General features: G+C 74.3%; 56 protein-coding genes and 3 tRNA genes (2 of these 59 only partly in view). 43 read left to right on the top strand and 16 right to left on the bottom strand.

The features are described 5' to 3' along the window. Together ilvN and ilvC are read left to right on the top strand one after the other, a co-directional pair. On the top strand, positions 1-367 hold the 3' portion of the coding sequence (gene ilvN, locus RM425_RS15305) for an acetolactate synthase small subunit (RefSeq protein WP_091765226.1). Its footprint begins 161 nt before the window's first position; the window shows 367 of its 528 coding nt (coding positions 162-528); the start codon falls outside the window, past its left edge; its stop codon occupies positions 365-367. Between the two features lie 42 nt (positions 368-409). Next, positions 410-1,435, top strand: coding sequence for a ketol-acid reductoisomerase (ilvC, locus tag RM425_RS15300; protein WP_311346077.1), 1,026 nt, complete (start codon positions 410-412; stop codon positions 1,433-1,435). 62 nt (positions 1,436-1,497) lie between these two features. On the opposite strand, the gene RM425_RS15295 is transcribed toward ilvC, so the two are convergent. Beyond that, positions 1,498-2,058 (bottom strand): DUF805 domain-containing protein, encoded by a 561-nt coding sequence (locus tag RM425_RS15295; RefSeq protein ID WP_311346076.1) that lies wholly within the window; start codon positions 2,056-2,058, stop codon positions 1,498-1,500. 151 nt (positions 2,059-2,209) lie between these two features. Here RM425_RS15295 and serA point away from each other — a divergent pair, with 151 nt between their 5' ends. The 3 genes from serA to RM425_RS15280 are packed head-to-tail and all read left to right on the top strand — an operon-like array spanning position 2,210 to position 5,379. Continuing rightward, complete coding sequence (gene serA / locus RM425_RS15290) at positions 2,210-3,823, top strand: phosphoglycerate dehydrogenase (protein WP_311346075.1); 1,614 nt, start codon at positions 2,210-2,212, stop codon at positions 3,821-3,823. A 16-nt stretch (positions 3,824-3,839) separates the two neighbouring features. Next, positions 3,840-4,862 (top strand): 3-isopropylmalate dehydrogenase, encoded by a 1,023-nt coding sequence (locus tag RM425_RS15285; RefSeq protein WP_311346074.1) that lies wholly within the window; start codon positions 3,840-3,842, stop codon positions 4,860-4,862. Between the two features lie 37 nt (positions 4,863-4,899). Next, on the top strand, positions 4,900-5,379 hold the full coding sequence (locus tag RM425_RS15280) for a hypothetical protein (protein ID WP_311346073.1): 480 nt from the start codon (positions 4,900-4,902) through the stop codon (positions 5,377-5,379). Positions 5,380-5,385: 6 nt separating this feature from the next. Here the strand turns inward: RM425_RS15280 and RM425_RS15275 are convergent, their stop codons facing one another. Beyond that, on the bottom strand, positions 5,386-5,727 hold the full coding sequence (locus RM425_RS15275; protein WP_311346072.1) for a hypothetical protein: 342 nt from the start codon (positions 5,725-5,727) through the stop codon (positions 5,386-5,388). Positions 5,728-5,905: 178 nt separating this feature from the next. On the opposite strand from RM425_RS15275, the gene cimA reads away from it, so the two are divergent. Next, positions 5,906-7,498, top strand: coding sequence for a citramalate synthase (gene cimA / locus RM425_RS15270; protein WP_311346071.1), 1,593 nt, complete (start codon positions 5,906-5,908; stop codon positions 7,496-7,498). 4 nt (positions 7,499-7,502) lie between these two features. On the opposite strand, the gene RM425_RS15265 is transcribed toward cimA, so the two are convergent. Together RM425_RS15265 and RM425_RS15260 are read right to left on the bottom strand one after the other, a co-directional pair. After that, positions 7,503-7,829: a putative quinol monooxygenase gene (locus RM425_RS15265; protein WP_311346070.1), complete on the bottom strand. Its 327-nt coding sequence runs from the start codon at positions 7,827-7,829 to the stop codon at positions 7,503-7,505. A 138-nt stretch (positions 7,830-7,967) separates the two neighbouring features. Next, the gene (locus RM425_RS15260; RefSeq protein ID WP_311346069.1) at positions 7,968-8,348 is read right to left on the bottom strand and encodes a VOC family protein; all 381 of its coding nucleotides are present in this window, start codon (positions 8,346-8,348) and stop codon (positions 7,968-7,970) included. Between the two features lie 156 nt (positions 8,349-8,504). On the opposite strand from RM425_RS15260, the gene RM425_RS15255 reads away from it, so the two are divergent. The 6 genes from RM425_RS15255 (at position 8,505) to RM425_RS15230 (ending at position 12,243) form a co-directional block, all read left to right on the top strand. Next, positions 8,505-9,323 carry a fumarylacetoacetate hydrolase family protein gene (locus RM425_RS15255; protein ID WP_311346068.1) on the top strand — a complete coding sequence of 273 codons (819 nt, stop codon included), beginning with the start codon at positions 8,505-8,507 and terminating at the stop codon, positions 9,321-9,323. Continuing rightward, complete coding sequence (gene gltX, locus RM425_RS15250) at positions 9,320-10,831, top strand: glutamate--tRNA ligase (protein WP_311346067.1); 1,512 nt, start codon at positions 9,320-9,322, stop codon at positions 10,829-10,831. The genes RM425_RS15255 and gltX overlap by 4 nt, the downstream gene beginning before the upstream one ends. Beyond that, on the top strand, positions 10,828-11,814 hold the full coding sequence (locus RM425_RS15245) for a CPBP family intramembrane glutamic endopeptidase (RefSeq protein WP_311346066.1): 987 nt from the start codon (positions 10,828-10,830) through the stop codon (positions 11,812-11,814). The genes gltX and RM425_RS15245 overlap by 4 nt, the downstream gene beginning before the upstream one ends. A 65-nt stretch (positions 11,815-11,879) precedes the next feature. Then, positions 11,880-11,951: transfer RNA gene (locus RM425_RS15240), tRNA-Gln, on the top strand. Between the two features lie 47 nt (positions 11,952-11,998). Continuing rightward, a tRNA-Glu gene (locus tag RM425_RS15235) sits at positions 11,999-12,071 on the top strand. A 99-nt stretch (positions 12,072-12,170) separates the two neighbouring features. After that, positions 12,171-12,243 (top strand) — tRNA-Glu (locus tag RM425_RS15230). 56 nt (positions 12,244-12,299) lie between these two features. On the opposite strand, the gene RM425_RS15225 is transcribed toward RM425_RS15230, so the two are convergent. After that, the gene (locus RM425_RS15225) at positions 12,300-14,753 is read right to left on the bottom strand and encodes a glycoside hydrolase family 3 protein (RefSeq protein ID WP_311346065.1); all 2,454 of its coding nucleotides are present in this window, start codon (positions 14,751-14,753) and stop codon (positions 12,300-12,302) included. Between the two features lie 104 nt (positions 14,754-14,857). Between RM425_RS15225 and RM425_RS15220 the strand changes: the two genes are divergently transcribed. After that, on the top strand, positions 14,858-15,466 hold the full coding sequence (locus RM425_RS15220) for a TetR/AcrR family transcriptional regulator (RefSeq protein ID WP_311346064.1): 609 nt from the start codon (positions 14,858-14,860) through the stop codon (positions 15,464-15,466). Between the two features lie 24 nt (positions 15,467-15,490). On the opposite strand, the gene RM425_RS15215 is transcribed toward RM425_RS15220, so the two are convergent. After that, entirely contained in the window at positions 15,491-16,192 is a 702-nt protein-coding gene (locus tag RM425_RS15215; RefSeq protein ID WP_311346063.1) for an IclR family transcriptional regulator, read from the bottom strand. Positions 16,193-16,267: 75 nt separating this feature from the next. On the opposite strand from RM425_RS15215, the gene leuC reads away from it, so the two are divergent. Beyond that, complete coding sequence (gene leuC / locus RM425_RS15210; RefSeq protein WP_311346062.1) at positions 16,268-17,674, top strand: 3-isopropylmalate dehydratase large subunit; 1,407 nt, start codon at positions 16,268-16,270, stop codon at positions 17,672-17,674. 3 nt (positions 17,675-17,677) lie between these two features. Further along, positions 17,678-18,292 carry a 3-isopropylmalate dehydratase small subunit gene (gene leuD / locus RM425_RS15205; protein WP_311346061.1) on the top strand — a complete coding sequence of 205 codons (615 nt, stop codon included), beginning with the start codon at positions 17,678-17,680 and terminating at the stop codon, positions 18,290-18,292. 1 nt (position 18,293) lies between these two features. On the opposite strand, the gene RM425_RS15200 is transcribed toward leuD, so the two are convergent. Genes RM425_RS15200 through cofC form a run of 3 tightly spaced genes read right to left on the bottom strand, consistent with a single transcriptional unit; the run spans position 18,294 to position 21,976 of the window. Continuing rightward, entirely contained in the window at positions 18,294-19,244 is a 951-nt protein-coding gene (locus RM425_RS15200; protein WP_311346060.1) for an NUDIX hydrolase, read from the bottom strand. Beyond that, positions 19,228-21,306 (bottom strand): RNA degradosome polyphosphate kinase, encoded by a 2,079-nt coding sequence (locus tag RM425_RS15195; RefSeq protein ID WP_311346059.1) that lies wholly within the window; start codon positions 21,304-21,306, stop codon positions 19,228-19,230. Before RM425_RS15195 ends, RM425_RS15200 begins: the two co-directional genes overlap by 17 nt. Positions 21,307-21,310: 4 nt before the next feature. Continuing rightward, positions 21,311-21,976 carry a 2-phospho-L-lactate guanylyltransferase gene (cofC, locus tag RM425_RS15190; RefSeq protein WP_311346058.1) on the bottom strand — a complete coding sequence of 222 codons (666 nt, stop codon included), beginning with the start codon at positions 21,974-21,976 and terminating at the stop codon, positions 21,311-21,313. Between the two features lie 108 nt (positions 21,977-22,084). On the opposite strand from cofC, the gene RM425_RS15185 reads away from it, so the two are divergent. The 3 genes from RM425_RS15185 to RM425_RS15175 are packed head-to-tail and all read left to right on the top strand — an operon-like array spanning position 22,085 to position 25,046. After that, positions 22,085-22,921 (top strand): lysophospholipid acyltransferase family protein, encoded by an 837-nt coding sequence (locus tag RM425_RS15185; RefSeq protein WP_311346057.1) that lies wholly within the window; start codon positions 22,085-22,087, stop codon positions 22,919-22,921. Continuing rightward, a complete protein-coding gene (locus tag RM425_RS15180) occupies positions 22,918-23,913 on the top strand; it encodes an NAD(P)H-dependent glycerol-3-phosphate dehydrogenase (RefSeq protein ID WP_311346056.1) in 996 nt (331 codons plus the stop codon). The genes RM425_RS15185 and RM425_RS15180 overlap by 4 nt, the downstream gene beginning before the upstream one ends. Continuing rightward, the gene (locus RM425_RS15175) at positions 23,910-25,046 is read left to right on the top strand and encodes a cystathionine gamma-lyase (protein WP_311346055.1); all 1,137 of its coding nucleotides are present in this window, start codon (positions 23,910-23,912) and stop codon (positions 25,044-25,046) included. Before RM425_RS15180 ends, RM425_RS15175 begins: the two co-directional genes overlap by 4 nt. Here the strand turns inward: RM425_RS15175 and RM425_RS15170 are convergent. Next, positions 25,017-25,787, bottom strand: a complete 771-nt coding sequence (locus RM425_RS15170; protein ID WP_311346054.1) for a CDP-alcohol phosphatidyltransferase family protein — start codon at positions 25,785-25,787, stop codon at positions 25,017-25,019. The two genes, RM425_RS15175 and RM425_RS15170, sit on opposite strands and share 30 nt — an antisense overlap. Before the next feature lie 77 nt (positions 25,788-25,864). Between RM425_RS15170 and RM425_RS15165 the strand changes: the two genes are divergently transcribed. Then, positions 25,865-26,986 carry a D-alanine--D-alanine ligase family protein gene (locus tag RM425_RS15165; protein WP_311346053.1) on the top strand — a complete coding sequence of 374 codons (1,122 nt, stop codon included), beginning with the start codon at positions 25,865-25,867 and terminating at the stop codon, positions 26,984-26,986. Further along, on the top strand, positions 26,983-27,654 hold the full coding sequence (locus RM425_RS15160) for a hypothetical protein (RefSeq protein ID WP_311346052.1): 672 nt from the start codon (positions 26,983-26,985) through the stop codon (positions 27,652-27,654). The genes RM425_RS15165 and RM425_RS15160 overlap by 4 nt, the downstream gene beginning before the upstream one ends. 17 nt (positions 27,655-27,671) lie before the next feature. On the opposite strand, the gene RM425_RS15155 is transcribed toward RM425_RS15160, so the two are convergent. Both RM425_RS15155 and RM425_RS15150 read right to left on the bottom strand, forming a co-directional pair. Next, complete coding sequence (locus tag RM425_RS15155) at positions 27,672-28,232, bottom strand: DUF3515 domain-containing protein (protein WP_311346051.1); 561 nt, start codon at positions 28,230-28,232, stop codon at positions 27,672-27,674. A 72-nt stretch (positions 28,233-28,304) separates the two neighbouring features. Next, positions 28,305-28,538 carry an Lrp/AsnC ligand binding domain-containing protein gene (locus RM425_RS15150; RefSeq protein ID WP_311346050.1) on the bottom strand — a complete coding sequence of 78 codons (234 nt, stop codon included), beginning with the start codon at positions 28,536-28,538 and terminating at the stop codon, positions 28,305-28,307. A 92-nt stretch (positions 28,539-28,630) separates the two neighbouring features. On the opposite strand from RM425_RS15150, the gene RM425_RS15145 reads away from it, so the two are divergent. From RM425_RS15145 to RM425_RS15135, 3 genes are read left to right on the top strand one after another with little or no spacing between them, the layout of a single operon-like run. Then, positions 28,631-29,671 (top strand): thiamine-phosphate kinase, encoded by a 1,041-nt coding sequence (locus tag RM425_RS15145; protein ID WP_311346049.1) that lies wholly within the window; start codon positions 28,631-28,633, stop codon positions 29,669-29,671. Further along, the gene (locus tag RM425_RS15140) at positions 29,655-30,194 is read left to right on the top strand and encodes a GNAT family N-acetyltransferase (RefSeq protein WP_311346048.1); all 540 of its coding nucleotides are present in this window, start codon (positions 29,655-29,657) and stop codon (positions 30,192-30,194) included. The genes RM425_RS15145 and RM425_RS15140 overlap by 17 nt, the downstream gene beginning before the upstream one ends. Next, positions 30,182-30,817, top strand: coding sequence for a cytidylate kinase-like family protein (locus tag RM425_RS15135; RefSeq protein WP_311346047.1), 636 nt, complete (start codon positions 30,182-30,184; stop codon positions 30,815-30,817). The genes RM425_RS15140 and RM425_RS15135 overlap by 13 nt, the downstream gene beginning before the upstream one ends. Positions 30,818-30,948: 131 nt before the next feature. Here RM425_RS15135 and rpmB read toward each other — a convergent pair whose 3' ends face one another. After that, the gene (gene rpmB, locus RM425_RS15130; protein ID WP_425427062.1) at positions 30,949-31,131 is read right to left on the bottom strand and encodes a 50S ribosomal protein L28; all 183 of its coding nucleotides are present in this window, start codon (positions 31,129-31,131) and stop codon (positions 30,949-30,951) included. A gap of 188 nt (positions 31,132-31,319) precedes the next feature. Between rpmB and RM425_RS15125 the strand changes: the two genes are divergently transcribed. From RM425_RS15125 to RM425_RS15065, 13 genes are all read left to right on the top strand, one after another. Then, positions 31,320-32,942 carry a DAK2 domain-containing protein gene (locus tag RM425_RS15125; protein WP_311346046.1) on the top strand — a complete coding sequence of 541 codons (1,623 nt, stop codon included), beginning with the start codon at positions 31,320-31,322 and terminating at the stop codon, positions 32,940-32,942. A 15-nt stretch (positions 32,943-32,957) separates the two neighbouring features. Next, entirely contained in the window at positions 32,958-35,150 is a 2,193-nt protein-coding gene (gene recG / locus RM425_RS15120) for an ATP-dependent DNA helicase RecG (RefSeq protein ID WP_311346045.1), read from the top strand. A gap of 79 nt (positions 35,151-35,229) precedes the next feature. Further along, complete coding sequence (gene rsmD / locus RM425_RS15115) at positions 35,230-35,784, top strand: 16S rRNA (guanine(966)-N(2))-methyltransferase RsmD (RefSeq protein WP_311346044.1); 555 nt, start codon at positions 35,230-35,232, stop codon at positions 35,782-35,784. Then, on the top strand, positions 35,781-36,269 hold the full coding sequence (gene coaD / locus RM425_RS15110; RefSeq protein WP_311346043.1) for a pantetheine-phosphate adenylyltransferase: 489 nt from the start codon (positions 35,781-35,783) through the stop codon (positions 36,267-36,269). Before rsmD ends, coaD begins: the two co-directional genes overlap by 4 nt. Positions 36,270-36,342: 73 nt before the next feature. Further along, positions 36,343-37,014: a hypothetical protein gene (locus RM425_RS15105; RefSeq protein WP_311346042.1), complete on the top strand. Its 672-nt coding sequence runs from the start codon at positions 36,343-36,345 to the stop codon at positions 37,012-37,014. Between the two features lie 5 nt (positions 37,015-37,019). Beyond that, complete coding sequence (locus tag RM425_RS15100; RefSeq protein ID WP_311346041.1) at positions 37,020-37,781, top strand: nucleoside phosphorylase; 762 nt, start codon at positions 37,020-37,022, stop codon at positions 37,779-37,781. Between the two features lie 146 nt (positions 37,782-37,927). Then, positions 37,928-38,551 (top strand): YceD family protein, encoded by a 624-nt coding sequence (locus RM425_RS15095; protein ID WP_311346040.1) that lies wholly within the window; start codon positions 37,928-37,930, stop codon positions 38,549-38,551. Further along, a complete protein-coding gene (gene rpmF / locus RM425_RS15090; RefSeq protein ID WP_311346039.1) occupies positions 38,551-38,730 on the top strand; it encodes a 50S ribosomal protein L32 in 180 nt (59 codons plus the stop codon). The genes RM425_RS15095 and rpmF overlap by 1 nt, the downstream gene beginning before the upstream one ends. A gap of 35 nt (positions 38,731-38,765) precedes the next feature. Next, the gene (gene rnc / locus RM425_RS15085; protein WP_311346038.1) at positions 38,766-39,518 is read left to right on the top strand and encodes a ribonuclease III; all 753 of its coding nucleotides are present in this window, start codon (positions 38,766-38,768) and stop codon (positions 39,516-39,518) included. Positions 39,519-39,522: 4 nt separating this feature from the next. After that, positions 39,523-40,416 (top strand): bifunctional DNA-formamidopyrimidine glycosylase/DNA-(apurinic or apyrimidinic site) lyase, encoded by an 894-nt coding sequence (mutM, locus tag RM425_RS15080; RefSeq protein WP_311346037.1) that lies wholly within the window; start codon positions 39,523-39,525, stop codon positions 40,414-40,416. A gap of 166 nt (positions 40,417-40,582) precedes the next feature. Next, positions 40,583-40,771, top strand: a complete 189-nt coding sequence (locus RM425_RS15075; protein WP_311346036.1) for a hypothetical protein — start codon at positions 40,583-40,585, stop codon at positions 40,769-40,771. A 71-nt stretch (positions 40,772-40,842) separates the two neighbouring features. Further along, the gene (gene smc, locus RM425_RS15070) at positions 40,843-44,409 is read left to right on the top strand and encodes a chromosome segregation protein SMC (RefSeq protein ID WP_311346035.1); all 3,567 of its coding nucleotides are present in this window, start codon (positions 40,843-40,845) and stop codon (positions 44,407-44,409) included. Positions 44,410-44,438: 29 nt separating this feature from the next. Next, complete coding sequence (locus RM425_RS15065; protein ID WP_311346034.1) at positions 44,439-45,089, top strand: DUF402 domain-containing protein; 651 nt, start codon at positions 44,439-44,441, stop codon at positions 45,087-45,089. A gap of 26 nt (positions 45,090-45,115) precedes the next feature. Here the strand turns inward: RM425_RS15065 and RM425_RS15060 are convergent, their stop codons facing one another. From RM425_RS15060 to RM425_RS15050, 3 genes are read right to left on the bottom strand one after another with little or no spacing between them, the layout of a single operon-like run. Then, the gene (locus RM425_RS15060; protein WP_311346033.1) at positions 45,116-45,616 is read right to left on the bottom strand and encodes an RES family NAD+ phosphorylase; all 501 of its coding nucleotides are present in this window, start codon (positions 45,614-45,616) and stop codon (positions 45,116-45,118) included. A gap of 5 nt (positions 45,617-45,621) precedes the next feature. Further along, entirely contained in the window at positions 45,622-46,437 is an 816-nt protein-coding gene (locus RM425_RS15055; protein WP_311346032.1) for an endonuclease/exonuclease/phosphatase family protein, read from the bottom strand. A gap of 12 nt (positions 46,438-46,449) precedes the next feature. Continuing rightward, a complete protein-coding gene (locus RM425_RS15050; protein ID WP_311346031.1) occupies positions 46,450-48,123 on the bottom strand; it encodes an alkaline phosphatase D family protein in 1,674 nt (557 codons plus the stop codon). Positions 48,124-48,210: 87 nt separating this feature from the next. Between RM425_RS15050 and ftsY the strand changes: the two genes are divergently transcribed. From ftsY to RM425_RS15015, 7 genes are all read left to right on the top strand, one after another. Then, positions 48,211-49,392, top strand: a complete 1,182-nt coding sequence (gene ftsY / locus RM425_RS15045) for a signal recognition particle-docking protein FtsY (RefSeq protein ID WP_311346030.1) — start codon at positions 48,211-48,213, stop codon at positions 49,390-49,392. 444 nt (positions 49,393-49,836) lie between these two features. After that, complete coding sequence (locus RM425_RS15040; protein ID WP_311346029.1) at positions 49,837-51,186, top strand: ammonium transporter; 1,350 nt, start codon at positions 49,837-49,839, stop codon at positions 51,184-51,186. Next, on the top strand, positions 51,183-51,521 hold the full coding sequence (locus tag RM425_RS15035; RefSeq protein ID WP_091980408.1) for a P-II family nitrogen regulator: 339 nt from the start codon (positions 51,183-51,185) through the stop codon (positions 51,519-51,521). Before RM425_RS15040 ends, RM425_RS15035 begins: the two co-directional genes overlap by 4 nt. A 122-nt stretch (positions 51,522-51,643) precedes the next feature. Further along, a complete protein-coding gene (locus tag RM425_RS15030; protein ID WP_311346028.1) occupies positions 51,644-54,013 on the top strand; it encodes a [protein-PII] uridylyltransferase in 2,370 nt (789 codons plus the stop codon). Positions 54,014-54,120: 107 nt separating this feature from the next. Then, positions 54,121-54,312, top strand: a complete 192-nt coding sequence (locus RM425_RS15025) for a hypothetical protein (RefSeq protein ID WP_311346027.1) — start codon at positions 54,121-54,123, stop codon at positions 54,310-54,312. Between the two features lie 65 nt (positions 54,313-54,377). Continuing rightward, on the top strand, positions 54,378-55,946 hold the full coding sequence (ffh, locus tag RM425_RS15020) for a signal recognition particle protein (protein WP_311346026.1): 1,569 nt from the start codon (positions 54,378-54,380) through the stop codon (positions 55,944-55,946). Further along, positions 55,943-55,994, top strand: the start of a protein-coding gene (locus RM425_RS15015) for an amidohydrolase family protein (RefSeq protein WP_311346025.1). Its footprint extends 1,040 nt past the window's final position; 52 of the gene's 1,092 nt are visible here — the first part of the coding sequence; it begins with the start codon at positions 55,943-55,945; its stop codon lies beyond the right edge, outside the window. The genes ffh and RM425_RS15015 overlap by 4 nt, the downstream gene beginning before the upstream one ends.

The following is a 55,994-nucleotide window of genomic DNA, read 5'->3' as shown; positions in this document are numbered from 1 at the left end:
GGCGTCTCCGCTGGAGCAGATCACCAAGCAGCTGAACAAGCTGATCGAGGTGATCAAGATCGTGGAGCTGGAGACCGGGGCCGCGGTGCAGCGCGAGCTGCTCCTGGTCAAGGTGCGCGCGCCCCTGGCCGAGCGCACCCAGGTGCTCCAGACCGCGGAGCTCTTCCGGGCCCGGGTCATCGACGTCAACCCCGAGACGGTGACGCTCGAGGCCACCGGCACCCCGGACAAGCTGCAGGCGCTGCTGGCCGTCCTGGCTCCGCTGGGCATCAAGGAGATGGCCCAGTCGGGCACCGTGGCCCTGGGCCGCGGGCCGAGGTCCATGTCCGGCACCGGTACCTTGCGCCCGGTCGAGCGCACCGCCTAGCCCGAGATTTCGCACCACCAACCGAAGGGAACCGCACACAGCATGGCTGCCGAGATCTTCTACGACGACGACGCCGACCTCTCGATCATCCAGGGGCGCACCGTCGCCGTCCTGGGTTACGGCAGCCAGGGGCACGCGCACGCGCTGTCCCTGCGCGACTCGGGCGTCGACGTCCGCGTCGGCCTGCCCGAGGGCAGCAAGAGCCGGGCCAAGGCCGAGGCCGAGGGCCTGCGCGTGGTGACGCCCGCCGAGGCGTCCGCCGAGGCCGACCTGATCATGATCCTGGCGCCGGACCACGTGCAGCGGACCCTCTACACCGAGTCGGTGGAGCCCAACCTGCAGGACGGCGACGCGCTGTTCTTCGGCCACGGCTTCAACATCCGGTTCGGCTACATCCAGCCCCCGGCCGGCGTCGACGTCGCCATGGTCGCCCCCAAGGGCCCGGGCCACCTGGTGCGCCGCGAGTTCGAGAACGGCAAGGGCGTGCCCTGCCTCATCGCCGTCGAGCAGGACGCCAGCGGCAGCGCCCAGGCCCTCGCGCTCTCCTACGCCAAGGCCATCGGCGGCTCGCGCGCCGGCGTCATCAAGACGACCTTCGCCGAGGAGACCGAGACCGACCTCTTCGGTGAGCAGGCCGTGCTCTGCGGTGGCGCGAGCGCGCTGATCGCCGCCGGGTTCGAGACCCTCACCGAGGCCGGCTACCAGCCCGAGGTCGCCTACTTCGAGTGCCTGCACGAGTTGAAGCTGATCGTCGACCTCATGTACGAGGGCGGCATCGCCAAGCAGCGCTGGTCGGTGTCCGACACCGCCGAGTACGGCGACTACACCTCCGGCCCGAAGGTCATCGACGCCCGCGTCAAGGACTCCATGAAGGACGTCCTCACCGCCATCCAGGACGGCTCGTGGGCCGCGGCCTTCATCGCCGACCAGGACGCCGGCGCCCCGGACTTCAAGGCCAAGCGCGCCGCCGCCGAGGCGCACCCCATCGAGGAGACCGGGCGCAAGCTGCGCGGCCTCATGAGCTGGGTGTCGGCCTCCGACGACTACACCGGCACCGCCGCGCGCTGACCCGCGCACACGGAACGGGCCCCGTCACCTCGCGGTGACGGGGCCCGTTCGCTGTGCTGGGGTCAGTAGCCGCCGGCCGCCTGGTACTTCGGCGATGGGCCGTGCTGGTTGGGGCCGGGGTGCCCGTCCAGGGCCCAGAGCACGATCAGCACGATGATGCCGATGCCAGTCAGCCAGATCAGCTGCCACCAGCCGGACTTGCCCGTGTCGTGCAGCCGCCGCGCGCCGACCGCCAGGCTCGGGATCAGCAGGGCGAGGGAGAGCAGCAGGCTGAAGATGCCCGTGCCGGCGTACACCTCGCTCCCGATTGCAACGTCGATGACCGACGTGACGATCGAGGCGAGGAACGAGGCCAGGACGAACCACCAGAACTCCGAGCGGCGGGCCCGGCCGGTGAAGACGGCGTACTGCGTCAGGACGCTGCGCACCGCCGTGCCGATGTCCATCATCGGGGTGGCGGCGGCCGGGGCGTCGTAGCCGGGGGCCGACGGGTAGGGCTGGCCGTAGCCGGGCTGCTGACCGTAGGCCGGCTGCTGGCCGTAGCCGGGCTGCGCGGGAGGGGTGCCCCAGCCGGGCTGGTCCTCGGGAGGCAGGTTCGACCCGCTGCCGGGTGGGTTGGTCACGAGGCATCATCCTTGTGGTCAGGGGGCCCCACCGAGTCGGCGGAGCACTGGCGCGCGGAGTCTAGGGCGCCGGAGCGAGCGGCACGGGCGTCGTCGCCGAACCGCAACCCGCTCGTGTGGCCAAAGGGCCTGCTCCCTAGGCTGTTTTCCCGTGACAGCCACCGTGCCGGGGACCGCGCCCGTCGTCCTGATCGCCGAGGAGCTGGCCCCGAGCGTGCTCGAGGTGCTCGGGACCGACGTCGAGATCCGGCACGTCGACGGGGCCGACCGGTCCGCGCTGCTGCCCGCACTCGCCGACGCGGCCGCGGTGATGATCCGCAGCGCCACCCGGATCGACGCCGAGGCCCTGGCAGCCGCGTCGAACCTCAAGGTCGTGGCCCGGGCCGGCATCGGCCTGGACAACGTCGACGTCGCCGCCGCCACGGAGCGCGGCGTGATGGTCGTCAACGCGCCGACGTCGAACATCGTCAGCGCCGCCGAGCACGCCGTCGCCCTGCTGCTCGCCGCCGCCCGCCAGATCCCCGCCGCCGACGCGACCCTGCGCGAGGGCCAGTGGAAGCGGTCGACGTTCATGGGCGTCGAGGTCACCGAGAAGACCGTCGGCGTCGTCGGCCTCGGCCGGATCGGCGTGCTGTTCGCCCAGCGGCTGGCGGCCTTCGGCGTCGAGCTCATCGCCTACGACCCCTACATCCAGCCCGGTCGCGCCGCCCAGCTCGGTGTCCGCCTGGTCTCGCTGGAGGAGCTGCTGCGCGAGTCGGACTTCATCTCCATCCACCTCCCCAAGACTCCCGAGACCCTGGGCCTGATCGGGGCCGAGCAGCTGGCCATGACCAAGCGCGGCGTGATCATCGTGAACGCCGCGCGCGGCGGGCTGGTCGACGAGGCGGCGCTGGCCGACGCCCTGCGGTCGGGTCAGGTCGGTGCCGCCGGCCTCGACGTCTACGCGACGGAGCCCTGCACCGACAGCCCGCTGTTCGGGCTGCCGAACACCGTCGTCACCCCGCACCTGGGCGCCTCCACCACCGAGGCCCAGGACAAGGCCGGCACCGCAGTGGCGCGCTCGGTGCGGCTGGCGCTGCAGGGCGAGTTCGTGCCCGACGCGGTGAACGTCCAGGCCGGCGGCGTCGTCTCGGAGGACGTGCGCCCGGGCCTCCCGCTGGCGGAGAAGCTCGGCCGGGTCTTCACCGCCGTGGCCGGCGGCCTGGCCCAGTCGGTCACCGTCGACGTGCGCGGCAAGCTCGCTGAGTTCGACGTCGCGGTCCTGCAGCTCGCCGTGCTCAAGGGTGTCTTCTCCGACGTGATCGAGGAGCAGGTCACCTACGTCAACGCGCCGCTGTTCGCCGAGCAGCGCGGCCTCGAGGTGGCGCTGAGCAGCGACCCGGAGAGCCCGACCTACCGCAACCTGGTCACCGTGTGCGGCGCCATGGCCGACGGCCGCCAGGTCACGGTCTCCGGCACGCTCTACGGCAAGAACCAGGTCCCGCGCCTCACCGAGGTGGCCGGTTTCGAGATCGACCTGGCCGCCTCCGGCCGGCTGCTGTTCTTCACCTACGCCGACCGCCCGGGCGTCGTCGGCGCCGTGGGCGCGGCACTGGGAGAGGCCGGGATCAACATCGCCGGCGCGCAGGTCAGCCGGACCACCGAGGGCGGCGAAGCGCTCATGGCGGTGACCGTGGACAGCCCGGTCAGCCCCGAGCTGCTCGAGGACATCGCCGGCCGCATCGGCGCCCGGGAGGCCCGCGCCGCGGACCTCGACACCCTCTGACCTAGGGTCGATCCTCATGCGCCTGGCAGTGATTTCCGGAGACGGCATCGGCCCCGAGGTCGTGGCGGAGGGGCTCAAGGTCCTCCGCGAGGTCGCCCCCGACCTCGAGACGACGCCCTACGACCTGGGGGCGGCCCGGTGGCAGCGCACCGGTGAGCTCCTGCCCGACACGGTGCTCGACGAGTTGCGCGGCCACGACGCGATCCTGCTCGGCGCCATCGGCGACCCCAGCGTGCCGCCGGGCATCCTGGAGCGCGGCCTGCTGCTGCGGCTGCGCTTCGAGCTCGACCACCACGTGAACCTGCGGCCGGCCCGGCTGTTCGACGGCGTCCGGGGGCCGCTCGCGGCCGAGGGCCCCATCGACATGCTGTGCGTCCGCGAGGGCACCGAGGGCCCCTACGTCGGCAACGGCGGCGTGCTCCGCAAGGACACCCCGCAGGAGGTCGCGACCGAGGTCAGCCTCAACACCGCCTTCGGCGTCGAGCGCGTGGTCCGCTACGCCTTCGAGCGGGCGGTCGCGCGGCCGCGCAAGCACCTGACGCTGATCCACAAGACCAACGTGCTCACCCACGCCGGTGGCCTGTGGTCGCGGATCGTGGAGGAGCTCTCCTCGGAGTTCCCGGACGTCACCGTGGCCTACCAGCACGTCGACGCCGCCTCGATGTTCTTCATCACCGACCCGGCCCGCTACGACGTGATCGTCACCGACAACCTGTTCGGCGACATCGTCACCGACATCGCCGCCGCCGTGACCGGTGGCATCGGGCTGGCCGCCAGCGGCAACCTCGACGCCTCGGGCACGAACCCGAGCATGTTCGAGCCGGTGCACGGCTCGGCTCCCGACATCGCCGGCCAGGGCATCGCCGACCCGACCGCCACGGTGCTGTCGGTCGGGTTGCTGCTGGAGCACCTCGGGCGCTCCGAGCAGGCGAGGAAGGTCAACGCCGCCGTCGCCTTCGACCTCTCGACGCGGGACCCGCAGCAGCAGATCCGCACGGCCCAGGTCGGCGACCGGCTCGCCGCGCTCGCGTCCGGCTGAGCCGCCGGGCGCGGCTGCCCGGCGCTACGGTTCCGTTGTGCAGCAGCGGGTGGTCGCTCTCGGCGCGGAGTGCGACCTGCTGACGGAGCAGGAGGCCCGGGCGGAGCTGCTCGCGCAGGCCCCGCCGGCCGACGCCCCCGCCACGGTCGGCTGGGCGCCGTACGTGCCCGTTCCCGAGGTCCTGGTCCTGGACCCTCGGGCGGTCTCCTTCCGGGTGGCCGAGTTCGCCGACCTCTCCGACGGACGGCGGATACGGCTGCACGCCGAGCGCGGTTTCACGATCGGCGGGGGTCCCGACCCGTGGGCGGGCCTGACGCTCGACCAGCTGACCGACGACGTCCTGAACACCGTGCTCCCCGATGACGCCGAGGACACCGGCGAGGACCACCCCTGGTCGTGGCTGGCCGAGCTGTTGCGCGTGCAGGGCGTCGATGCCGGGCCCGAGGACCTCCGGGGCCTGCCGTACGCCGTCGAGTTCAGCAACCGGCTGCGCGCGCGGGTCCTCGACCGGCCGTAGCGGGGTTCAGCCCTCCGGCGGTTGCTCGCGCAGCAGGTCGCCGACCGGCACGGGCAGGACGGCGCGGCCGGTCTCACCCGGCGCGGGCCACTCCGGGCGGACCGTGCAGCCGGTGGGGCAGGACTCGACCAGCACCACCGGCTGCCAGACCCAGTCCTGGCCCGGTTCGCCGGCCGGAAGGAGTCCCGGCGGCAGCAGGTCCGCAGCCTCGGCCTCGGCGCCGGCCGGCGCGAGCTGCGTGCCGGTGAGCAGCAGCGGCAGCACCCGGCCGCTGCCGCCGTCCGGGGCCAGCCAGCCCACCTGCTCGCCGTCGGCGCGGCGCACGGGCGTCCAGTCGGTCGGCATCACGGTGCGGCAGCCTGCCAGGGCAGGCGGGCGACGGCGCGTGCTTTACTCGTCGGCGATGTACGCCACCGGCACGATCATCATCATCTAGCGCGCAGTCCCCTCCTCGACTGCGCGCAGACCTCCCGTACCCGGGGGGTCTTTTTCGTGTTCGGGCCGGCAGCACCTCCCGGGAGAGACCGTGACCACCAGCGAGACCGACTTCCACGTCTTCGACACGACGCTGCGCGACGGCGCCCAGCGCGAGGGCGTCAGCTACTCCGTGGCGGACAAGCTCGCCGTCGCCCGGCTGCTGGACGAGATCGGGGTCGGGTTCATCGAGGGCGGCTGGCCCGGGGCGCTGCCCAAGGACACGGAGTTCTTCTCCCGCGCCCGCACCGAGCTCAAGCTGCGGCACGCCCTGCTGGTGGCCTTCGGGTCCACCCGCAAGGCCGGGGTGCGGGTGGAGGACGACGCCCAGGTGCGCGCGCTGCTGGACGCCGAGACGCCGGTCGTGTGCCTGGTCGCCAAGTCCGACGTCCGGCACGTCCGCGAGGCGCTGAGGACGACGCTGGAGGAGAACCTCGCGATGGTCGGCGACACCGTCGCCTTCTTCGTGTCCCGCGGCCGGCGGGTGTTCCTCGACTGCGAGCACTTCTTCGACGGCTACGCCGCCGACCGCGACTACGGGGTGCGGGTGCTGCAGGCGGCGTTCGACGCCGGAGCCGAGGTCGGGGTCCTCTGCGACACCAACGGCGGCATGCTGCCCATGGGCGTGGGGCGGGTCGTGGCCGACGTGCGGGCGCGGGTGAGCGGGAAGCTCGGCATCCACTGCCAGGACGACACCGGCTGCGCGGTGGCCAACACCCTCGCCGCCGTCGAGGCCGGCGTCACCCACGTGCAGGGGACCGCCAACGGCTACGGCGAGCGGGCCGGCAACGCCGACACGTTCGCGCTCATCGGGAACCTGGTCACCAAGATGGGGCTGCCCGTGGTGCCGGCCGAGTGCCTGCCCGAGCTGCAGCGGGTCAGCCATGCGATCGCGGAGCTGGCCAACATCGCACCCGACGAGCACCAGCCCTTCGTCGGGGCCTCGGCGTTCGCGCACAAGGCCGGCCTGCACGCCAGCGCCATCAAGGTGAGCCCGGAGCTCTACAACCACCTCGACCCCGCCGTCGTCGGCAACGACATGCGCATCCTGGTCACCGAGATGGCCGGCCGGGCGTCGGTGGAGCTCAAGGGCCGCGAGCTGGGCGTCGACCTCACCGGTCAGTCCGAGGCCATCGGACGGGTGGTGGACCGGGTCAAGGTGCTCGAGGCCGACGGGTGGTCGTTCGAGGCGGCCGACGCCTCCTTCGAGCTGCTGCTGCGCGGCCAGCTGCCCGACGCCCCCGCGCCGCTGTTCGAGCTGGAGAGCTACAAGACCTCCGTCGAGCACTGGGGCAACGGCGTCGTGGTCAGCGAGGCGACGGTCAAGGTGCACGTCGACGGCGAGCGGGTCATCAGCACCGCCGAGGGGAACGGGCCGGTCAACGCCCTGGACAACGCGCTGCGGCAGGCGCTGGTGAACCGCCATCCGCAGCTGGCCGACGTCGCCCTGGCCGACTACAAGGTCCGCATCCTGGGCTGGCGCGGCGGCACGAGCGCGACCACGCGGGTGCTCATCGACACCACCGACGGGGTGGGGGAGTGGACCACGGTCGGGGTCCACGCCAACATCGTCGAGGCCTCGTGGCACGCGCTGGTCGATGCGCTCACCTACGCCGTCCTGCGCCGTCCCGCCTCGGCCGGCTGAGCGCTCAGCGCGGCTGGATCTCGCCCATCGGGCCCCAGCCGGATACGTCGGGGGCGTCGACGTAGATGATCTGCGGCTGCGCGGCGACGAGATCCGGCGCCTGCTCGACGAAGCGCTTGAACGCCTCCGTGCCGACGTGGGCCGCGCCGGCCTCGGAGTCGCGGAAGCCCTCGACGCAGACGAAGGTCCCCGGCTCCTCGAGGCTGCGCGACCACTCGAAGAACAGCGAGCCCTCCTCGGCGTTCACCGAGCGGGCGTAGTCGGCGGCCAGCGCGGTCCACTCGTCGGCGCGCTCGGGACGGACGGGGAACTTCACGACGATGAGGATCACCACGACATCCTCGCCCTCCGGACCGGAGCGCTGCATCCCCCCGCGCAGCGGCGTCCTCCCTCACCATGTGGCGTCCTCCCTCACCGTGGGACGTGAGGGAGGACGCTCGGGGATCAGGTCACCTGATCCCGGCGGGCTCTACAGCGGGTCGAGGCGGGTGCGCAGCAGGCAGAACTCGTTGCCCTCGGGGTCGGCGAGCACGTGCCAGTTCTCCTCGCCGGTCTGGCCCACGTCGGCGGGGACGGCGCCCAGGTCGAGCAGGCGCTGCAGCTCGGCGTCCTGGTCGCGGTCGGTCGGGTTGAGGTCGATGTGCAGGCGGCGCCGCCCGGGGGTGGGGTCGGCCACCGGTCCGAAGATCAGCGTCGGGGCCGCCCCGCCGAAGCCCTCGGCCGGGCCGATCTCGATGCTGCCGTCGTCCTCGCGGCCGAGCACCTGGTAGTCCAGCACCGCGGCCCAGAAGGCGGCCAGCGCCTCGGGGTCGCGGCTGTTGACGACGAGCTCGGAGAAGCGGCAGGCCATGGCGTGACCCTAGGGCCGTCCTGTGCGTGGTGCTCTGTCGTGCCGAGTGGGGCCCGAAGGGTCCCGCGCAGGCGCGACGCAGCGGCTCAGCGTGAACGGGGGACGGCAATTGGTCGCGGTGTCGGCCGGAGGCCGGCGGTGTCATAGCCTCCTAGCGTGCGCATCGTCCGTTTCGCCTCACCCCAGGGCATGTCCTTCGGCGTCCTCGACGGAGACGGCCAGGTGGCCCAGATCGAGGGCCATCCCTTCGGCCAGATCTCGTTCACCGGCGCCCGCTACGCGCAGGCCGACATCCGGCTCCTGTCGCCGATCCTGCCCAGCAAGGTGGTCTGCGTCGGCAAGAACTACGCCGACCACATCGCGGAAATGAAGGGGCAGACCGGCGACGCCCCGAAGGAGCCGCTGCTGTTCCTCAAGCCGTCGACGTCGGTGATCGGACCGGGCGACGCCATCCGCATCCCCTCGGGCAGCACGAACGTGCACCACGAGGCCGAGCTGGCGGTCGTCATCGGCGCCCGCGGCGCCCGCAACGTCTCCCCGGAGCAGGCCCTGGCCAGCGTCTTCGGCTACACGATCGGCAACGACGTCACCGAGCGGGACATGCAGAAGAGCGACGGGCAGTGGACCCGCGCCAAGGGCTTCGACTCGTTCTGCCCGCTGGGGCCCTGGATCGAGACCGACCTCCCGGGCGTGGGGCTGGACGCCGCCGACCTCGAGGTGACCTGCACCGTCGACGGCGAGCGCCGCCAGCACGGCCGCACCAGCTCGCTGATCTTCGGCATCCCGACGCTGATCTCCTACATCTCCCGCGTGATGACGCTGCTGCCCGGCGACGTCGTCCTCACCGGCACCCCTGCCGGCGTCGGCCCGATCCGCGCCGGTCAGCGGGTGGAGTGCACCATCGAGGGGCTGGGCACGCTGGCCAACTCGGTCACCGATGCCGACGCCGTCTCCACCGCCGGCGGCGCCCGATGACGGCGGCTACGGCTGTCCTGACCACCGCCCCGACGACCCCGGTGCGCACCCGGTTCTGCCCCTCGCCGACCGGTCTGGTGCACGTCGGGCTCATCCGGACCGCGCTGTTCAACTGGGCGCACGCGCGGCACACCGGGGGCACGTTCGTCTTCCGCATCGAGGACACCGACGCCGCGCGCGACTCCGAGGAGTCCTACCGGCACCTGCTGGACTGCCTGCGCTGGCTCGGGCTGGACTGGGACGAGGGCCCCGAGGCCGGCGGTCCCTTCGGCCCCTACCGCCAGTCGGAGCGCTCCGAGATCTACCGCGACGTCGCGTCGAAGCTGCTCGAGTCCGGCCACGCCTACGAGTCCTTCTCGACCAACGAGGAGGTCGACGCCCGCCGCCGCGCCGCGGGGCAGGACCCCAAGCTCGGCTACGACAACCACGACCGGTTCCTGACCGACGCGCAGAAGGCCGCCTTCCGCGACGAGGGGCGCTCCCCGGTGCTCCGCCTCCGGATGCCCGACGAGGACCTGGTGTGGACGGACCTGGTGCGCGGCGAGGTGCGATTCGCCGCCGGGGCGGTGCCCGACTTCGTGCTGGTGCGCGGCAACGGTGCGCCGCTGTACCCCTTCGTCAACCCGGTCGACGACGCCCTCATGCAGATCACCGACGTGCTGCGCGGTGAGGACCTGCTGCCCTCGACGCCCCGCCAGCTGGCGCTCTACGCCGCGCTCACCGACATCGGCGTCGCCCGGGGCACCCCCCGCTTCGGTCACCTGCCGCTGGTCACCGGCGAGGGCACGAAGAAGCTTTCCAAGCGGGACCCCACGTCCAACCTCGACGTCTACCGCGACCGCGGCTTCCTGCCCGAGGGCCTGGTCAACTACCTGGCGCTGCTGGGTTGGTCGATCGCCGAGGACCGCGACATCTTCTCCGTGGCCGAGATGGTCGAGGCCTTCGACGTCAGCCGGGTCAGCGCCAACCCGGCGCGCTTCGACCTGAAGAAGGCCGAGGCGATCAACGCCACCCACCTGCGGGCGCTCCCGGTCGAGGAGTTCAGCGAGCGGGTCGTGCCGTACCTGGCCGCAGCCGGCCTCGTGGCCGAGCCGCCGACGGCGGAGCAGCAGCAGACGCTGGCCGCCATCGCGCCGATGGCGCAGGAGCGCATGATCGTGCTCTCGGAGGCCGTCGGGCTGCTGGGCTTCCTCTTCGTCGACGACGTCGAGATCGACCCGGCCGCCGCCGACAAGCAGCTCTCCGGCGAGAACGCGGTCGCCGTGCTCGACGCGGCCACCGCGGCGCTGCGCGAGCTGGGGGAGTGGAGCACCCCGGAGATCGAGGGGGCGCTGAAGTCCGCGCTCGTCGAGGGCCTGGGCATCAAGCCGCGGCAGGCCTTCGGGCCCGTGCGGGTGGCCGTGAGCGGGCGCACCGTCTCGCCGCCGCTCTACGAGTCGATGGAGCTGCTCGGGCGCGAGCGCACCCTGGCCCGGCTCACCGCGGCGCGCGCGGTCGCCGGCGGATGACCGTTCGGGCCCTGGAGGGGACGGCCCCGGAGGAGGCCTACGCCGGCCCACCGCCCACGGTGCGGCCGGCAGCGGACCAGCCCGTCCCGGGTCCGCCGCGGCAGGAGGCGCCCGCGGAGCAGCCGGAGCCGGCCCCGCCGACGCCGTACCTGCTCGCGATGCGCACGGTCGGGTGGGCGTGGTGGCGACCGGTGGCGGGGTTCGCGCTGATCGCCTTCCTCCTGGCCGTCGGTTTCGTGCTGACCCGCATCGCCGACCTGCTCACCGGCACCGGCGCCGACCTGGACCCGGTGCCGCTGACCTGGCGCGGCCTGCTGGTCACCGGCCTCCTCCTCGCCCTCGCGCTGCCCGCGGTGCTGCTGGCCTGGCCGCTGGTGCACGGCGTCGGCCCGGGGCGCGGCCTCTCGGTCGCCGGACGGCTCCGCTGGCCGTTGCTGGGACGATCCACCGTCCTCGCGCTCGCCACCGTGGGCGTAGCCGTGGCGCTGGGTGTGGCGGGCGCCGTGCTCCTCGCCGGCCGGGAGGTCCCCGGGCCCGTGCCGGAGCTGCCGTGGGTCCTGGTCGTCGGGCTGCTCACCGCGCCGCTGCGGGCCGCCGGGGAGGAGCTGCTGTTCCGGGGCTACCTCAGCCAGGCGGTGGCCGGCTGGATCGGCCGCCCACGGGTGGGGGCCGCCGTCGCCGCGCTCGTCAGCGCGGTGCTGTGGGCCGCGCTGTACGGCACGGACGACCTCGCCGGTTTCGTCGGCCGGGTCGCTCTCGGGCTGGCCGCGTCGGCCGTGGTGCTGCTGACCGGCGGTATCGAGGCGGCCGTCGCCCTGCACGCCGTCTGCGGCGTCGTGGTGCTCGTGCTCGGGGCGGTCCTGGGAGAGGGCGCGGTGCCCGGTCTCGTGCCGGGCGGGCCGGGTGCGGTGTTCGTGCTCGTCGCAGCCCTGGGCCTGGCCGCGTTCGTCGGTCTGGTCGCCCGCCGGGGCACGCGGAGCTAGAGGGGGGTGCGCCGACCCCGGGGCACGTCGGGTATCGTTCTCTGCGGCGCCGTGAGAACGGCCCATGGGGTATGGGGTAATTGGCAGCCCGACGGTTTCTGGTTCCGTTAGTCTAGGTTCGAGTCCTGGTACCCCAGCGAGGAAGCGCCAGCTCCTCCGCTGCAGCACCATCGCGGCACTGCACGGCCCCGTCGTCTAGCGGCCCAGGACGCCGCCCTCTCACGGCGGTAGCGAGGGTTCGAATCCCTTCGGGGCTACGCACACGAGAGCCCCCGACCGGCAACGGTCGGGGGCTCTCGCTCATCACGCCCCCCTGTGCGGGGCGATGCACGGGCCGTGGCAGAATGTCGGTGTCCGGCCCCGTCGTCTAGCGGCCCAGGACGCCGCCCTCTCACGGCGGTAGCGAGGGTTCGAATCCCTTCGGGGCTACAACGCTCGAGAGCCCCCGACCGGCAACGGTCGGGGGCTCTCGGCGTTCCGGGGACTCAGGCGTCCAGGACGAGGGTCGCCTCCAGCGGGAGCTCCACGGCGCTCGTGCCCACCCGCAGCCGGTGGTCGCCCGGCTCGTACTGCCAGCCGTCGGCCCAGTACGCCAGCAGGCGGGTGGGGACGGCGACCTCCACCCGCGCGGTCTCCCCGGCCGGCACGCGCACCGGAGCGGAGCCGACCAGCCAGCGGACCGGGCGGTCGACGGCGGATTCGGGGCGCTCGGCGTACACCTGCACGACCTGCTTGCCCGCGCGCTCGCCGCGGTTGGCCACGGTCACGGTGACGGTCACGACCTCGCCCGGGCGGGCCGCCGGCGGGACGTCGACGGCGGTCACGTCGATCCGGGTGTAGCCGCGGCCGCTGCCGAACCAGTAGGCCGGTGCGGCCTCCTGCCGCAGCCACGCCCGGTAGCCGATGTGCACGCCCTCGGCGTACTCGACGACGCCGTCGGCCGGGGTGCAGGACAGCACCGGCACGTCGGCCTCCGCCGCCGGCCACGTGGTCGGCAGCCGACCGCCGGGCTCGGCTCCGCCGAGCACGACCTCGGCGACGGCGTTGCCGAACTCCTGCCCGCCGAACCAGCCGACGAGCAGAGCGGCGACGTCGTCCCGCCACGGCATGAGCACCGGGGAGCCGGCGTTGACCAGGACCACCGTGCGCGGGTTGGCGGCGGCGACGGCGCGGACCAGGTCGTCCTGCCGGCCCGGCAGGGCCAGCGTCCGGCGGTCGTAGCCCTCGGACTCGACGATCGAGTTGGTGCCGACGACGACCAGCGCGACGTCGGCCGCGGCGGCCGCCTCCGCCGCCCCGGCGATCAGCGCGTCCGCGTCGACGTCGGCCGGCTCGGTCCCCAGCCGCAGCGACATGGCGCGCGCGTTGAACCCGCGGCGTCGGCGCAGGTCGTACACCAGGCGGAGGTCGACCGGGGTCCCGGCGGTGAGCCGGACCTGTGCCGACGCGGTGGGCGGGTTGGTGAACGCCGCCCCCAGGGCCTCCGCGCTCGGCCGGAGCTTCTCGTCGACGAGCAGCTCGCCGTCCACGTACAGCCGGGCGGAGCCCACCAGCGCGACGCCGAGCCGGACGACGCCGGTGTCGGAGGGGGTCAGCCGCGTGGTCAGCTCGAACTCCGCCGCCGCCTCGATGGGGGCGTCGCCGCCGAAGTAGACGAGGTTGCTGGAGCGGCGGTCCTCGGCGAGCAGCTCGGTGCCGTCCTCGTCGACGAACCGCGCGCGCAGGCCGCGCTCCCCGGTGACCGGGTTGGTCAGCTCGTCCAGCGGCAGCTCCACGACGCCGTCCTGGACGACGGCGCCGACGGAGTAGGTGACCTCGACGCCGGGCAGCGCGCTGCGCAGGCCCGCCAGCGGGGAGACGGTGTACTCTGGGACGACGGTGGCGCTGCCGCCGCCCTGGGTGCGCGCCGCCGCGGCGTTGTTGCCGATCACGGCGACCGACCGCAGGGTCGCGGCGTCCCACGGCAGCTCGCCGCGGTTCTCCAGCAGGACGGTGCCCTCGGCGGCGGCCTCGCGCGCCAGCGTCACGCCGTCCTCGACCCAGACCGGGTCGGCGGGCGCCGTGCCCGGGAGCGCGCCCACCCGCTGCGCCAGCCGGAGGATGCGCAGCACCTTGCGGTCGACGTCGGCCTCGTCGATCTCGCCGTCGCGCACGGCCGCGACCAGCGCGTCGCCCCACGGCCCGGTCGGGCCGGGCATGACCAGGTCCTGCGACGCCTTCGCGGCCTCCAGGCTGCGCACGCCGGTCCAGTCGCTGATGACGACGCCGTCGAACCCCCACTCGCTGTTCAGCGGCGTCTCGAGCAGGTCGTTCTCGCTCGCGGTGGCGCCGTTGATCGAGTTGTAGGAGCTCATGACGAGCCAGGCCCGCGCCTCGGTGACCGCCTTCTCGAACGCCAGGAGGTACAGCTCACGCAGCGTCCGGTCGTCGGCGCGGACGTCGACCGTGAAGCGGTCGGTCTCGAAGTCGTTGGCGATGTAGTGCTTGGGGGTGGCGCCCACGCCGTTGTCCTGCACGCCGGTCACGTAGGCGGCGGCGAGTTCCGCGGTCAGCACCGGGTCCTCGCTGAAGCACTCGAAGTGCCGGCCGCCGAGCGGCGAGCGGTGCAGGTTGATCGTGGGGCCGAGCACGACGTCGACGCCCTTGCGCCGGGCCTCGACGGCCGCCGCCGCACCGTAGCGGCGGGCGATGTCGGGATCCCACGCCGCGGCCAGGGCGGTGGCCGAGGGCAGGTTCAGCGACGGATCCCGCTCGTCCCACACCTCGCCCCGGACGCCCGAGGGACCGTCGGACACGAGGATGCGCCGGAGGCCGATCTTCTCGATCGGCCAGGTGGTCCAGAAGTCCCGCCCGGTGAGCAGCTGCACCTTCTCCTCGAGGGTCAGCGCGGCGAGGGCGTCGGTGAGCTGGATGTCCGTCGATGCGGCGGAGTGCGTCATGGGTCCGTTCTCGTCGGTCGGTGACGGTGAGCTGGGGCACACCGTAGAGGGAAAACCGAGCGACCACTAGGTTTTGCCCCGCGGCCCCGGCCTAGGGTGGCGGCATGACGGAGTCCGCCGCGAGGTCGCGCGGCGCGTACGCCAAGACCGCGGCGCGGCGGCAGCGGATCGTCACCGCGGCGGTGGAGGTCTTCGCCGCGTCCGGCTACCACAAGGGCTCCCTGCGGGACGTCGCAGAACGCGCGGGTCTGAGCCAGGCGGGCCTGCTGCACCACTTCCCGAGCAAGGTGCACGTGATCCAGGCCGTGGTCGAGTGGCACGACGAGCAGTCCGCCCGGGTCATCGCCGACGCCGTCGCCGGTGGGCTCGACCCGCTGGGTGCCCTGGTCGTGCTGCTCGAGCACAACGAACGGAATCCCGAGCTGGTCGGGCTCTACGTGCTGCTCTCCGCCGAGGCGACGGCGCCGGACCACCCGTTGCACGACTACTTCGTCCGGCGCTATGCGGGCGCGGTCGCCCGCCTGCAGGCCAGGCTGGAGGGCGCCGCCGGGTCGGGCCGGCTGCGCCCCGGTGTCGACCCCGCGGGGGTGGCGCGGGCCCTGACGGCCCTCATGGACGGGCTGCAGGTGCAGTGGCTGTACGACCGCGGGTCGGTGGACATGGCGGCGGAGCTCCGCCGATACCTCGCGCCGCTGCTCGTCGCCGATCCCTAGACCGGCGCGGCCTGCGGCTGCGGGTCAGCGCGCGGCCCGGGCGATCGCGGCGGCGGCGTCGAGGACCGCGCCGACCACCTCGGGGGCCGGCCGCCGGCCGAGCCGCTCGACCGGCCCGGAGATGGAGACCGCGCCCAGGACCGCGCCGGAGCCGTCGCGGACCGGCGCCGAGAGCGAGGCGACACCGGGCTCGCGCTCGGCGACGCTGTGCGCCCAGCCGCGGCGGCGCACGTCGAGCAGCGTGCGCCCGGTGAAGCTGGCAGACGGCAGCAGGCGGGTGACCTCGTCGGCCGGCGTGAACGCCAGGAGCGCGTGCGCGGCGGAGCCCGCGGTCATCGGCAGGCGCGCGCCGACCGGGACGGTGTCGCGCAGGCCGCTGGTCCGCTCGGCGGCGGCGACGCAGACCCGGCTGGCGCCGTCCCGGACGTAGAACTGGGCGCTCTCCCCGGTGACGTCCCGCAGGGTGACCAGGTGCCGGCCGGCGACGTCACCGAGGTCGGCCGACCCGCGGCCCAGTTCGGCCAGCGCGGGGCCCGGGGCCCAGGTGCCGGTGTCGGTGCGCCGGACGAGCCGGTGTCCCTCCAGCGCGACCGCCAGCCGGTGCGCCGTGGCGCGCGGCAGCCCGGTGCGGGCCACGAGCTCCGCCAGGGTGGCCGGCTCGTCGGCGACGGCACGGAGGATCGCGACCGCTTTGTCCAGAACGGCGACGGGGTTAGGCTGTCCCACACAGCAATACTTGCATCTCACACAGTGAGAAACAAGCGCGACCAGCCGGGAGACCCCCGGTGAGAGGACGGACCCGTGCCCAAGACCCTGGCCCAGAAGGTCTACGACGCCCACGTGGTGCGCAGCGCCGCCGGAGAGCCCGACCTGCTCTACATCGATCTGCACCTCGTGCACGAGGTCACCAGCCCGCAGGCCTTCGACGGCCTGCGCGCCGCGGGGCGCACGGTGCGCCGTCCCGACCTCACCATGGCCACCGAGGACCACAACGTCCCGACGCTGGACATCCTCAGCCCCATCGCCGACCCGGTCAGCCGGGCCCAGGTGGACGCGCTGCGCCGGAACACCGCCGAGTTCGGCATCCGGCTGGCCCCGATGGGCGACCGCGACCAGGGCATCGTGCACGTCATCGGCCCGCAGCTGGGGCTCACCCAGCCGGGCATGACCATCGTCTGCGGCGACAGCCACACCTCCACCCACGGCGCGTTCGGCGCACTGGCCTTCGGCATCGGCACCAGCGAGGTCGAGCACGTCCTGGCCACCCAGACGCTGCCCCAGTACAAGCCCAAGCAGATGGCGGTCACCGTCGACGGCGAGCTGCCCCCGGGCGTCTCGGCCAAGGACGTGATCCTCGCCGTCATCGCGCAGATCGGCACCGGCGGCGGTCAGGGCTACGTCATCGAGTACCGCGGCAGCGCCATCGAGAAGCTTTCGATGGAGGCCCGGATGACCATCTGCAACATGTCCATCGAGGCCGGCGCCAAGGCGGGCCTGATCGCTCCCGACCAGACCACCTTCGACTTCCTGCAGGGCCGCCCGCACGCCCCGCAGGGTGCGGACTGGGACGCCGCCGTCGCCCACTGGTCGACGCTGCGCACCGACGAGGACGCGGTCTTCGACGCCGAGGTGGTCATCGACGCCGCGAGCCTCACCCCCTTCGTCACCTGGGGCACCAACCCCGGCCAGGGCCTGCCCATCGACGCGAGCGTGCCCGACCCGGCCGACTTCGCCGACGAGGGCGACCGTCGCGCCGCCGAGCAGGCGCTGGAGTACATGGGCCTCACCCCCGGGACCCCGCTCCGCGAGATCGAGGTCGACACCGTCTTCCTCGGCTCCTGCACCAACGGCCGGATCGAGGACCTGCGGGTCGCCGCCGAGCTGCTGCGTGGCAAGCGGATCGACGGCGACACCCGGATGCTCGTCGTCCCCGGGTCGGTGGCGGTCAAGGCGCAGGCCGAGACCGAGGGCCTGGACCAGGTGTTCCTCGACGCCGGCGCCGAGTGGCGCGGCGCCGGGTGCTCCATGTGCCTGGGCATGAACCCCGACCAGCTCAAGCCGGGGGAGCGCTCGGCCTCCACCAGCAACCGCAACTTCCAGGGTCGCCAGGGCAAGGGCGGGCGCACCCACCTGGTGAGCCCGGCCGTCGCCGCGGCGACCGCGCTGACCGGCCGCCTGACCGCCCCCGCCGACCTGATCGGAGCTTGAGCCATGGACGCCTTCACCACGCACACCGGTACCGCCGCGCCGCTGCGCCGGACCAACGTCGACACCGACCAGATCATCCCGGCCGAGTACCTCAAGCGGATCACCCGCACCGGCTTCGAGGACGGCCTGTTCGTCGCCTGGCGGACCAACGAGCCCGACTTCGTGCTCAACCGGCCCGAGTACGCGAACGCCTCGATCCTCGTCTCGGGTCCGGACTTCGGCACCGGCTCCTCCCGCGAGCACGCCAACTGGGCGCTGCTGGACGGCGGATTCCGGGTGGTCATCAGCCCGCGGTTCGCCGACATCTTCCGGAACAACTCGACCAAGGCGGGGCTGCTCACCGTCGTCCTGCCCGAGGCCGACGTCGAGGCGCTGTGGGCCGCGATCGAGGCCGACCCGGCGCTCCCGGTCACGGTCGACCTGCAGGCCGAGCAGGTCACCTACTCCCCGGCGGGCGGGCAGAGCACGACGGTGCCGTTCCAGATCGACCCCTACACGCGCTGGCGGCTGCTCGAGGGGCTCGACGACGTCGGCCTGACCGAGCGCCACCTCGACGACGTCGAGGCGTTCGAGGCAGGCCGGCCCGCCTGGCTGCCGAAGGCCCTGCCGACGGTGTGACTCAGGGGCGGGCGTCCGGATCGGGGTCGAGGTCCCGGTAGTAGTCGGCGACCAGTGCTCCCGGCCGGCCGCCCAGGGCCCAGACGCTGCCCTTGGCGGCCGGCGGGAGCAGCCCGGTCACCCCGTGACCGTGCACGCCCAGCGCCTGCAGCACCGACGGCATGGCCCCGCCCTGGCTGCAGACGACGGTGACGCCGGCATCGGCCCGCGGGACCATGAGCCGCTCGATCGCGGTGAGCCCCCGCTGCGGGTCATCCGAGAAGCCCTCCTCGCCCAGCTCCGGGAGGTCGTGGACGCCGACGCCGATCAGCTGTGCGAGCGGCTGCACGGTCTGCCGGCAGCGCAGCGGCGGTGCGGACGCGACCGCGTCGGGGGAGAAGTGCGGCAGCACCTCGGCCAGCCGCTGGGCCTGCCGCCGACCCTTGCCGTCCAACGGCCGCAGGTCGTCGGGGCCGTCGAACTCCTGTTTGCTCCCGGCGCGCCCGTGTCGGACCAGCAGCACCGTCACCTCGCGCGGCAGGTCGGGCCGGGCGGCGTCGGCGATCACCAGCCGGTCGTGGTCGTGCGTGACCAGCGCCGCCGCGTCGTCCGGCGGGAGCCACCGGAGCTCGTCGCACTCGTCGTTGGCGACGAACGACCCGCCGATCCAGCGCATGAGCCAGTAGTCGACCCGCTTCGGCACGTCGTCGACGGCGTAGCCGGTCGTGGGGGCGCGGCGTCCAGCCACCACCTCCAGGCCGGTCTCCTCGCACACCTCGCGGACCGCGGCCTGCAGGGCGTGCTCGCCGGCGTCGAGCTTCCCCTTGGGCAGCGACCAGTCGTCGTAGCGCGGCCGGTGGACGACGGCGATCTCGATGGCCCCGCCCTGCCCGCCGTGCCCGCCGCCGTCGGCCGGCCGCCAGACGACGCCGCCCGCGGCGGCGATCACCCGGCCGTCAGCCCGCGAGCTCATGCATGCGCCCCATGAGGTCGGCCTGGTAGTCCCGCCCCTCGTGGTGCTCCCAGCTGCCGTCGCTGCGCAGCTCCCAGCACCGGACGCCGGGCGCCATGGCCGGGGCCAGGGTCCGCTCCAGCTGGGTGCGCGCCCGCTCGTCGCAGACCCGCATGAGCACCTCCACGCGGCGGTCGAGGTTGCGGTGCATGAGGTCGGCGCTGCCGAGCCACCACTCGTCCTCCCCGCCGTTCACGAACGAGATCACGCGGGAGTGCTCGAGGAACCGGCCGACGATCGAGCGCACCCGGATGTTCTCCGACAGCCCGGGCACGCCGGGCCGCAGCGCGCAGATCCCGCGCACGAAGAGCTCGACCTTGACGCCGGCCCGGGACGCCTCGTAGAGCGCGTCGATGATCTTCTCGTCGACGATGGAGTTGGCCTTGATGCGGATGCCGGCGGGACGGTCCTCGGCGGCGTGCCGGATCTCGCGGCGGATCTTCTCGATCAGGCCGTTGCGGATGCCGTGCGGCGCCACCATCAGCGTGCGGTAGTTCGTCTGCCGCGAGTAGCCGGTGAGCACGTTGAACAGGTCGGTGAGGTCCGCGCCCACCCGCGGGTCGGCGGTGAGGACGCCCAGGTCCTCGTAGATCCGCGCCGTCTTCGGGTTGTAGTTGCCCGTGCCGATGTGGCAGTAGCGGCGGATGACGCCCTGCTCCCGGCGCACGACCAGCGCCGTCTTGCAGTGGGTCTTCAGCCCGACCAGTCCGTAGACGACGTGGCAGCCGGCCCGCTCCAGCGAGCGCGCCCAGCTGATGTTGGCCTCCTCGTCGAACCGGGCCTTGATCTCGACCAGGACCACGACCTGCTTGCCCGCTTCGGCCGCCTCGATCAGCGCGTTGACGATGGGGGAGTCGCCGGAGGTCCGGTAGAGCGTCTGCTTGATCGCCAGAACGTTCGGGTCGGCCGCGGCCTGCTCGATGAAGCGCTGCACGCTGGTGGCGAACGAGTGGTAGGGGTGGTGCACCAGCACGTCACCCTCGCGCAGGGTCGCGAAGACGCTCTTCGGCGTCTCGCCCTCGCTCAGCCGCGGATGGGTGGTCGGGACGAACGGCTCGTCCTTGAGCTCCGGCCGGTCCAGGTCGTACAGGGCCATGAGCGAGGCCAGGTCGAGCAGCCCCGGCACGTGCACGACGTCGGCCGGCGAGACCTCGAGCTCGGAGACGAGCACGTCGAGGATCCGCGGGTCCATCGGCTCGGCGACCTCCAGCCGCACCGCGGGACCGAAGCGACGGCGGGCCAGCTCGCGTTCCAGGGCCTGCAGCAGGTCCTCGTCCCGGTCCTCCTCCACCTCGACGTCGGCGTTGCGGGTGACCCGGAAGAAGTGGTGGTCCAGCACGTCCAGGCCCGGGAAGAGCTGGTTGAGGTGCGCGGCGATGAGGTCCTCGAGCGGCAGGAAGACCGCCGTGCCGGTGGACTCGTGCGCCATGCCGGCCCCGACCGGCACGAACCGCGGCACGTTGTTGGGCACCTTGAGCCGGGCGAAGCGGGGTGCGTTCGTGTCGGGGTCGTGCACCGACACCGCGAGGTTCAGCGACAGGCCGCTGATGTACGGGAAGGGGTGCGCCGGGTCGACCGCGAGCGGGGTGAGGACGGGGAAGACCTGGTCGCGGAAGTACTCGCGCAGGCGCAACGCAGCATGCTCCTCCAGCTGGTCCCAGCGGACGATCCGGATGCCGCTGTCCTCCAGGCGCGGCAGCACGTCCTTGTTGAAGACGTCGGAGTGCCGCTGCACGAGCTCCTGGGTGCGCGCGGTGATCCGCTCCAGCTGCTCCCGGATGGTGAGCCCGTCGGGCGAGCGGACCGTGAGCCCGGTGCTCTGCCGGCGCTTCAGCCCGGCGATGCGGACCATGTAGAACTCGTCGAGGTTGCTGGCGAAGATGGCCAGGAACTTCACCCGCTCCAGCAGGGGCAGCGTGTCGTCCTCGGCCAGCTCGAGCACCCGGGCGTTGAAGTCCAGCCAGGACAGCTCGCGGTTCAGGAAGCGGTCGGCCGGCAGCGGGGCGTCGTCGGGGGAAGGCACACGATCATCGTGCCGCACCCAGCTGAACGGCGAGAGTCGGAGAGGTGGCCAGGAGGTCCGCCGTGTGCGCGCCCACCCCCAGTGCGAGGGCTGCCCGCAGGTCGTCGAGGGCGTCGACGTCGCGGAGCAGCCCGGGCCAGTCCCCGGTGAGAGTGAGGGCGCCGTCGTCCCGGTGGGCCTGCGCCGATGCCGTGCCGAACCGCGGCCGCAGCGGTGTGCCGACCGCGGTCAGCAGCGTGGTCCCCGTGCCGTGCACGTCGGGCACGAAGCAGCGCGGCGCGCCCGCCGCGGCTTCGAGCGCGGCGGCGAGTTCCGCGGGCCGCAGCGCCGGCAGGTCCGAGGAGAGGGCCGCGACCGCGTCGCCGGCGGCCGTCCGGGCGCCGTGGTCCAGGGCGGCGTTGAGCCCGCCATCCGGCTCGTCGCCCACCGTCCGGGCGCCCAGGCGCCGCACCAGCGACGCCGCGGCCGGCTCGTCGGTGACCACCACGACCTCGCCCACCGGCGGGCAGGCCAGGGCGGCGGCCACCGTGTCGGCCAGCAGCGCCAGCACCAGGGCGTCGTGGGCGGTCGCGGGACGGTCGGCGCGGTCGGTCAGCGGCCGCAGCCGGGTCTTGGCCACGGCGAGCCGCTTCGCCGGGACGACGACCGACCAGGCAGGCACGGCGACCATGTGAACACACGCGCGCCCGGAGTGGTCCACGCCTCCGGGACCCGGTGCTCCATCCGGGGCGGGGATGGGTCGATCATGGGGCACATCACAGCGACGGGGAGGCGATCCATGGCGGAGGCGAGGTCCTGGGCGGACCCGGCGTCGGCCGGTGCTCCTCCGGCGGAGCGGCCGGGCAGCCGCCGGCCGGGCAAGTGGGCCACCCGCGGCCGCATCGGCTGGGCCTTCTGGCTGTGCATCCTCGTGGTGTTCCCGGCCTCCACGCTGATGTTCCGCATCCGCTACCGCCACGGCGAGCGGTTCCCCCGCCGCGGTCCGGTGCTGCTCGTGGCCAACCACGTCTCGATCCTCGACCCCCTCGCCTGCGCCCGGCTGGTGTTCGACCACGGCCGGATGCCGCACTTCCTGGCCAAGGAGGCGGTGTTCAAGGGGCTGGCCGGGTCGATCCTGCGGTCGGCCGGGCAGATCCCGGTCGCCCGGTACTCGTCCGACGCGCAGGGCGCCCTCGCCGCCGCCCAGCAGGATCTCGCCGTCGGCAACGTCGTGGTCATCTACCCCGAGGGCTCGGTCACCCGCGATCCGCACTGGTGGCCGATGGAGGCGCGCACGGGGGCGGCGCGGCTGGCGCTGACCACCGACGCCGTCGTGCTGCCCGTCGCCCAGTGGGGCCCGCAGCGCCTGCACGACTACCACGCCCGGAAGCTGCACCTGCGGCTGCGCACACCCACCGACTACCTCGTCGGCGAGCCGATCGACCTGTCCGACCTCCGCGCCCAGCTGCGGGCCGGGCGACCGCTCACCGCGGAGCTGCTGAAGGAGACCACCGATCTGATGATGGGCCGCGTGCGCGACCAGCTGGCCGAACTGCGCGGGGAACCGGCGCCCGCGCTGTTCCACCCGCGCCCGCGGCGCGAGCTCCCCGGTGACCTGCCCGGAGGTGTGGCGTGAAGCGCGCCGCCGTCCTGGGCGCCGGCTCCTGGGGGACGACGTTCGCCAAGGTCCTCGCCGACGCCGGGTGCGACGTCGCCCTGCACGCGCGGCGTCCCGAGCTCGTGCAGGCCATCACCGACTCCGGGGAGAACAGCGACTACCTGCCCGGCATCCGGCTGCCGTCGGCCGTGCGGGCGACCGCCGACGCCGCCGAGGCGCTGGCGGACGCCGACGTCGTCGTGCTCGCGGTCCCCTCGCAGTCACTACGGGAGAACCTCACCGCGTGGTCGCCGCTGCTGCCGGCCGACGCCACCCTGCTCAGCCTCATGAAGGGCATCGAGCTCGGGACGACGAAGCGGATGAGCCAGGTCATCTGCGAGGTGACCGGCGCCGGCCCGGACCGCGTGGCCGCGCTCTCCGGGCCGAACCTGGCGCGCGAGATCGCCGAGGAGCAGCCCGCCGCGACCGTGATCGCCTGCACCGACGCCGACCGGGCCGCGGCGCTGCAGGTGGCCTGCCACACCCGCTACTTCCGGCCCTACACGAACGCCGACCTGGTGGGCTGCGAGCTGGGCGGAGCGGTGAAGAACGTCATCGCGCTGGCCTGCGGCATCGCGGAGGGGCTCGGCTTCGGTGACAACACGCGGGCCTCGCTGATCACCCGGGGCCTGGCCGAGACCGCCCGGCTGGGCCTCGCGCTGGGCGCCGAGCTGACCACGTTCGCCGGTCTCGCGGGCCTCGGCGACCTGGTCGCCACCTGCAGCTCGCCGCTGTCGCGCAACCGGACCTTCGGCGAGAAGCTCGGCCGCGGGATGTCGGTGGAGCAGGTCCAGGAGAGCACCCGGCAGACCGCGGAGGGCGTGAAGAGCTGCCGGTCGGTGCTCGACCTGGCCCGCGCGCACGGCGTCGACGTCCCGATCACCGAGGCCGTCGTCCGCGTGTGCCACGAGGGCGAGGCGCCGGCGCGGATGGTGAAGGAGATCATGTCGCGCGAGGCGAAGCCCGAATGAGCGGGAGCTCCTGGGGCGACGGCACGCGGTCGGTGCGGGCGGGGGAGCAGCCCGCCGTGCCGGGTGCTCCGCTGCGGCCCTCGCCGGTGTTCGCCGCACCCTTCCACCTCGGGGACCTGCCACCGCGCGCCGGCGGCGCCGACGCCTACGCCCGGACCGAACAGCCCACCCTGCGCGACTTCGAGGCCGCCGTCGGCGAGCTCGACGGCGGCCGGTGCCTGTCCTTCGCCACCGGCATGGCCGCGCTCACCGCGGCGGTGCTGGCCTGTGCCGGCAGCGGCGACCGGGTGGTCCTGCCCTCGGACGGCTACTACGCGACCCGGCTGCTGGGAGCCGAGGAGCTGACCCGCTTCGGCATCGAGGTCGCCCAGGTGGCCACGCCGGACGTCGAGCGGTTCGCCGCCGAGGGCGGGCTCGACGGCGTCCGCATGGTGCTGCTGGAGACGCCCAGCAACCCGCAGCTCGACGTCTGCGACATCGCCTCGGTGGCCCGCGCCGCGCGGGCGGCCGGTGCGCTGGTCGCCGTCGACAACACCACCGCGACGCCGCTGGGCCAGCGGCCGCTGGCCCTCGGCGCGCACCTCACCGTCGGCAGCGACACCAAGGCGCTGACCGGCCACAGCGACGTCCTCCTGGGCCACGTCAGCACCGCCGACGACGAGCTGTACGCACGGCTCAAGGGCTTCCGCGACCGCACCGGCAGCACCCCTGGGCCGTTCGAGGCGTGGCTCGGGCACCGGTCGATGAGCACCCTGGACCTGCGGCTGGCCCGTCAGGCGGAGAACGCCGCGGCGGTCGCGGACCTGCTGGCGTCCTCGCCGGCCGTCACCGGGCTGCGCTGGCCCTGGCGGGCGGGCGACCCGTCGTCCGCCCTCGCCGCGCGGCAGATGCTCCGGCCGAACGGCGTGCTGTCCTGCGAGCTCCCCGACGAGGGCGCCGTGCGCCGGCTGCTGGGCGCCACCCGGCTGTGGGCGGCCGCGACCAGCTTCGGCGGGGTGCACAGCACCATCGACCGCCGGGCCCAGTGGGGTGGCGACGCGGTGCCGTCGGGGTTCGTGCGGCTGTCCTGCGGCATCGAGGACACCGCCGACCTGGTCGAGGACCTAGGCCGCGGTCTGGCCGCCCTGGGGTGAACGGGCCCGCTGCCGGCTGCCCGCCACCGTGAGCCACACACTGATGGCCGTGTAGTAGACGGGGTAGGCCAGGCTCAGGGCCACGGCCACCGGGTGCGGATCGGGGTACTGCAGGACCAGCACGGCGACCGAGACCAGCCAGACGGTCGCCAGCGCCATGTTGAGCCCGAGCAGCAGCGGGGTGCGCGAGGGGTAGACGTACTTGATCGGCACGAACACCAGCACGGTCAGGACCACCAGCGTGACGGCGACCGCGGTGGTGCCGAAGTCCAGGACGATCGCGTAGAGGGCGACGATGTTCCAGTAGCTCGGGAAGCCGAGGAAGTAGTGGTCCTCGGTCTTCGCGTCGACCCGGCAGAACTGGTAGCAGGACGCCAGCAGGGGCAGGGCGGCCACCACCCAGCCGACCGCGCCGTCGGGCAGCCGGTCGTCGGCCCAGAGCAGCACGACCGCGACGAAGGTGAAGGTCAGGTAGTCGACGATGTTGTCGAGCAGGGCGCCGTCGAACCAGGGGATCGTCTCCTTGACCCGCGCGCGGCGGGCCAGCATCCCGTCGGTGCCGTCGACCAGCAGCGTGACGATCACCAGCCACAGCGCGACCTCGATCTCGCCCTCGAGGGCCGCCAGCACGGTGAGCAGCCCGAGGACCGCGCCGGAGGCGGTGTACAGGTGCACGGCCCAGCCGGCGAGCCGCTGCCGCCGCGAGAACACCTCCGCCGTGGGAGCTTGCTGATCGTGCATCAGTCGAGGCTGCCACACCCGGAGCGGTCCGGCCCGGACGGCGCAGGGCCCGGGCACCGGCAGCTAGGGTCGTCCCGATGAGCGCGCAGGGGAGCAAGGTGCGGGTCGCAGTCGTGTTCGGGGGCCGCAGCGCCGAGCACGCCATCTCCTGCATCTCGGCCGGGAGCGTGATGGCGGCGCTGGACCCCGAGCGCTACGAGGTGGTGCCGGTCGGCATCGCCCGGGACGGCCGCTGGGTCCTGACCGGTCCCGACCAGCGGCTGGCCATCACCGAGGGCGAGCTCCCCGAGGTCTCCGGCGGGACGGCGGTCTCCCTGGTCGGCGACCCCGACGGACGCGGGCTGGCCGTGCTGGAGCCCGGGGAGGCGGTCGGCCGGGCGCTCACCGAGGTCGATGTCGTCTTCCCCGTACTGCACGGGGCCTACGGCGAGGACGGCACGATCCAGGGCCTGCTGGAGATGACCGGGCTGCCCTACGTGGGCTCGGGGGTGTTCGCCAGCGCCGCCTCGATGGACAAGGAGTTCACCAAGAAGCTCCTGGCCGCCGCCGGCCTGCCGCAGGGCGAGCACGTCGTCCTGCGCGACGCGCACGGCGCGATCTGCGCCGATCCGGCGGTGCTGGACGAGGCCGCCCGCGAGCGGCTCGGCCTGCCGGTGTTCGTCAAGCCGGCCCGCGCCGGCTCCAGCATCGGCATCACCCGGGTCACCGACTGGGCGCAGTTCCCGGCCGCGGTCGCGGAGGCCGCCGCCCACGACGCCAAGGTGATCGTCGAGGCCGCCGTCCCCGGCCGGGAGATCGAGTGCGGCGTGCTCGCCGCGCGGAGGAGCGGCCTGCCCGAGGCCAGCCTGCCGGCCGAGATCCGGCTGCACGCGGGGGTCGACTGGTACGACTTCGCCGCCAAGTACCTCGACGACGCCGCCGAGTTCGACATCCCCGCCGACCTCACGCCCAAGCAGACCGCGGCCGTGCAGGCGGCCGCGCGCCGCGCCTACCTGGCCCTGGACTGCCGGGGTCTGGCGCGGGTCGACTTCTTCCTCGGCACCGACCCCGGCGGGCGCGACCGGCTGGTCATCAACGAGGTGAACACCATGCCCGGGTTCACCCCGATCTCGATGTTCGCCCGCATGTGGGCCGCCACCGGCGTGGACTTCGCCGAGCTGGTCGACCGGCTCGTGACCGGCGCCCTGGCCCCACGGTGAAGTCCGGACGGTGCTCCCGCGCGCAGCGGGTCGCCGTCCTGCTCCTGCTCGTCCCCGTCCTGACCGCCGCCTCCGGGTGCGCGCGGGAGGGCGAGGGTGCGGTCGCCGCCGCACCGTCCCCGTCCGGGCCGGCCACCCCGGAGGAGCTCGAGCGGCTGGTCGTCGACGAGGTGCCCTCGGGCCTGCCACGGCTGCCGGACGAGGCGATCGAGCCGCCGGCGGGCGCGAAGCGGGTGGAGGACGTGGCCGGCTACTCCGACGACCCGGCGCGCGAGCGGGCAGTCCTCGAGGACTACGGCTACCGCTACGGCTGGGAGCGGTTCTGGGGCACCGGAACGGGGGAGGGGCCGCAGACCGGGGTCTTCATCGACCACTTCGAGGGTGCCGAGGGTGCCGTCGCCTACGCCGAGGACCTGGCGCGCAACGACGCCGAGCACTACGGCGGTCTGCTCAGCGAGGGGGCGCCGGGCCTGCCCGAGGGCTGCCGGCGCCTGGTCGTCGACGAGCCCGGTCCCGAGGCGGAGCTGTCGGGTCCGGCTGCCTTCGCGTGGTGCACGCGCGGACCGTTCAGCGTCTCGGTCAGCGCCGTCGCCGACTCGCTCGACGCCGCCAACGAGGAGGTCAGCGCGGTCGTGGCCGACCAGCTGGACCGGCTGCCCGCCGGGTGACCGGGCTCCTCACCGGCTCACTCGCCCGGGACGGGCTCCCGGTAGGGCAGCGCCTCCGCCAGCGCCGGGGTCAGCGCCGTCACGGGGGCGCTGTCGACACCGGCCGGCAGGCTGACCTCCACGTACACCGGCCGGTCCACGGTGGTCCAGACCGTGCTGTCCGGATCGCTGGTGTCGACGTGCCACTGGACGCCGTTGATCTGGATGGCCGACGCCCCCACGACCCAGCCGGCCGGCCGGTCGACGCCGCAGACGAGGACGACCGGCGGCTCGCCCCACGCGTAGGCGAACGGCGAGTCGGACTCGACCGGACGCGACTGCTCACCGGCCAGCTCCAGGGGCAGGGTGCGCATGACGGCCGGGCAGAACTCGTCGGCCTCGGGGGTCACCGGCGGTACCTCCACCGGCAGCGGGGGCAGGTCGGCGCGCTCGGGCGCGGCCGTGCCCTCGATCTCGGCGGGGTTCCGCGCCTCGGCGTCGTCGTCCCCGGTGTCCCCGCCGAGCACGTTGGCCAGGATCACCAGGGCGATCACCACCGGGACCAGGACGGCGGTCGCGATCAGGGCGATCCGCCGCAACGGGTCGGCGGGGCGGTCCGGCGGGGGCTCGGTCAGGGCGTCAGCGCTCGCAGGGGTGGGGTCGGACGGCCGTCAGATGTTGACGACGGGACAGGTCAGCGTGCGCGTGATGCCGTCGACCGACTGCACGCGGGCGACCACGAGGCGACCCAGGTCGTCGACGGTCTCCGCTTCGGCGCGGACGATCACGTCGTAGGGACCGGTGACGTCCTCCGCCCGGGTCACGCCGCTGATCTCGCTGATCGTGGCGGCGACCTGGGCGGCCTTGCCGACCTCGGTCTGGATGAGGATGTAGGCGTGGACCACGGGAGATCCTTCCTCCGGCAACTCGGCCGATACGTCGTCCCCGCCGGGTGGCGGACAGTTCGGCAACCTACCCCAGTGACCGGAGGCACCTCGTGACTCGGCCCCGCCCCCTCGTGCCGCGCCCGGACCAGACCGACAGCGTCCGGGCGGTGGGCGAGTTCGGCGTCATCGCCCGCGTCGTGGCCCGGGGCGGCGCCGCGGCCCTCACCGAGGTCGGGCCCGGTGACGACGCCGCGGTGCTGGCGACGCCCGACGGCCGGGTGGTCGCGACCACGGATGTGCTGGTCGAGGGCCGCCACTTCCGGCGGGACTGGTCGTCGGCCGAGGACGTCGGGCACAAGGCGGCCGCGGCGAACCTGGCCGACGTCGCCGCGATGGGCGGCACGACCACCGCGCTGCTGGTCGGTGTCGCCTGCCCGGCGGACACGCCCACGAGCTGGCTCGAGGGCGTCGCGACCGGGCTGGCCGAGGAGTGCGCCCCGCTCGGTGCCGCCGTCGTGGGCGGTGACACCGTCGCGGCCGCGCCCGGCAGCGAGGCCGTCGTCCTGTCGGTCACGGCGCTGGGCGACCTGGGCGGGCGCCGGCCGGTGCTGCGGTCGGGGGCCCGGCCCGGCGACGTCGTCGCGCTCGCCGGCCGGCTGGGCTGGTCGGCGTGCGGTCTGGCGGTGCTGCGCCGCGGGTTCAGTAGTCCGCTGGCCGCCGTCGCCGCACACCGCCGTCCGTCACCGCCCTACGCGGCCGGGCCGGCCGCGGCCGAGGCCGGCGCGACCGCCATGTGCGACGTGAGCGACGGCCTGCTGGCCGACACCGGGCACATCGCGACCGCGAGCGGCGTGGTCCTCGACCTGGACCGCGCCGCGCTGGTCGCAGCCTGCCTGGTCCCGGACGGCCCGCTGCAGCAGGTGGGTGCGGCGCTGGGCGCCGACCCGCTGGCGTGGGTGCTCACCGGCGGTGAGGACCATGCCCTCGTGGCGACGTTCCCGGCAGGCACCCCGCTGCCCGCCGGGTGGACCACGATCGGCGTCGTGCGCCCGACCGGGACGGCGCCCGGCGTGCTGGTGGACGGTGAGCCCGCCGAGGCGGTGGCCCGGGCGGTCGGCGCGGAAGGGACCGGGCATGCGCACTTCGGCTGAGCCGCTGCCCGACGGCGCGACGCTGCGGCTGCGCGCGCTGCCCTACGACGACCCGGTCGCCCAGTACCTGGTCGAGCAGGTCCAGCAGGAGTACGTGCAGCGCTACGGCGGGCGGGATGACGCCGTCGTGGCGCCCGCCGACTTCACGCCGCCGGCCGGCCTGTTCCTCGTCGCCGAGGTGGACGGGGTGCCCGCCGGGTGCGGCGCGTGGCGGGTCCTGCCCTCGGGCGCGGTGGAGATCAAGCGGGTCTACGTCGAACCGCCCTTCCGGCGCAGGGGGCTGGCGCGTCGGCTCATGGCCGCGCTGGAGGACAGCGTCTCCCGGGCCGGGCACCGCTCGGTGGTGCTCAACACCGGGCAGGAGCAGCCCGAGGCGTTGGCTCTCTACGACCGGCTGGGCTACCGGCCGGTACGGGGCTACGGGGTGTACGCATGTGCGCCGGACGCGGTGTTCCTGGGCAGGGAGCTCGAGCAGCGCGACGAGACCACCGGCGGGACGAGGGGGAACTCATGGGCGTCGTGACGCTGTCGGCTGCCTACGGGGCGGGCGGTCCGGAGATCGCGCCGGCCGTCGCCGGGCACCTGCACCTGCCGTTCCACGACCGGATGATCCCGGCGCAGGTCGCCGGCCGGCTGGGGGTGCCGGTCGAGGAGGCCGAGGCCAACGACGAGACCGTCGTCGGGGGGCTGTGGCGGCTGGTGGCGGGCCTGGGCACCATGCCCGACACGGTGGGCGGGGTCATGCCGGGCCCGGGCATACCCGACGCCCGCGCGTTCCGCGAGCAGACCGAGCGGGTGCTCACCGAGATCGCCTCACCGGCCGGCGTCGGTGGCGTGGTGCTGGGCCGGGCGGCGGCGATGGTGCTGGGCGACCGGCCCGACGTGCTGCACGTGCGCCTCGGGGGACCGCGGCAACGGCGCCTGGAGGTCGCCGTGGCGCGCTACGGCCGGGCACCCAGGGAGATCCGCCGCGAGATGGACGCCAACGACCGCGCCCGCGAGGCCTACGTCCGGCACTTCTACCGGGCCGACGCGTCCTCGCCCAAGCACTACCACCTGGTGATCGACAGCACGGCCCTGTCGGTGGACACCGTCGTCGACCTGGTCGTGACGGCGGCCCGGAGCCGGGGGATCGGCGCGGACTGAGCCCGGAGCCGGGCACGCACGACGAACCCCGGAGGTCCGAGGACCTCCGGGGTTCGCGGTGACGTGATGGAACGGCCCCCTTCAGGGTCCCGCGCCGAGCATGCGAGGCGTGGGGGGAAGGGGGTCCTTCGTCAGGCGCGCACGACCTTGCCCGCGCGGATGCACGAGGTGCAGGCGTTGATGCGCCGGCGGTTGCCGGGGGCGATCAGCGCCCGCACGGACTGGATGTTCGGGTTCCAACGGCGCGGCGTGCGGCGGTGCGAGTGAGACACCGACATACCGAAACCGGGGCCCTTGCCACAGACATCGCACACGGCAGCCACGGTGGATCACTCCCAGACTAAATAATTCACAGACGGATCGTTCACAGACGGCGGGGCAAGGAAGCACCCGCAACAAGACCGTCCATGAGTCTAACCGCTCCCGGGACCGCGTGCCGCCACTGCCCCCACCCGGGGTCGTGGCCACCGGCGCTGTCGTGCTCCACGGGTACCCTCCGGCCGTGCTGGAGGCCCTGGACGAGGCCGCGGTCGGTCGATGGTGCCGCACCGCGGTCGACGCGCTGTCCGGAGCACGCGGCCGCCTCGACGAGATGAACGTCTTCCCGGTGCCCGACGGGGACACCGGCACCAACCTGCTGCTCACCGCCCAGGCGGCGCTCGCCGCCCTCGAGCGGGAGGGTGACCGCACCACCGAGCCCTCGTGGTCGGTGCTCTCCCGGGGCGCGGTGCTGGGCGCCCGCGGCAACTCCGGCACGATCCTCGCCCAGCTGCTGCGCGGCCTCGCCGACCAGCTCGCCGGCCAGCCCCCGGCCGACGGTCCGGCGCTCGCCGCGGCGTTGCAGAAGGCCGCCGACACCGCCTACACCGCCGTGGCCGACCCGGAGGAGGGCACGTTCCTCAGCGTGGCCCGGGGCGCGGCCGAGGCAGCGGTGGCGCAGGTCGGGGCGGGCCGCGGCACGCTGGCCGACGTCGTCACCGGAGCGGCAGACGGCGCACGGGTGGCGCTCGACCGCACCCCTGGTCAGCTGGCGGCGCTGCGGGACGCCGGCGTGGTCGACGCCGGCGGTGCCGGCCTGTGCCTGGTGCTCGATGCCCTGGTGACCACCGTGACCGGGATCGAGCCGGCCCGCCCGCCGCTGGCCACCCGTCGCGCGGCCGGTCACCTGCACGCCCACCGCCCCGACCCCCGGCACCTCCCGCACCAGCCCCCGCCCGGGCCCGGCAGCGAGGTGCAGTACCTGCTCGCCGACGCCGACCAGGACTCCGTCGCCCGGTTGCACGCCCGCCTCGCCGCGCTGGGGGACAGCCTCGTCGTCGTCGGTGTGGACACACCGACCGGGCGGGAGTGGAACGTGCACGTGCACGTCTCCGACGTCGGCGCGGCGATCGAGGCCGGCATCGAGGCCGGCCGCCCCTACCGGATCTCGGTAACGCCGCTCGCGCCCGTCCTCCCGCCCGCGCCGGAGGCCGGCACGCGGGCGCTGGTCGCCGTCGTGTCCAGCGACGGGCTGGCGGAGCTGTTCGGCGCCGCGGGCGTCCGGGTGGTCACCTGCGGCCCCGACGGCGTGACCGAGGACGACGTCCTCGACGAGATCGTCGGCTCCGCCGCGCACGAGGTGGCCGTGCTGCCCAACGACGGCGACCTGCTGCCGGTCGCCGCGCGCGCCGCCGCCCGGGCCCGGGAGCTGGGCCGCGAGGTCGGCGTCGTCCCGACCCGCTCACCGGTCCAGGGCCTGGCCGCCTGCGCCGTCGGCGACCCCGGCCGGCGCTTCGGGGACGACGTGATCGCCATGGCGGAGGCCGCCGCGGCCACCCGCTGGGCCGAGGTCACCCTCGCCGAGCAGGAGGCGCTCACCTCGGCCGGCCGCTGCCAGCCGGGGGACGTGCTGGGGTCGGCCGAGGGCGACGTGGTCGTCATCGGCCAGGACCTCGCCGACGTGGCCCGCGACCTGCTCGACCGCCTGCTCTCCGCCGGCGGGGAGATGGCCACGCTGCTCGTCGGCCCGGACGAGGAACTCGGCGACGCCATCTGCGGCCACCTGGCCTCGCGGCACCCCACCATCGAGGTGATGCGCTACGGCGGTGGACCCGCCGCGATCCCCCTGCAGGTGGGCGTCGAGTGAGCCGGCGAGGCTGACGTGGCCGTGACCATGCGGACGCCGCTGGCCCGCGTGCTGGGCCCCAAGACGGCCACCGGCATGAGCGAGCAGCTGGGCTTGGAGACGGTGGGCGACCTGCTCCGGCACTACCCGCGCCGCTACGCCAGCCGCGGCGAGCAGGCCGACCTCGCCGACGTCCAGGTGGGCGATCGGGTGACCGTGCTGGCCCAGGTCCGGAGCGTGAGCACCCGGCCGATGCGCAACCGGCGGGGTTCGCTCACCGAGGTGGTGGTCGGTGACGGCAGCGGGCGCATGAAGCTGGTGTTCTTCAACCACCGGCACGCGCAGCTGAAGCCCGGCGCCTGGGGCATGTTCGCCGGCACCGTGGGGGAGTGGCGCGGCGAGAAGCAGTTCGCGCACCCCGACATGCACCTGCTGGACGGGGCCGACGACGAGGACGACTGGGCGCGGGCCCTGGTGCCGATCTACCCGGCCAGCAAGGACGTCTCCAGCTGGGTGATCCAGAAGTCGGTGAAGCTGCTGCTGGGCGCGTCCGGAGAGCTGGGCGACATCGTCGTCGACCCGCTGCCCGAGGAGATCCGGTCCCGCCACGGGCTGCTCCCGCTGCCCGACGCGCTGCTGGACATCCACCGGCCCACCACGATGGAGGACGTCGAGCGCGCGGCGTCCCGGCTGAAGTGGGACGAGGCGCTGGTCCTGCAGCTCACCCTCGCCGCCCGGCGCCGCGCGGCCGCGCTCGAGCCCGGCATCGCGCGGCCGCGCCGGTCCGGTGGGCTGCTCGACGCCGTCGACGCCGCCCTGCCCTTCGCGCTCACCGAGGGGCAGCGCGAGGTGGGGGAGGAGCTCGCCGCCGAGCTCGACCGGGACCAGCCGATGCACCGGCTGCTGCAGGGCGAGGTCGGCTCCGGCAAGACGGTGGTGGCGCTGCGGGCGATGGCCCAGGTGGTCGACGCCGGCGGCCAGGCCGCGCTGCTCGCGCCGACCGAGGTGCTCGCCGCCCAGCACGCCCGCGGCATCCGCCAGCTGCTGGGATCTCTCGGCCGCGCCGGCGAGCTGGACGGCGACCCCGCCGGCACCCGGGTCACCCTGCTCACCGGCTCGCTCAAGGCGGCGGCGAGGCGGCAGGCGCTGACCGAGGTCGCCGACGGCAGCGCCGGCATCGTGATCGGCACGCACGCGCTGCTGCAGCAGACCGTCGAGTTCGCCGACCTCGGTCTGGTCGTCGTCGACGAGCAGCACCGCTTCGGCGTCGAGCAGCGCGACGCGCTGCGGGCCAAGGGCAGCCGTCCGCCGCACGTGCTGGTCATGACCGCCACCCCGATCCCGCGCACCGTCGCCATGACCGTCTACGGCGACCTGGAGATCTCCACGCTGCGGCAGCTGCCCAGCGGCCGCGGCGGCGTCTCCAGCTCCGTCGTGCCGGCGGTGGAGAAGCCCGGCTGGGTCGACCGCGCGTGGGCGCGGCTGCGCGAGGAGGTCGGCGCCGGGCGGCAGGCCTACGTCGTCTGCCCGCGCATCGGCGACGTCCCCGGCGAGGACGAGCCCGAGGACGCCGACGGCGCCCCGGCCGAGGACGACGGCGCACGCACCGACCGCCGTCCACCGCTGGCCGTCCTCGACGTCGCCGAGCTCCTCCGCAGCGGTCCGCTGGCCGGGCTGCGGCTGGACGTCCTGCACGGCCGGATGACACCGGAGGAGAAGGACGCCAGCATGCGCGCCTTCGCCGCCGGTGAGACCCAGGTGCTGGTGGCCACCACCGTCGTCGAGGTCGGGGTCGACGTGCCCAACGCCACCGTCATGGTGGTCATGGACGCCGACCGGTTCGGGGTCAGCCAGCTGCACCAGCTGCGCGGCCGCGTCGCCCGGGGTGCGCACCCGGGCCTCTGCCTGCTGGTCACCGAGGCGCCCACCTCGTCCCCGACCGGCCAGCGGCTGGACGCCGTCGCCGCGACCTCCGACGGGTTCGAGCTGGCCCGGCTGGACCTGGAGACCCGCCGGGAGGGGGACGTGCTGGGTGCGGCCCAGTCCGGCCGGCGCTCGGGCATCCGGCTGCTCTCCCTGCTGGAGGACGAGGAGCTCATCAGCTCCGCCCGCACCGAGGCCACCGCCCTCCTCGGCACCGACCGCGGCCTCGCCGACCACCCCGGGCTCGCCGCCGAGGTCGCCGCGCTGGCCACCGACGAGCGCGCCGAATGGCTGGAGAAGGCATGAAGAAGGACCCCCGTGCCCCCCGCCACTCGCAGGCTCGCGGCGGGCCCCTGCACGAGGGCCGTTCCGATCGGACGACGTCATGACCCGTGTGATCTCCGGGCTCGCCGGGGGGCGGCGGCTGGCCGTCCCGCGCGCGGGGGTGCGGCCGACCGGCGACAAGGCCCGGGGAGCGCTGTTCAACAGCCTCGGCGCGATGCTGGAGCTGGAGGGGGCTGCCGTCCTGGACCTCTACGCCGGCTCCGGCGCGCTCGGCCTCGAGGCGCTGAGCCGCGGAGCGCGCTCGGTCCTGTTCGTGGAGAACGGCGGCGGGGTGCTGCCGGTCCTGCGCGCCAACCTCTCGACCGTCGGACTCCCCGGTGGCCGGGTGCAGGCCGGCTCCGTGCCCACCGTCGTCGCCGGCCCACCGCCGGAGCGCTTCGACCTCGTCCTCGCCGATCCGCCGTACGCGACGCCGGCCGAGGAGGTGCTCGCGGTCCTCGGATCGCTGGTCTCGGGCGGCTGGCTGGCGCCCGACGCGGTGCTGGTCGTCGAGCGCGGCCGACGTGACGAGCCCTGGGAATGGCCGACACCCCTAACCGGAGTGCGCGATCGGCGCTACGGGGAGGCCCTGCTCCGGTACGGTCGGCTGTCGTGAGACGCGCCGTGTGCCCCGGATCGTTCGACCCGGTCACCAACGGCCACGTCGACGTCATCGACCGCGCCGCGGCGCTGTACGACGAACTCGTCGTCGCGGTGCTGGTGAACCCGGGCAAGGCGGGGTTCTTCCCGGTCGAGGAGCGCATGGAGCTGCTGCGCGAGGCCGTCGGCCACCTGCCGAACGTCACCGTCGACAGCTTCTCCGGCCTGCTGGTCGACTACTGCGGCGCCCACGACATCCCCGTGATCGTCAAGGGCCTGCGCGCGGTCAGCGACTTCGAGTACGAGTTGCAGATGGCGCAGATGAACCGCGAGCTGGCCGCCATCGAGACCCTGTTCGTCCCGACCGCCCCGCAGGTGGGCCACCTGTCCTCGAGCCTGGTCAAGCAGATCGCGACCTTCGGTGGCGACGTGTCGCGGCTGGTGCCGAAGGTCGTGAACGACCGGCTGCGCGCGCGGGCCGGCCGCGAGGGGGCGTCGTGACCGAGCTCGCGAGGTCACGCATGAGCGCAGCACGCCCCGGCACGCGGACGACGAGTGCCAGCGAGGAGGAAGCGTGACGCGCCCTGGGCGCATGAACACCACCGAGGTCGTCTACCGCCTCTACGAGACCGTCGACGAGCTCACCACCGTCATCGAGAACGCCCGCAGCGTCCCCATGTCGAGCTCCTGCATGGTCCCGCGCGACCACGTCCTGGATCTCCTCGACGACCTGCGGGAGTCCCTGCCCGAGGACGTGCAGGCCGCCGGCGCCATCGTCGAGCAGCGCACCGAGATCCTGCAGCAGGCCCAGGCCGAGGCGGAGCGGGTGACCACCCGCACCCGCGAGGAGGCCGAGCGGCTGCTCGAGGCGGGGCGGCGGCAGCGCGACGAGCTGCTGGGCACCGCGCGCCGGCAGCGGGACGAGCTCCTCGCCCAGGCGCAGGCCGACGCCGAGGCGCTGATCGCCGAGGGCGAGGCCGAGGCGCTGATCGCCGACGGCCGGCGCAGGCGCGAGGCGATGATCGCCGAGGCGCAGGCCGAGCACGAGCGGCTCATCACCGAGACCGAGGTCTACCGCACCGCGGTGGACCGGGCCGACGAGCTCGGCGCCCAGGCGCACACCGAGGCCGCGCGCATGCGCGTCGAGGTCGACGAGTACGTCGACACCCGGCTGGCCGACTTCGGCACGACGCTCGAGCGGATGCTGCGCTCGGTGGAGAAGGCCCGCACCACCCTGCGCGAGTAGCTGGCGTGGCCCCCGACCTCCCGCTCGCGGAGTTCGACGGGCAGTCGCCTGCCCTGTTCGACCCCTCGCCCGCCGTCACCACCGGGGAGGTGCCCGAGCGTGCGGTGGTGTGCTTCTTCCGCGACGTGATCGACGAGGTCTGCGGGGACGGCCGCGCCGACGTCGTGGCCGAGACGACGTGGGAGAGCGGTGTGCACCGCCTGTACCGCCTGCCCGTCGAGGGGGGCCACGTCGGGGTCTTCCACCCCGGGGTCGGTGCCCCGCTCACCAGCGGTGTCCTCGAGGAGATGATCGCGACCGGCTGCCGCACGTTCGTGGCCTGCGGCGGTGCGGGCGCGGTGATCCCCGGTCTGGCACTGGGGCACGTCGTCGTCCCGGATTCGGCGGTCCGGGACGAGGGGACCTCGTACCACTACCTCCCGGCCAGCCGGGAGGTGGCCGCGGACCCGGCCGTGACCGCCGTCCTCTCCGCAGTGCTGGCGGAGCGCGACATCCCGCACGTCGTGGGGAAGACGTGGACGACGGATGCCCCCTACCGGGAGACCCAGGCCAAGATCGCCGCACGCCGGGCCGAGGGGTGCCTGACGGTGGAGATGGAGGCCGCGGCCTTCTTCGCGGTCGCCCGTCACCGGTCGGTGACGTTCGGCCAGTACCTCTACGCCGGCGACGACGTCAGCGGAGAGGTGTGGGACAGCCGCCAGTGGCAGACGTCGTCCGCCCGGCGCGATCTGTTCTGGCTGGCCGTCGCGGCGGTCATGCGGCTGTAGTCCCGCGTCCCGCGCCCTGTCGCAGGGGGGTCCCCTCACCGGCCCCTGCGTGCTGTCGCCGGTCGGGTAGGCTGGCGTCTCGGTTCGAGTCCCGGTGGTTCCGCCCCGGGTCGGGCCCCTCCCCACTACCTACCGCGAGTACTGACATGCCTGCCGCTCCTGCGCCCCGCCGTGACGCCGCCCGCACCTCGGGCCGGCGTCCCTCCGCCAACCCCTGGCGGCTCGACCTCCGGGAGCTCGGTCGGCGTGCGGGCGCGATGCAGGAGCTCGAGCGCACGGCGTCCGCTCCCGAGGAGTGGAAGGTCGAGCTCATCGGCGTGCCGGCCGGCGCCGACGTGCACCTGCGGCTGCGCCTGGAGTCGGTGATGGAGGGCGTGCTGGTCTCCGGGGAGATCCAGGTGCCGCTCGTCGGTTCCTGCGCCCGCTGCCTCGAGCCGATCGAGGACACGCTCACCCTCGACGTCCAGGAGCTCTACGCCTACGAGGGCAGCACGACCGAGGCGACCAGCGAGGAGGACGAGGTCCGCCTCGTCGACGGCGACTTCCTCGACCTCGAGCCCCTGGCCCGCGACACCGTCGTCCTCAGCCTGCCGCTCTCGCCGGTGTGCACCGAGGACTGCGCCGGGCTGTGCGTCGACTGCGGGCAGCGGCTCGACGACCTGCCCGCCGACCACACCCACGAGATCACCGACCCGCGCTGGGCCGGCCTCGCCGATCGATTCGCCTCCTCACCGGACACCCCCGGTGACGACACCACCAAGGAGAACTGATGGCCGTCCCGAAGCGGAAGATGTCCCGCGCCAACACCCGCATGCGCCGCTCGCAGTGGAAGGCCGTCGCCCCCACGCTCGCGCCCTGCCCCAACCGCGCCTGCGGTGAGCTCAAGCCGCCGCACATCGCCTGCCCGAACTGCGGTCAGCACGCCGGCCGTCAGGTCCTGTCGGTCTGATCGACGACCGCATCGCCGGGAGGAGGGCGGCCGCTGTGACGCACCCCGAGCAGGGGAGCACCGCCGGCCGTCCCCCGGGCGGCCCGGAGCACGCCGCGCGCGCCGCCGCGTGGGCGCGGGCCGCCCTCGGCGTGGAGCTGCCCGACGGGCTGCTCGACCTGGCCCTGACCCACCGGTCGTTCGCGTACGAGAACGGCGGTCTGCCGACCAACGAGCGCCTCGAGTTCCTCGGCGACTCGGTGCTCGGCCTCGTCGTGACCGACGAGCTCTACCGCAGCCAGCCGGACCTGCCCGAGGGGCAGCTGGCCAAGCTGCGCGCCTCGGTCGTGAACATGACCTCGCTGGCCGGCGTGGCCCGGCGGCTCGGCGACGGCGGAGTCGGACCGCACCTGCTCCTCGGTCGTGGCGAGGAGACCACGGGGGGCCGCGAGAAGGACTCGATCCTCGCCGACGCGGTCGAGGCGCTGATCGGCGCGGTGCACCTCGGCTGCGGGCTGGACACCGCCTCGGCCCTCGTGCACCGGTTGTTCGACCCGCTGCTGGTCGAGTCCGCGACCCGCGGCGCCGGCCTGGACTGGAAGACCAGCCTCCAGGAGCTCGGTGCGGCGCTCGGTCTGGGCGCCCCGAGCTACGAGACCCAGGACGAGGGTCCCGACCACGCGAAGACCTTCACCGCCGCCGTCCTGCTGGCCGGCACCGTCCGGGGCCGGGGCCGGGGGCGCACCAAGAAGGCGGCCGAGCAGGAGGCCGCCGAGGTGGCCTGGCGAGCGCTGTCCACCGAGGCCTGACCCCGTGCCCGAACTTCCCGAGGTCGAGGTCGTACGGCGGGGTCTGGAGCAGTGGGTCGCCGGTCGTACGGTGGCCTCCGTGCAGGTGCACCACCCGCGCGCGATCCGCCGGCACCTCGAGGGCGCCGACTCCTTCGTCCAGGCGCTGACCGGCCGGACGCTGACTGCCGCCCACCGCCGCGGCAAGTACCTCTGGCTGCCCGTCGCCGAGCCCGGAGGCGCGCCGACCGGGCGTGCGCTCGTCGCCCACCTGGGCATGAGCGGGCAGCTGCTGGTCGAGAAGCCGTCCGCGCCCGACGAGACCCACCTGCGCGCCCGGTTCACCTTCACCGACCGCGGCCGCGAGCTGCGCTTCGTCGACCAGCGCACGTTCGGCGGGCTCGCGGTGGAGGAGCTGGGCGCGGGGGACTCCGTGCCGCCGCGCCTGGCGCACATCGCGATCGACCCGCTCGACGAGGCCTTCGACGTGGACGCCTTCTCCGCGGCGCTCCGCCGCCGGCGCACCGAGGTCAAGCGCGCCCTGCTCGACCAGACCCTGATCGGCGGCGTCGGCAACATCTACGCCGACGAGGCGCTGTGGCGGGCGCGGCTGCACGGGGCCCGGCCCACCGACAAGCTCACCCGCGCCCAGGTCGCCGATCTCCTCGAGGGGGTCCGGGACGTGCTGGGGGAGGCGCTGGCCCAGGGCGGCACGTCCTTCGACTCGCTCTACGTGGACGTCAACGGGCAGAGCGGCTACTTCTCCCGCTTCCTCGCCGTCTACGGGCAGCTCGACCGGCCCTGCCCCCGCTGCGGGACGCCGATCCGCCGCGAGTCGTTCATGAACCGCTCCAGCTACAGCTGCCCGGTCTGCCAGCCCCGCCCTCGGGCGTCGTCGGCCTCGGCGCGCCGGCCCTGAGCTTCACCGCAGAGTGACGAAAACGACATCCCCCGGACACGGTGAGCGAGCATCGTCGCCGTTGACCTGCGTCTGCGGGCCTGTCACCCTGGCAATACCACAGCCGCGCCGACCGCAGTCCGGGGCGCCGGCTCACCCTCTCGCTGTCTGAAAGGCCGTTCCAGCCATGGCCAAGGCCCTGTTCGGTCACGTCGTCGCCCCCGCGCAGCTGCGCATGGTCGAGGAGAACGCCGTCCTCCGCGCGAAGGTGCGGCGGCTGGAGCTGGAGCTGGAGGAGCTGCGATCGCAGCGCGACGCCGCCATCGCCCACGAGTTGCTCTCGCTGACCGGCTCGAGCGAGCCCGCTCTCGCCTGAGCCGTCACACCCGCACCACCGGTCACGATCTGCCCCTGCCGGGCGGCCGGCGACAGTAAGCTCCCCGTCCCGTGCACCTCTCCAGCCTGACGCTCAAGGGCTTCAAGTCCTTCGCGTCCGCGACGACGCTCCGGCTGGAGCCCGGCATCACCGCCGTCGTCGGCCCCAACGGGTCGGGCAAGTCCAACGTCGTCGACGCCATCGCCTGGGTCCTCGGCGAGCAGGGCGCGAAGAGCCTGCGCGGCGGCAAGATGGAGGACGTCATCTTCGCCGGCACCGCCGGGCGGCCGGCGCTGGGCCGCGCCGAGGTGACGCTGACCATCGACAACACCGACGGCGCGCTGCCGATCGCGTACACCGAGGTCTCGATCACCCGCCGCATGTACCGCTCCGGGGAGAGCGAGTACGAGATCAACGGCGACAAGGTGCGGCTGCTCGACGTGCAGGAGCTGCTCAGCGACTCGGGAATCGGCCGCGAGATGCACGTCATCGTCGGCCAGGGCCAGCTCGACGCCGTCCTGTCCGGCCGTCCCGAGGACCGCCGCGCCTTCATCGAGGAGGCCGCCGGCGTCCTCAAGCACCGCAAGCGCAAGGAGAAGGCGCTCCGCAAGCTCGACGGGATGCAGGCCAACCTCGACCGGCTGGCCGACCTCACCGCCGAGCTGCGCCGCCAGCTCAAGCCGTTGGGCCGGCAGGCGGAGGTCGCCCGGCGCGCCGCCGGCGTGCAGGCCGACCTCCGCGACGCCCGGCTCCGGCTGCTCGCCGACGACCTCGTGCAGCTGCGCGACGCCCTCGACAAGGACGTCGCCGACGAGGACGCCGCCCGCGCGCGCCGCTCGGAGGTCGAGCAGATCCTCTCGATCGTCTCCCGGCGCGAGGCCGAGCTCGAGTCGGGCCTGGCGGAGAGCGCACCGAGGCTCGCCGCGGCCTCGGACACCTGGTACCGGCTCTCCGCCCTGACCGAGCGGTTCCGTGGCGTGGCCTCGCTGGCCGCCGAGCGGTCCCGTCACCTCTCGGCCGCCGGTCCGGCCGCGACGGCGGGACGCGATCCCGACCAGCTGGACGCCGAGTCCGACCGCGTCGCCGCGAACGAGGCCGAGCTGGCCGCCGGCCTGGAGGCCGAGCGGAGCCGGCTGGGCGGCGTCGTCGCGGAGCGCGGCCGGCTGGAGTCCGCGCTCGCCGAGGCGGAGGCGGCCTGGGTCACCGCTGCGCGTGCGCTGGCCGACCGCCGCGAAGGGCTGGCCCGGCTCTCCGGCGAGGTCGCGGCCGCGCGCTCCCGGGTCACCGCGGGACAGGCCGAGATCGAGCGTCTGGCCCTGGCCGCGGCCGAGGCCACCGAGCGCGCCGAGGCCGCAGCGGACCGGCTCGCCGACCGGCGCGCCGGGGTGGCCGAGCAGGAGGACGCCGACGTCGCCCTGGTCACCGCGCACCAGGACGCCGTCGCCGCGCACGCCGCCGCCGCCACCGCGGTCACCGAGCTGACCGCCGCCGAGCGCGCCGCCGAGCGCGACCGCGCGTCCTGGCAGGCCCGTCGCGACGCCCTGGCCCTCGGCCTCACCCCGGCCGACGGCGCGGCCGCCGTGCTGGGGGCCGGGCTGCCCGGCGTCCTGGGGCCGGTCGCCGAGCGGCTCACCGTCCACCCCGGCGACGAGGTGGCGCTGGCCGCCGCGCTGGGCGGGATGGCCGACGCCGTCGTCGTGGCGGGGGTGGCCGACGCCGCCGCCGCCCTGACCCACCTGAGCGCCACCGAAGGAGGCCGGACGGGGCTGCTCGTCACCGGCGGACTGCCGCCGGTGCCCCGGGACGGCTGGCCGGAGCTGCCGGCCGGTGCCCGCTGGGCGCTGGACGTGGTGGAGGCACCGGAGGAGCTGCGGCCCGCGCTGGCCCGCACCCTCGAGCGGGTGGCCGTCGTCCCCGACCTCGCCGCGGCGGTCGAGCTGGTCGGCACCCACCCGCGGATCCGCGCCGTCACCGCCGAGGGCGACCTGCTCGGCGCCGACTGGGCGCAGGGAGGTCAGCGGGATGCGCCGTCCAACCTGGAGGTCCGCGCCCGGGTCGACGACGCCGAGCGCGAGCTGCGCGCCGCGATCGAGCGCGCCGCCGGTCTCGCCGACGAGCTGGCGGCCGCGCGGGACGCCGCCCGCGCCCGCTCCGCCGAGGTGGACGAGACCCAGGCGGCGCGGCAGGCGGCCGATCGCGGCCGGTCGAAGGTGGCCGCGGAGCTGGCCGAGCTGGGTGCCGCTGCGCGCTCGGCGGCCGCCGAGGCCGAGCGGCACGAGAGCGCACGGGTCCGCGCCGAGGGGGCGCTGGAGGCGGCGCAGCTCGCGCTCGGCGGCCTGGAGTCCAGGCTCGCCGAGGCCGAGGCGGCGCCGGTCGAGGAGGAGCCGCCCACCGAGGAGCGCGACCAGCTGCGCGCCGAGGTCGCGGCGGCCCGGCAGGGGGAGACCGAGGCCCGGCTCGCGGTGCGCACCGCCGAGGAGCGCGCGCGGGCCCTGCAGGGCCGCGCGGAGTCGCTGCGCCGCCAGGCCCGGCAGGAACGCGCCGCCCGCGAACGCGCGGCCGAGGCCCGGGCCGCGCGCCGGCGCGGCGCCGCCGTGGCCGAGCGGGTCCGTGCCGATGCCGAGCGGGCGCTGGTCGCCCTGACCGCGTCACTGGCGCGGGCGGCCGCCGAGCGGGACGCGCTCGCCACCGGCCGGGCGGCTGCCGAGGCCGAGCTGCTCGAGGTCCGCGGGCGGGTGCGTGCCGCGACCGCCGAGCTGGACCGGCTCACCGACGAGGTGCACCGCGACGAGGTCGCACGGGCCGAGCAGCGGCTGCGCATCGAGGCGCTCGAGGGCCGGGCCGCCGAGGAGTACGGCGTCGACCTGCCGACGCTGGTCGCCGAGTACGGGCCGGCCGCCCCCGTTCCGCCGTCCCCGGCCGAGGAGGCCGCGGCGGAGGCCGCCGGCGAGGAGCCTCCGGCGCCCAGCCCCTACGACCGGGCCGTGCAGGAGCGGCGCGCGGCCCGCGCCGAGCGCGACCTGGCCACGCTGGGCAAGGTCAACCCGCTCGCCCTGGAGGAGTTCGCGGCGCTCGAGGAGCGGCACACGTTCCTCGCCACCCAGCTCGAGGACCTCAAGAGCACCCGCCGCGACCTGCTCACCGTCGTCCGCGAGGTGGACAACCGGATCCACGACGTCTTCGCCGCGGCCTTCGCCGACGTCGCCCGGGAGTTCGAGGGCGTCTTCGCCACGCTGTTCCCGGGCGGGCAGGGCCGGCTCGTGCTCACCGAGCCCGACAGCATGCTCACCACCGGCATCGAGGTCGAGGCGCGCCCGCCGGGCAAGAAGGTCAAGCGGCTCTCCCTGCTCTCCGGTGGCGAGCGGTCCCTGACCGCCGTCGCGCTGCTCGTGGCGATCTTCCGCGCCCGGCCCTCGCCGTTCTACGTCCTCGACGAGGTCGAGGCGGCGCTGGACGACGTCAACCTGGGCCGGCTGCTCACGCTGGTCGAGCAGCTGCGGTCGACCTCGCAGCTGATCGTCATCACCCACCAGAAGCGGACGATGGAGATCGCCGACGCGCTCTACGGCGTGAGCATGCGCGGCGACGGCATCACCGGGGTGATCAGCCAGCGGCTGCGGGAGCTCCCGGCCGCCTGATCCGGCCCCGGTGCTGCCAGGATCGGCCGATGACATGGGCACCCGGGGACGTCGTCGTGCACCAGGAGGTCTGGCGGGACCGCGTCTGGGCGGCCCGCCCGCTCGTCGTCGTGGAGGACTCGCCGGACCGCATGCTGTTCTGGCTCCCGGCCGGCACGGTGCGGAAGGTGCCCATGACCCCGCCGCACCGGGAGGATCCCGGGGAACGGACGGCCAGGGTCATCGATCTGCTCGAACGCGGCGACTGGGTCCACGTGGACCACGTGTGGGACGTCTCGTGCCTGTGGATCCTCCGGCCCGGCGACTGGCACGCGGTGTGGGCCAGCTGGCTGCCGACCGGCGAGCGGTACGGCTGGTACGTCAACCTGCAGCGCCCGTTCCGCCGGACGGCCATCGGGATCGAGTCGATGGACCTGGCGCTCGATGTCGTCGCCACGCCCGACCGGGTCTGGTGGTGGAAGGACGCCGACGAGTTCGACCAGCTCGTGGACCGCGGGATCTTCGACGCGGTGACCGGGGAGCGCGTGCGCGCGGAGGCGGCCGACGTCATCCGCCGGCTCGAGGCGAACGAGCTGCCGTTCGGGGAGGACTGGGACAGCTGGCGTCCCGACCCGGCGTGGGGCGTGCCGCGGCTGCCGGCCGGCTGGGACGACGCCGAGGCGGGTGGCGCCGGCACCTGACGGCGGCGCGTGCGCACCACCGGCCGTCAGTCCGGGATCTCGCGGACGCTGGGCGCGACCGGGCCGTTCCACCGGAAGAGCACGAGGTGCCAGAGGTGCGGCTGCCTGCGCGACGGATCGATCAGGCCGTGCGCGCCCCGCCGTTCGAGCGCCTCGCGGACCCGCCACGACGGGGGCGAGCCGCCGGCCGCGACGATCTCCTGCCAGTCGGCGGCGGCGTCCGCGGGATCGATGCCGGCCGACCGCAGCGCCTCGTGCGCGCGCAGGTCGACGATCCGGTCGGCCGCCACCGCGAACGCCGGCACGTCCAGCGCCGGGATCCGCGCACCGGTGTGGGCGAGCATCGCGGCGGCGACACCCTCCCGCGATGCGCTGAGGTACAGCGTCGGTACGTCCGCCGGGGAGTAGCGGCCGGCCGACCGCGAGCCGGCGAGCGCGGCCGCGCGGTGGGCCGGGTCCACGGCGCGGTAGAACGTCCCGCTGACGGTGCGCGCCAGTGGATCGTCCCCGGCGACGAGCGCAGGCACGGGTCTCAGACGCCGGAGGGGATCCGCAGGTCGACCACGAACGGCAGGTGGTCCGACGCCCCGTCGGCATCGAGGACCCGCGCCGCGGCGACCGTGACGCCGGAGGAGACCCAGGCCTGGTCGATGCGCCGGTGCGGCGAGTGCGCCGGGTGGGTGTGCCCCTCGTCCCGCTGCCAGAAGCGCCAGCCGGCCTGGTCGCCGCGGTCCTCGGCCAGCTCCCAGGCATCGGTGAAGCGCTCCCGCAGCGGGTGCAGCTCCGGAGCGTCGGGCCGGGCGTTGAAGTCACCCACGAGCACGCCGGACGCCATCTCCGCGGTGTGCAGCGCGGCGAGGGCGCCGACCTGATCGGCCCGTTCGGCGGCCGACCGGGTGGTCAGGTGCGTGGCGGTCACCCACAGGGTCCCGCCGTCGAGCTCGAGCATGGTGCGCAGGGCGCTACGGGGCTCGCCCGTGCCGGGCAGCCGGTGGACGTCGCTGATCAGGATCGGCAGCCGGGAGAGCAGCGCGTTGCCGTACTGGCGGCGCGGCCGGTCGCCCGGGTGCGGCTCGTCGATGGCCGGCCCCCAGGCCAGCTGCATGTCCAGCGCGCGGGAGAGCAGCAGCGCCTGGTCGACGTCCTCACTGCGCTCGCCGAACCAGCGGTCGACCTCCTGCAGGCAGATGACGTCGGCGTCGGCGTCGGCCAGCACCTTGGCCAGCCGCGGCAGGTCGTGCCGGTCGTCGTCCCCGACCCCGTGGTGGGTGTTGAAGGTGACCAGCCGGACGGGGATGGGCGGCTGGTCGGGCCCGGGTGCGGGTCGGATGCCGAATGCGTCGGTCACCGCGCCAGCTTCTCAGGCATCGGACAACCGGGCGTCGAGCACCTCGCGCAGGGACTCGTCGCCGATCTCCGAGACCGACAGCAGGAAACGCGCCTCCCGGCCGTCCAGCACCAGCTCACCGATCTGGTTGCCGAAGAACGGGCCGGCCTGCTTGTCCCACTGCAGTGCCGTGGGCTCGGACTTGGCCAGGCGTGCCAGGCGCGCGGTCCAGCGACGCGCGGCCCGGCTCCAGCCGATCTTGAAGCCGATGCGGATCGGGTGCGGCGCCTGGTTGTGCAGCGGTGAGACGGTGAGCTGGTGCACCCGGGCCTTCAGGCCGCCCGGACGCACCAGCTCGGCGGCGTAGGCGTGGTGGACGTCGCCGGAGAGGACCAGTGCCGTGGCCGGCGCCCGGCCGTGCTCGCCCCGGGCGACCGCCGTCAGCGCCGCACCCAGCCGCTCGAAGGAGTGGCCGAACGCCGACCAGTGCTCCAGGTCGGCGGCCTGCCGGATCTTCTCGGAGAGCCGGCCGCGCCAGCGGGTGTGGTGCCGGATGTTGAGCGTCTCGTTCCACCGCTCGATGTTGTGGATGGCGTGCGGCAGCAGCCAGGGCAGCGAGGTGCCGACGATCAGGTGCTCGACGCCCTCGTCGACGGCGCGGCGCATCGCGGCCTCGACCCAGGCGAACTCGTCCTCGTCGAGCATCCGGCGGTGCTGCTCCTCCAGGACGCGGCCGGCCCGGCTGTCGATCATGATCAGCCGCGCGTCGCCCCAGTGCCGCACGTAGCTCCACCGGATGGTCGCGGGCTCGGCGTCGGCCAGCTCGGCCATCCCGCGCAGCAGCGGCTCGGCGTCGCGGAGGGGGTCGTCGGCGCTCAGGTCCCGGATCGCCTGCCAGGTCTCGTTCGCCGCCAGCTCCTGCGGGCTGAGGTTGCCCAGGTGCTGGTAGACCCAGTAGCTGACCAGCCCGCCGGTGATCCGGCCCTGCCACCAGGGCTCCTGCGAGGCCGTCGCCCGCCAGGCCGCCGAGGTGTTCCAGTCGTCGATCATCTCGTGGTCGTCGAAGATCATCGACGACGGGATCGTCGACAGCAGCCACCGCACCTGGGGGTCCTGCCACGACTCGTAGTAGAGTCGGGTGTACTCCTCGAAGTCCGCGACCTGGTCGTCCGGCGACTGGTGCTGGGCGTGCCGGTCGCGCCGGCGGTGGAGCAGCGACGTCGTGTGCTCCGTGAGCTCGTCGGCGTAGACCTGGTCGCCCAGGAGCACCAGGGCGTCGGGCCACCGGTCCTCGGGCTGCGCGACGATCCGCTGGGCGTAGAGGTCGAGCGCGTCGGGCGGGATGCCCTCGCTCTCCTCGACCGTGCGCGGGCTGGCGTAGCGGCAGGAGCCGAACGCCAGCCGGAAGGGGCCGGGACCCCCCGGCGTCCGGATCCGGCTGGCCGGGAACTCCGAGCCCTGCGGCGGCCAGACCCGGACGTCGTCGAGCCGGACCTCGTAGGGCGTGGTGCTGCCCGGCTCCAGGCCCTCCACGACGACCAGCGCGTAGTGGTGGCCGGCGACGCGGAAGGTGCGTGCGCTGCGACCCAGGACGTCGACCTCGCAGGGCCGGTCGGTCTCCACCCAGACGGTCGCCGAGACCGGGTCGACGTGCCGCAGGAGGGGGCCGAGCAGGAGGGCGGGCGAGCTCGGTCGGGTCGGCTGCATGGGGTCCAGCCTGGCCTACCGAGCTGGGAGCCGCCCGGGGCCGGGAGCCGCCTCGGCGGTGCCGGTCAGGACTGGAAGACTCGCGGTATGGAATTCGTGCTGATCGCGATCGGGATCCTCGTCGTCGCGCTGATCGCCGGGATCGGCCTGCTCGTCAACGCGGGGCGGCGCACCACCCGCCTCGACGACGACGCCGCCGCCGGCACCACGCTGACCCGCCCGCGGCCGGCGGACACCGAGGCGCCACCCGCCCGCACGGGCTCGACCGCGTCCGGCCTGGGCCTTCCCCCCGAGACGGTCGAGCTGCCGCCGGCGCAGGCCGAGCCGGGCCTGGTCTTCGAGACGCCGCCGCCGTCGGCCGGCCGGCTCGTGCGGCTGCGCTCCCGGCTGGCGCGCTCGCAGTCCTCCCTGGGGCGCGGCCTGCTCACCGTCCTGGCCCGCGAGAAGCTGACCGAGGACGACTGGGAGGAGATCGAGGAGACCCTCCTCGCCGCCGACATCGGCATCGCGGCCACCACGCAGATCGTGCAGCGCCTGCGCACGCAGTCGATGGTCTTGGCGACCGCGTCGGCCACCGAGCTGCGGGAGCTGGTCGTCGACGAGCTCACCGCCGTCCTCGGGCCCGAGCTGGACCGCACCCTGGGCACCGACCGGCACGAGGGACGCCCCGGCGTGGTGCTGGTCGTGGGGGTCAACGGCGCCGGCAAGACGACGACGGTCGGCAAGATCGCCCGGGCGCTGGTGGGCGACGGCAAGAGCGTGATCCTCGGTGCGGCCGACACCTTCCGCGCCGCGGCCGCCGACCAGCTGGAGACGTGGGGCGAGCGGGTCGGCGTGCTCACCGTGCGCGGCAGGGAGGGCGGCGACCCGGCGTCGGTCGCGTTCGAGGCCGTGCGCACCGGCATGGAGGCCGAAGCGGACACCGTCGTCGTCGACACGGCGGGCCGGCTGCACACCAAGTCGGGGCTGATGGACGAGCTCGGCAAGGTGAAGCGGGTCGTGGAGAAGCAGGCGCCGGTCACCGAGGTGCTGCTGGTGCTGGACGCCACGACCGGGCAGAACGGCGTCGTCCAGGCGCGGGTGTTCACCGAGGCCGTCGAGGTGACCGGCGTGGTGCTCACCAAGCTCGACGGCACCGCGAAGGGCGGCATCGTCGTCCGCGTGCAGCAGGAGCTGGGCATCCCGGTCAAGCTGATCGGACTGGGGGAGGGGGCCGACGACCTGGCGCCGTTCGAGCCGCGGGCCTTCGCGGAGGCGATCGTCGGCTGACGCCGGCGGGAGCATCGCAGCGAGCGCCAGCGAGCGAGGAGCGGACCGGGGGCGGAAGCCGACCCGTGCCCTCGTCGGCTGACGCCGGCGGGAGCATCGCAGCGAGCGCCAGCGAGCGAGGAGCGGACCGGGGGCGGAAGCCGACCCGTGCCCTCGTTGGCTGACGCCGGCGGGTGCATCGCAGCGAGCGCCAGCGAGCGAGGAGCGGACCGGGGGCGGAAGCCGACCCGTGTCCTCGTCGGCTGAGGTCCCCCCGAGGGGGTGCGCGCAACACGCCCGCAACGTGGGGGGCCGACACGCGGTGCGGAGTTCACCGCCGCGAAACAGCGGCGCGCTGCCGGCAGAAACACGTCCCCGGCACGGTGAACGCCACGTCGCCCTCACCCCGCAGGGACCGGCGCCACCGACCGGCCGCCCGGCCGACGACCCCCACAGGAGGTTGCCGTGGTCAACACCGGCGACACCGCCTGGATCCTCACCAGCGCGGCGCTCGTGCTGCTGATGACCCCAGGCCTCGCGTTCTTCTACGGCGGCATGGTCCGTGCGAAGAGCGTGCTGAACATGATGATGATGAGCTTCGGGGCGCTGGCGCTGATCAGCGTGCTCTGGGTGCTCTACGGCTATTCGATCGCGTTCGGCGACAGCGTCGGCGGCGCCGGGATCCTCGGCAACCCGGGTGAGTTCTTGGGGCTGAACGGGCTGATGGAGGACACCACCAGCACCGACGGTGGGCTGCCGGTCATGGCGTTCGTCGGCTTCCAGGCCGTCTTCGCCATCATCACCGTGGCCCTGATCTCCGGCGCCATCGCCGACCGGGCGAAGTTCGGCTCCTGGATGGTGTTCGCCGGCGTCTGGGCGACCATCGTCTACTTCCCCGTCGCGCACTGGGTGTTCGCGTTCGACGCCGACGACGTGGTGGGCGGCTGGATCGCCAACGACCTGGCGGCCCTCGACTTCGCCGGTGGCACCGCGGTGCACATCAACGCCGGTGCGGCCGGCCTGGCGCTGGCCCTCGTGCTCGGGAAGCGCCGCGGGTTCGGCCGCGAGGCGATGCGCCCGCACAACCTGCCCCTGGTCATGATCGGTGCCGGGCTGCTGTGGTTCGGCTGGTTCGGCTTCAACGCCGGCTCCGCGCTCGCCGCGAACAACACCGCGTCGGTGGCCTGGGTCAACACCCTGGTCGCGACCGGTGCCGCCATCCTCGGCTGGCTGCTCGTCGAGAAGATGCGCGACGGCCACTCCACGTCGCTGGGTGGCGCCTCCGGCGTGGTCGCGGGCCTGGTCGCCATCACCCCGGCCTGCAACGCGGTCACGCCCATCGGCGCGATCCTCATCGGCGTCATCGCCGGCGCCCTGTGCGCGCTGGCCGTGGGCCTGAAGTACAAGCTCGGCTACGACGACTCCCTCGACGTCGTCGGCGTGCACCTCGTCGGTGGCCTGTGGGGGACCATCGCCATCGGCTTCCTCGGCTCCGCGGCCGCCCCGTCGGGCATCGACGGCCTCTTCTACGGTGGAGGCGTCGACCAGCTCTGGCGCCAGGTCGTCGGCGCCGTCGCGGTGCTCGCGTTCTCCTTCGTGGCGACGCTGATCATCGGCTGGGTGATCCAGAAGACGATCGGCTTCCGGATCAGCGAGGATGACGAGGTCACCGGCATCGACACCGTCGTGCACGCGGAGTCGGGCTACGACTTCGCCTCGCTCGGCAGCAGCGGCTCCACCGCACCACTGGCCGGCCAGGCGCGTGCCACGTCCACCGACGGTCTGGCCCGCAACACCGAGAGGACCATGGCATGAAGCTCGTCACCGCGATCGTCAAGCCCTTCAAGCTCGACGACGTCAAGAACGCTCTGGAGCTGATCGGCGTCGCCGGTCTCACCGTGAGCGAGGTCCAGGGCTTCGGCCGCCAGCGCGGTCACACCGAGGTCTACCGCGGCGCGGAGTACCAGGTGGACTTCGTGCCGAAGGTCCGCATCGAGGTCGTCGTCAGCGAGCTGGACGCCGCCCGCGTGGTGGACGCCGTCGTGGAGGCCGCCTCGACCGGGCAGATCGGCGACGGCAAGGTGTGGGTGACCACCATCGACGAGATCGTGCGCGTCCGCACCGGCGAGCGCGGGGACGACGCTCTGTAGAAGGACCCCGGCCCCCTGCAGGGGCCCACGGCGAGCGTGCGAGCTGTGGGGGGCAGGGGGTCCTTCTGCCACCGCCCCGGCCGACGCACCACCTGGGCGAGGCCGTCACCGGAGGGGAACGCGTGCTGGACACCGAGGCGCTGCCAGGACTGACCCGCGCGGAGCGCGTGCGGGCCGTCGACGCCTGGCTCGCCGGGCTGCTGGACGACGCAGTCGCCGGCACCCCGCCGCCGCTGCCGCGTCGCGGCGGCTCCCCTCCCCGGACCGGTACCGACGGGCTGGCGCTCATGGCGGTGGGCAGCCTCGGGCGCCGGGAGCTGCCGCCCTACGGCGACCTGGACCTGGTGCTCGTCCACGACGGCCGCCCCGAGATCGCCGCCCTCGCCGACGCGCTCTGGTACCCCGTCTGGGACGCGGGGCTGCGGCTGGACCACTCCGTGCGCTCGGTGCCCGAGGCCGTGTCGGTCGCCTCCAGCGACGTCAAGGCCGGGCTCGGACTGCTGGACGCCCGGCTCGTGGCCGGCGACCCCGAACTGGCCGGCCGGCTGCGCACCGCCACGCTGAGCAGCTGGCGACAGACGGGCTCCCGGCTGCTGCCGGCGCTGCGCGACCTGCGACGCGGGCGCGCACGCCAGGCCGGCGAGCTGGCGTTCCTGCTCGAACCCGACCTCAAGGAGGCCTACGGCGGGCTGCGCGAGGGCCAGGTGCTGCGGGCCGTGGCCGCCGCGCAGCTCGCCGACGAGCCCACGTCGGAGGTCGAGGCCGCCTACTCCTTCCTGCTCGACGTGCGCGACGAGCTCCGGCGGCGCAGCGGCCGGCCCACCGACGTCCTGGTGCGCCAGGAGCAGCGGCCCGTCGCCGTCGCCCTCGGCCTGTCCGGGGAGGACGCGCTCCTGCGCGAGGTGAGCCTGGCCGGTCGCCGGCTGGCCTTCGTCGCCGACGAGACGTGGCGGCGCGTCGAGGCGGCCCTCGTCCGGCCTCCCCGGAGCCGGTACCGGCGGGTGCGCCGCGAGCCACTGGCCGACGGCGTCGTCCGCCAGGGCGACGAGGTCGTGCTCGCCCGCGACGCCCGCCCGGCCGCCGATCCGGGCCTGCTCCTGCGGGCCGCGGCCGCTGCGGCCCGGGTGGACCTGCTGCTGTCGCCCTACACGCTCAAGGTGCTCGCCGTGCACAGCCAGCAGCTGCCCGAGCCCTGGCCGCCGGAGGTGCGCTGGTCGTTCCTGCGCCTGCTGGCCAGCGGCCGCTCCGCCGTCCCGGTGCTCGAGCAGCTGGACCAGGAGGGCCTGCTGTCCCGCCTGATCCCGGAGTGGGACCGCGTCCGTTCGCTGCCGCAGCGCCACCCGTGGCACCGGTTCACCGTGGACCGCCACCTGGTCGAGGCCGCGGCCGCCGCGGCGGAGCTGACCCGGGACGTCGACCGCCCCGACCTGCTGCTGGTGGCTGCGCTGCTGCACGACATCGGCAAGGGCTGGCCCGGCGACCATAGCGAGGTCGGGGAGCCGATCGCCGCCGCCATCGTGACCCGCATGGGCTTCGCCGAGGCCGACGTGGCGGTGATCGCCACGCTGGTGCGCCACCACCTCCTGCTCCCGGCGACCGCGACCCGCCGCGACATCGACGACCCCGCGACGATCGACCGGGTGGCGGCCACCATCGGCGCCGACACCGCCGTCCTCCAGCTCCTGCACGCGCTGGCGCAGGCCGACGGCGCCGCCACGAGCACCTCGGCCTGGTCCCCGTGGAAGGCCCACCTCGTGGCGGCGCTGGTGGCTCGGGTGCAGGGCAAGCTCGCCGGGACCCCCACCGGCGAGGCCAGCCCGGTGCTGCACCCCGTCACCCCGCAGGCGACCGCCACCATGCCCGACGTCCTCGGGTGGACCGGCCGGGTGACCGTCGGGATCGAGGACGTGGCCGACGGTCAGCAGGTGACCATCGGAGCGCCCGACCGGCCGGGTCTGCTGAGCACCTGCGCCGGCGTGCTCGCGCTCAACCAGCTGGACGTGCGGGCGGCGAAGATCACCGTGGCGGACTCCTACGCCGTGAGCGTGTTCGCCGTGCGGCCCCGGTTCGGCCGGGCCCCCGTCCCGGAGATCCTGGCAGACGGCGTGCGTGCCGCGCTGGAGGGCAGCCTGCCGCTGGCCGGCCGCCTCCGGCAGCGGGAGGTCGACTACCGCGAGGACGGGGTGCGGTCCGCGCCGCCGCGGATCTCCTGGCACAACAGCGAGGTCAGCGGTGCGGCGACCGGCATCGTCGAGGTCCGGGCCGGTGACCGCGCCGGGCTGCTGTACCGGCTGACGGCGGCGATCGCGGGGGAGGGGCTCGACGTCACCTCGGCCCGCATCGAGACCCTCGGCGCGGACGCGGTCGACTGCTTCTACGTGTGCAACCCCTCCGGCGACCCCGTCGACCCGGAGCAGCGGCAGCGGGTGGACGCCGCGCTGACCGGGGCGATGCGCCCGGCGGTCGAGGCGCCGCGGACCGGGGCCCCCTGACCCGCGGGCCGGCGACACGCCGCCGCGCGTGCGGAAACCTGTCGGTGGCACGTGCGACGGTCGGCACCGAGCGGGACGGAACGGTCCCACCGGGGGAAGGACGCGGCGTGGACAGCCAGTTCTGGCACTGCTCCGACTGCGGCGACGAGCGCGAGTTCGTGCAGCCGTCGTGCATCGACGGGCACACCGAGGACGGCGGGCTGTGCCCGGAGTGGGCCTGCGTGGACTGCGGTGCCGCGCTGGTCACCGGTGTCCCCGTCGGGGACCTCGTCGGGTCGGGCCTGACGCACGCCGCCTAGTCCGTCGATACCCTCGGGACGGACGGCGCGACGTGTCTCGCGCCCGTGACTGCTGAGGACGTGTTGTGTTCGAGACCCTCTCCGACCGCCTGGACAAGGTCTTCACCGGCCTGCGGGGCAAGGGTCGGCTGACCGACGCCGACATCGACGCCACCGCGCGCGAGATCCGCATCGCGCTGCTCGAGGCCGATGTCGCCCTGCCTGCCGTGCGGGCCTTCATCGATGCCGTGAAGCAGCGCGCCCGCGGCTCGGAGGTCTCCCAGGCCCTCAACCCGGCGCAGCAGGTCATCAAGATCGTCAACGAGGAGCTCATCGGGATCCTCGGCGGAGAGACCCGCCGCATCCGGCTGGCCAAGCAGTCGCCGACGGTGATCATGCTGGCCGGTCTGCAGGGTGCCGGTAAGACCACCCTCGCCGGCAAGCTCGGCCGCTGGCTCAAGGAGCAGGGGCACACCCCGCTGCTCGTGGCCTGCGACCTGCAGCGCCCCAACGCGGTCAACCAGCTGTCCATCGTCGCCGGCCAGGCGGGGGTCGACGTCTACGCCCCGGAGCCGGGCAACGGGGTCGGCAACCCGGTGCAGGTGGCCCGCGACTCGATCGACCACGCCCGTCGCACCATGCACGACGTCGTCGTCGTCGACACCGCCGGGCGGCTGGGCATCGACGCGGAGCTGATGCAGCAGGCCGCGGACATCCGCGACGCCGTGCAGCCGGACGAGACGCTGTTCGTCGTCGACGCGATGATCGGTCAGGACGCCGTGACCACGGCGCAGGCGTTCCAGGACGGGGTCGGCTTCAGCGGCGTCGTCCTCACCAAGCTCGACGGCGACGCCCGCGGTGGTGCGGCGTTGTCGGTCCGGCACGTGACCGGGCAGCCGATCATGTTCGCCTCCACCGGCGAGAAGCTGACCGACTTCGACGTCTTCCACCCCGAGCGGATGGCCTCGCGCATCCTCGGCATGGGCGACGTCCTCACGCTGATCGAGCAGGCCGAGAAGACGTTCGACGCCGATCAGGCCGAGCGCATGGCGGGCAAGCTCGCCTCTCGCGAGGGGTTCACCCTCGAGGACTTCCTCGAGCAGATGCTGGCCATCCGGAAGATGGGGCCGATCGCCAACCTGCTCGGCATGCTGCCCGGTGCCGGGCAGATGAAGGAGCAGCTCAAGCAGGTCGACGACCGCGACCTGGACCGGACGACGGCGATCATCCGGTCGATGACGCCGCAGGAGCGGGTCAACTCCAAGATCATCAACGCCTCGCGGCGGGTGCGCATCGCCAACGGCTCCGGCGTGACCGTCAGCGAGGTCAACAGCCTGCTGGAACGCTTCGCGCAGGCGCAGAAGATGATGGGGCAGATGGCCGGCAGCATGGGCATGCCCGGCATGGGGCCGATGTCGAAGAAGGCCCGCGGCCGGCAGATGCAGGCGCAGTCGAAGAAGGGCAAGAAGGGCAAGGGCGGCAAGGGCAAGGGCGGTCCCGCCCGCCGGCCGGTCGGGGCGCCCGGGCTGCCTCCGGGCGCCGGCAACCCCTTCGGCGGCCTCCCCGGCGGGATGCCGAACCTGCCCCCGGGCCAGGGGATGCCGGACCTCACCAAGCTGAACTTCGACCAGTTCAAGGACGGCAACGGGCGGTGAGCGAGCCGCTGCCCCCGCTGCACCTGTCCGGTGTGGTGCTGCCCGCCG

The sequence above is a fragment of the Blastococcus goldschmidtiae genome, assembly GCF_031845325.1.
In the GTDB taxonomy this organism is placed as follows: Bacteria; Actinomycetota; Actinomycetes; order Mycobacteriales; family Geodermatophilaceae; genus Blastococcus; species Blastococcus goldschmidtiae.
Note: the sequence above shows the minus strand (reverse complement) of the source record. Positions and strands in the feature narration are given on the sequence as shown.

What these genes read in the sequence shown, in the direction of transcription:
- ilvC (WP_311346077.1), top strand. Translation starts at nt 410, where the DNA reads ATGGCTGCCGAGATCTTCTACGACGACGACGCCGACCTCTCGATCATC.
- RM425_RS15285 (WP_311346074.1), top strand. Translation starts at nt 3,840, where the DNA reads ATGCGCCTGGCAGTGATTTCCGGAGACGGCATCGGCCCCGAGGTCGTG.
- RM425_RS15260 (WP_311346069.1), bottom strand. Translation starts at nt 8,348, where the DNA reads ATGGCCTGCCGCTTCTCCGAGCTCGTCGTCAACAGCCGCGACCCCGAG.
- gltX (WP_311346067.1), top strand. Translation starts at nt 9,320, where the DNA reads ATGACGGCGGCTACGGCTGTCCTGACCACCGCCCCGACGACCCCGGTG.
- RM425_RS15245 (WP_311346066.1), top strand. Translation starts at nt 10,828, where the DNA reads ATGACCGTTCGGGCCCTGGAGGGGACGGCCCCGGAGGAGGCCTACGCC.
- RM425_RS15225 (WP_311346065.1), bottom strand. Translation starts at nt 14,753, where the DNA reads ATGACGCACTCCGCCGCATCGACGGACATCCAGCTCACCGACGCCCTC.
- RM425_RS15220 (WP_311346064.1), top strand. Translation starts at nt 14,858, where the DNA reads ATGACGGAGTCCGCCGCGAGGTCGCGCGGCGCGTACGCCAAGACCGCG.
- leuD (WP_311346061.1), top strand. Translation starts at nt 17,678, where the DNA reads ATGGACGCCTTCACCACGCACACCGGTACCGCCGCGCCGCTGCGCCGG.
- RM425_RS15200 (WP_311346060.1), bottom strand. Translation starts at nt 19,244, where the DNA reads ATGAGCTCGCGGGCTGACGGCCGGGTGATCGCCGCCGCGGGCGGCGTC.
- cofC (WP_311346058.1), bottom strand. Translation starts at nt 21,976, where the DNA reads ATGGTCGCCGTGCCTGCCTGGTCGGTCGTCGTCCCGGCGAAGCGGCTC.
- RM425_RS15185 (WP_311346057.1), top strand. Translation starts at nt 22,085, where the DNA reads ATGGCGGAGGCGAGGTCCTGGGCGGACCCGGCGTCGGCCGGTGCTCCT.
- RM425_RS15175 (WP_311346055.1), top strand. Translation starts at nt 23,910, where the DNA reads ATGAGCGGGAGCTCCTGGGGCGACGGCACGCGGTCGGTGCGGGCGGGG.
- RM425_RS15170 (WP_311346054.1), bottom strand. Translation starts at nt 25,787, where the DNA reads ATGCACGATCAGCAAGCTCCCACGGCGGAGGTGTTCTCGCGGCGGCAG.
- RM425_RS15165 (WP_311346053.1), top strand. Translation starts at nt 25,865, where the DNA reads ATGAGCGCGCAGGGGAGCAAGGTGCGGGTCGCAGTCGTGTTCGGGGGC.
- RM425_RS15140 (WP_311346048.1), top strand. Translation starts at nt 29,655, where the DNA reads ATGCGCACTTCGGCTGAGCCGCTGCCCGACGGCGCGACGCTGCGGCTG.
- RM425_RS15135 (WP_311346047.1), top strand. Translation starts at nt 30,182, where the DNA reads ATGGGCGTCGTGACGCTGTCGGCTGCCTACGGGGCGGGCGGTCCGGAG.
- rsmD (WP_311346044.1), top strand. Translation starts at nt 35,230, where the DNA reads ATGACCCGTGTGATCTCCGGGCTCGCCGGGGGGCGGCGGCTGGCCGTC.
- RM425_RS15095 (WP_311346040.1), top strand. Translation starts at nt 37,928, where the DNA reads ATGCCTGCCGCTCCTGCGCCCCGCCGTGACGCCGCCCGCACCTCGGGC.
- rpmF (WP_311346039.1), top strand. Translation starts at nt 38,551, where the DNA reads ATGGCCGTCCCGAAGCGGAAGATGTCCCGCGCCAACACCCGCATGCGC.
- RM425_RS15075 (WP_311346036.1), top strand. Translation starts at nt 40,583, where the DNA reads ATGGCCAAGGCCCTGTTCGGTCACGTCGTCGCCCCCGCGCAGCTGCGC.
- RM425_RS15065 (WP_311346034.1), top strand. Translation starts at nt 44,439, where the DNA reads ATGACATGGGCACCCGGGGACGTCGTCGTGCACCAGGAGGTCTGGCGG.
- RM425_RS15050 (WP_311346031.1), bottom strand. Translation starts at nt 48,123, where the DNA reads ATGCAGCCGACCCGACCGAGCTCGCCCGCCCTCCTGCTCGGCCCCCTC.
- ftsY (WP_311346030.1), top strand. Translation starts at nt 48,211, where the DNA reads ATGGAATTCGTGCTGATCGCGATCGGGATCCTCGTCGTCGCGCTGATC.
- RM425_RS15035 (WP_091980408.1), top strand. Translation starts at nt 51,183, where the DNA reads ATGAAGCTCGTCACCGCGATCGTCAAGCCCTTCAAGCTCGACGACGTC.